Annotated in this window: 51 protein-coding genes, 1 tRNA gene, 3 pseudogenes, 5 riboswitches and 2 other annotated features (1 of these 62 running past the window's edge); of the genes and pseudogenes, 7 read left to right on the forward strand and 48 right to left on the reverse strand. The window is 36.9% G+C overall.

The window, feature by feature from the left end; translation table 11 throughout:
* Positions 1 to 508: 508 nt before the first annotated feature.
* The 36 genes and pseudogenes from ACFQ3N_RS05220 to selB form a co-directional block, all read right to left on the reverse strand.
* Positions 509 to 1,345, reverse strand: a complete 837-nt coding sequence (locus ACFQ3N_RS05220) for a cobalamin-binding protein (RefSeq protein WP_390360219.1) — start codon at positions 1,343 to 1,345, stop codon at positions 509 to 511.
* 46 nt (positions 1,346 to 1,391) lie between these two features.
* Positions 1,392 to 1,820, reverse strand: a complete 429-nt coding sequence (locus ACFQ3N_RS05225) for a bifunctional adenosylcobinamide kinase/adenosylcobinamide-phosphate guanylyltransferase (RefSeq protein WP_390360221.1) — start codon at positions 1,818 to 1,820, stop codon at positions 1,392 to 1,394.
* Positions 1,775 to 2,410 (reverse strand): histidine phosphatase family protein, encoded by a 636-nt coding sequence (locus tag ACFQ3N_RS05230; protein WP_390360223.1) that lies wholly within the window; start codon positions 2,408 to 2,410, stop codon positions 1,775 to 1,777. The genes ACFQ3N_RS05225 and ACFQ3N_RS05230 overlap by 46 nt, the downstream gene beginning before the upstream one ends.
* Complete coding sequence (locus ACFQ3N_RS05235) at positions 2,362 to 3,120, reverse strand: adenosylcobinamide-GDP ribazoletransferase (protein ID WP_390360225.1); 759 nt, start codon at positions 3,118 to 3,120, stop codon at positions 2,362 to 2,364. Before ACFQ3N_RS05235 ends, ACFQ3N_RS05230 begins: the two co-directional genes overlap by 49 nt.
* Positions 3,120 to 3,683, reverse strand: coding sequence for a bifunctional adenosylcobinamide kinase/adenosylcobinamide-phosphate guanylyltransferase (locus tag ACFQ3N_RS05240; protein ID WP_390360227.1), 564 nt, complete (start codon positions 3,681 to 3,683; stop codon positions 3,120 to 3,122). The genes ACFQ3N_RS05235 and ACFQ3N_RS05240 overlap by 1 nt, the downstream gene beginning before the upstream one ends.
* Positions 3,665 to 4,750, reverse strand: a complete 1,086-nt coding sequence (gene cobD, locus ACFQ3N_RS05245; RefSeq protein ID WP_390360229.1) for a threonine-phosphate decarboxylase CobD — start codon at positions 4,748 to 4,750, stop codon at positions 3,665 to 3,667. The genes ACFQ3N_RS05240 and cobD overlap by 19 nt, the downstream gene beginning before the upstream one ends.
* Before the next feature lie 18 nt (positions 4,751 to 4,768).
* On the reverse strand, positions 4,769 to 5,749 hold the full coding sequence (cbiB, locus tag ACFQ3N_RS05250) for an adenosylcobinamide-phosphate synthase CbiB (protein ID WP_390360230.1): 981 nt from the start codon (positions 5,747 to 5,749) through the stop codon (positions 4,769 to 4,771).
* Positions 5,750 to 5,773: 24 nt separating this feature from the next.
* Positions 5,774 to 7,276, reverse strand: coding sequence for a cobyric acid synthase (locus ACFQ3N_RS05255; protein ID WP_390360232.1), 1,503 nt, complete (start codon positions 7,274 to 7,276; stop codon positions 5,774 to 5,776).
* A gap of 37 nt (positions 7,277 to 7,313) precedes the next feature.
* The gene (gene cobO / locus ACFQ3N_RS05260; RefSeq protein WP_390360233.1) at positions 7,314 to 7,865 is read right to left on the reverse strand and encodes a cob(I)yrinic acid a,c-diamide adenosyltransferase; all 552 of its coding nucleotides are present in this window, start codon (positions 7,863 to 7,865) and stop codon (positions 7,314 to 7,316) included.
* A gap of 10 nt (positions 7,866 to 7,875) precedes the next feature.
* Entirely contained in the window at positions 7,876 to 8,919 is a 1,044-nt protein-coding gene (gene cobT / locus ACFQ3N_RS05265) for a nicotinate-nucleotide--dimethylbenzimidazole phosphoribosyltransferase (RefSeq protein WP_390360235.1), read from the reverse strand.
* Position 8,920: 1 nt separating this feature from the next.
* Positions 8,921 to 10,303 carry a cobyrinate a,c-diamide synthase gene (locus ACFQ3N_RS05270; RefSeq protein ID WP_390360237.1) on the reverse strand — a complete coding sequence of 461 codons (1,383 nt, stop codon included), beginning with the start codon at positions 10,301 to 10,303 and terminating at the stop codon, positions 8,921 to 8,923.
* A gap of 48 nt (positions 10,304 to 10,351) precedes the next feature.
* Positions 10,352 to 11,818 (reverse strand): adenosylcobinamide amidohydrolase, encoded by a 1,467-nt coding sequence (locus ACFQ3N_RS05275; protein ID WP_390360238.1) that lies wholly within the window; start codon positions 11,816 to 11,818, stop codon positions 10,352 to 10,354.
* A complete protein-coding gene (locus ACFQ3N_RS05280) occupies positions 11,819 to 12,886 on the reverse strand; it encodes a FecCD family ABC transporter permease (protein WP_390360240.1) in 1,068 nt (355 codons plus the stop codon).
* Entirely contained in the window at positions 12,849 to 13,901 is a 1,053-nt protein-coding gene (locus ACFQ3N_RS05285) for an ABC transporter substrate-binding protein (protein ID WP_390360242.1), read from the reverse strand. The genes ACFQ3N_RS05280 and ACFQ3N_RS05285 overlap by 38 nt, the downstream gene beginning before the upstream one ends.
* 174 nt (positions 13,902 to 14,075) lie before the next feature.
* A riboswitch (cobalamin riboswitch) is annotated at positions 14,076 to 14,281 on the reverse strand.
* Positions 14,282 to 15,192: 911 nt separating this feature from the next.
* Positions 15,193 to 16,443, reverse strand: coding sequence for an anti-sigma-I factor RsgI family protein (locus ACFQ3N_RS05290; protein WP_390360244.1), 1,251 nt, complete (start codon positions 16,441 to 16,443; stop codon positions 15,193 to 15,195).
* Complete coding sequence (sigI, locus tag ACFQ3N_RS05295; protein WP_390360246.1) at positions 16,440 to 17,153, reverse strand: RNA polymerase sigma-I factor; 714 nt, start codon at positions 17,151 to 17,153, stop codon at positions 16,440 to 16,442. Before sigI ends, ACFQ3N_RS05290 begins: the two co-directional genes overlap by 4 nt.
* Before the next feature lie 132 nt (positions 17,154 to 17,285).
* Positions 17,286 to 18,104, reverse strand: coding sequence for a DUF5667 domain-containing protein (locus ACFQ3N_RS05300; RefSeq protein WP_390360248.1), 819 nt, complete (start codon positions 18,102 to 18,104; stop codon positions 17,286 to 17,288).
* Positions 18,105 to 18,122: 18 nt separating this feature from the next.
* Positions 18,123 to 18,635: a hypothetical protein gene (locus ACFQ3N_RS05305; RefSeq protein WP_390360250.1), complete on the reverse strand. Its 513-nt coding sequence runs from the start codon at positions 18,633 to 18,635 to the stop codon at positions 18,123 to 18,125.
* A gap of 62 nt (positions 18,636 to 18,697) precedes the next feature.
* Positions 18,698 to 18,780, reverse strand: a riboswitch (cyclic di-GMP riboswitch).
* A 1,006-nt stretch (positions 18,781 to 19,786) separates the two neighbouring features.
* Entirely contained in the window at positions 19,787 to 20,836 is a 1,050-nt protein-coding gene (locus ACFQ3N_RS05310; RefSeq protein ID WP_390360251.1) for a homocysteine S-methyltransferase family protein, read from the reverse strand.
* A 186-nt stretch (positions 20,837 to 21,022) separates the two neighbouring features.
* Positions 21,023 to 21,124: riboswitch (SAM riboswitch) on the reverse strand.
* Between the two features lie 70 nt (positions 21,125 to 21,194).
* Positions 21,195 to 22,139 (reverse strand): lipoyl synthase, encoded by a 945-nt coding sequence (lipA, locus tag ACFQ3N_RS05315; protein WP_390360252.1) that lies wholly within the window; start codon positions 22,137 to 22,139, stop codon positions 21,195 to 21,197.
* A 19-nt stretch (positions 22,140 to 22,158) separates the two neighbouring features.
* Positions 22,159 to 22,974 (reverse strand): lipoate--protein ligase family protein, encoded by an 816-nt coding sequence (locus tag ACFQ3N_RS05320; RefSeq protein ID WP_390360254.1) that lies wholly within the window; start codon positions 22,972 to 22,974, stop codon positions 22,159 to 22,161.
* A 292-nt stretch (positions 22,975 to 23,266) separates the two neighbouring features.
* Positions 23,267 to 23,374, reverse strand: a riboswitch (TPP riboswitch).
* Between the two features lie 23 nt (positions 23,375 to 23,397).
* A complete protein-coding gene (locus ACFQ3N_RS05325) occupies positions 23,398 to 24,057 on the reverse strand; it encodes a Dph6-related ATP pyrophosphatase (protein ID WP_390360256.1) in 660 nt (219 codons plus the stop codon).
* A gap of 164 nt (positions 24,058 to 24,221) precedes the next feature.
* Positions 24,222 to 25,010 carry an ABC transporter ATP-binding protein gene (locus tag ACFQ3N_RS05330; RefSeq protein WP_390360257.1) on the reverse strand — a complete coding sequence of 263 codons (789 nt, stop codon included), beginning with the start codon at positions 25,008 to 25,010 and terminating at the stop codon, positions 24,222 to 24,224.
* Positions 25,007 to 26,011 (reverse strand): FecCD family ABC transporter permease, encoded by a 1,005-nt coding sequence (locus tag ACFQ3N_RS05335; protein ID WP_390360259.1) that lies wholly within the window; start codon positions 26,009 to 26,011, stop codon positions 25,007 to 25,009. Before ACFQ3N_RS05335 ends, ACFQ3N_RS05330 begins: the two co-directional genes overlap by 4 nt.
* Positions 26,011 to 26,985: an ABC transporter substrate-binding protein gene (locus ACFQ3N_RS05340; RefSeq protein ID WP_390360261.1), complete on the reverse strand. Its 975-nt coding sequence runs from the start codon at positions 26,983 to 26,985 to the stop codon at positions 26,011 to 26,013. Before ACFQ3N_RS05340 ends, ACFQ3N_RS05335 begins: the two co-directional genes overlap by 1 nt.
* 123 nt (positions 26,986 to 27,108) lie before the next feature.
* Positions 27,109 to 27,236: riboswitch (adenosylcobalamin (AdoCbl) riboswitch) on the reverse strand.
* Between the two features lie 429 nt (positions 27,237 to 27,665).
* Positions 27,666 to 29,216, reverse strand: a complete 1,551-nt coding sequence (locus tag ACFQ3N_RS05345) for a Na+/H+ antiporter NhaC family protein (RefSeq protein WP_390360263.1) — start codon at positions 29,214 to 29,216, stop codon at positions 27,666 to 27,668.
* A gap of 871 nt (positions 29,217 to 30,087) precedes the next feature.
* On the reverse strand, positions 30,088 to 30,246 hold the full coding sequence (locus tag ACFQ3N_RS05350; protein ID WP_390360265.1) for a hypothetical protein: 159 nt from the start codon (positions 30,244 to 30,246) through the stop codon (positions 30,088 to 30,090).
* Between the two features lie 147 nt (positions 30,247 to 30,393).
* The gene (locus tag ACFQ3N_RS05355; protein ID WP_390360267.1) at positions 30,394 to 30,582 is read right to left on the reverse strand and encodes a hypothetical protein; all 189 of its coding nucleotides are present in this window, start codon (positions 30,580 to 30,582) and stop codon (positions 30,394 to 30,396) included.
* 628 nt (positions 30,583 to 31,210) lie between these two features.
* Entirely contained in the window at positions 31,211 to 31,315 is a 105-nt protein-coding gene (locus ACFQ3N_RS05360) for a YjcZ family sporulation protein (protein ID WP_390360269.1), read from the reverse strand.
* 814 nt (positions 31,316 to 32,129) lie between these two features.
* Positions 32,130 to 32,336, reverse strand: coding sequence for a hypothetical protein (locus tag ACFQ3N_RS05365; RefSeq protein WP_390360271.1), 207 nt, complete (start codon positions 32,334 to 32,336; stop codon positions 32,130 to 32,132).
* Between the two features lie 66 nt (positions 32,337 to 32,402).
* Positions 32,403 to 32,471: pseudogene (locus tag ACFQ3N_RS05370) on the reverse strand (YjcZ family sporulation protein); the annotation flags it as partial.
* A 472-nt stretch (positions 32,472 to 32,943) separates the two neighbouring features.
* Positions 32,944 to 33,573, reverse strand: a pseudogene (locus ACFQ3N_RS05375) (TlpA disulfide reductase family protein); the annotation flags it as partial.
* A gap of 12 nt (positions 33,574 to 33,585) precedes the next feature.
* On the reverse strand, positions 33,586 to 33,705 hold the full coding sequence (locus tag ACFQ3N_RS05380) for a TlpA family protein disulfide reductase (RefSeq protein ID WP_390360273.1): 120 nt from the start codon (positions 33,703 to 33,705) through the stop codon (positions 33,586 to 33,588).
* A gap of 44 nt (positions 33,706 to 33,749) precedes the next feature.
* A complete protein-coding gene (selA, locus tag ACFQ3N_RS05385; protein ID WP_390360275.1) occupies positions 33,750 to 35,171 on the reverse strand; it encodes an L-seryl-tRNA(Sec) selenium transferase in 1,422 nt (473 codons plus the stop codon).
* 22 nt (positions 35,172 to 35,193) lie between these two features.
* The gene (locus ACFQ3N_RS05390) at positions 35,194 to 35,427 is read right to left on the reverse strand and encodes an Rdx family protein (protein ID WP_390360277.1); all 234 of its coding nucleotides are present in this window, start codon (positions 35,425 to 35,427) and stop codon (positions 35,194 to 35,196) included.
* Between the two features lie 56 nt (positions 35,428 to 35,483).
* On the reverse strand, positions 35,484 to 37,391 hold the full coding sequence (gene selB / locus ACFQ3N_RS05395) for a selenocysteine-specific translation elongation factor (RefSeq protein ID WP_390360279.1): 1,908 nt from the start codon (positions 37,389 to 37,391) through the stop codon (positions 35,484 to 35,486).
* A gap of 190 nt (positions 37,392 to 37,581) precedes the next feature.
* Here selB and ACFQ3N_RS05400 point away from each other — a divergent pair.
* From ACFQ3N_RS05400 to ACFQ3N_RS05410, 3 genes and pseudogenes are all read left to right on the forward strand, one after another.
* Positions 37,582 to 37,678: transfer RNA gene (locus ACFQ3N_RS05400), tRNA-Sec, on the forward strand.
* Positions 37,679 to 38,051: 373 nt separating this feature from the next.
* Complete coding sequence (selD, locus tag ACFQ3N_RS05405; RefSeq protein WP_390360281.1) at positions 38,052 to 39,104, forward strand: selenide, water dikinase SelD; 1,053 nt, start codon at positions 38,052 to 38,054, stop codon at positions 39,102 to 39,104.
* A gap of 287 nt (positions 39,105 to 39,391) precedes the next feature.
* Positions 39,392 to 39,523, forward strand: a pseudogene (locus ACFQ3N_RS05410) (zinc ribbon domain-containing protein); the annotation flags it as partial.
* A gap of 3 nt (positions 39,524 to 39,526) precedes the next feature.
* Here ACFQ3N_RS05410 and ACFQ3N_RS05415 read toward each other — a convergent pair.
* The 3 genes from ACFQ3N_RS05415 to ACFQ3N_RS05425 form a co-directional block, all read right to left on the reverse strand.
* Entirely contained in the window at positions 39,527 to 40,975 is a 1,449-nt protein-coding gene (locus tag ACFQ3N_RS05415) for an HD-GYP domain-containing protein (protein WP_390360283.1), read from the reverse strand.
* Between the two features lie 567 nt (positions 40,976 to 41,542).
* Positions 41,543 to 41,740 carry a cold-shock protein gene (locus ACFQ3N_RS05420; RefSeq protein ID WP_092493415.1) on the reverse strand — a complete coding sequence of 66 codons (198 nt, stop codon included), beginning with the start codon at positions 41,738 to 41,740 and terminating at the stop codon, positions 41,543 to 41,545.
* A gap of 183 nt (positions 41,741 to 41,923) precedes the next feature.
* The gene (locus tag ACFQ3N_RS05425) at positions 41,924 to 43,018 is read right to left on the reverse strand and encodes an NAD(P)/FAD-dependent oxidoreductase (protein WP_390360286.1); all 1,095 of its coding nucleotides are present in this window, start codon (positions 43,016 to 43,018) and stop codon (positions 41,924 to 41,926) included.
* A gap of 190 nt (positions 43,019 to 43,208) precedes the next feature.
* Between ACFQ3N_RS05425 and ACFQ3N_RS05430 the strand changes: the two genes are divergently transcribed.
* Positions 43,209 to 43,421, forward strand: a complete 213-nt coding sequence (locus ACFQ3N_RS05430; protein WP_390360287.1) for a YjzC family protein — start codon at positions 43,209 to 43,211, stop codon at positions 43,419 to 43,421.
* 100 nt (positions 43,422 to 43,521) lie between these two features.
* Here ACFQ3N_RS05430 and ACFQ3N_RS05435 read toward each other — a convergent pair whose 3' ends face one another.
* The gene (locus ACFQ3N_RS05435) at positions 43,522 to 43,941 is read right to left on the reverse strand and encodes a VOC family protein (RefSeq protein ID WP_390360288.1); all 420 of its coding nucleotides are present in this window, start codon (positions 43,939 to 43,941) and stop codon (positions 43,522 to 43,524) included.
* A 246-nt stretch (positions 43,942 to 44,187) separates the two neighbouring features.
* Here ACFQ3N_RS05435 and ACFQ3N_RS05440 point away from each other — a divergent pair, with 246 nt between their 5' ends.
* Entirely contained in the window at positions 44,188 to 44,421 is a 234-nt protein-coding gene (locus tag ACFQ3N_RS05440; protein ID WP_390360290.1) for an SPOR domain-containing protein, read from the forward strand.
* Positions 44,422 to 44,503: 82 nt separating this feature from the next.
* Here the strand turns inward: ACFQ3N_RS05440 and ACFQ3N_RS05445 are convergent, their stop codons facing one another.
* From ACFQ3N_RS05445 to ACFQ3N_RS05470, 6 genes are all read right to left on the reverse strand, one after another.
* A complete protein-coding gene (locus tag ACFQ3N_RS05445) occupies positions 44,504 to 44,716 on the reverse strand; it encodes a hypothetical protein (RefSeq protein WP_390360292.1) in 213 nt (70 codons plus the stop codon).
* A 150-nt stretch (positions 44,717 to 44,866) separates the two neighbouring features.
* The gene (locus ACFQ3N_RS05450) at positions 44,867 to 46,126 is read right to left on the reverse strand and encodes a YeeE/YedE family protein (protein WP_390360294.1); all 1,260 of its coding nucleotides are present in this window, start codon (positions 46,124 to 46,126) and stop codon (positions 44,867 to 44,869) included.
* Between the two features lie 141 nt (positions 46,127 to 46,267).
* Positions 46,268 to 47,344, reverse strand: coding sequence for a bifunctional 3-deoxy-7-phosphoheptulonate synthase/chorismate mutase (locus ACFQ3N_RS05455; RefSeq protein WP_390360296.1), 1,077 nt, complete (start codon positions 47,342 to 47,344; stop codon positions 46,268 to 46,270).
* Between the two features lie 116 nt (positions 47,345 to 47,460).
* Positions 47,461 to 47,691, reverse strand: a binding site (T-box leader).
* 38 nt (positions 47,692 to 47,729) lie between these two features.
* Positions 47,730 to 47,960, reverse strand: a binding site (T-box leader).
* 285 nt (positions 47,961 to 48,245) lie between these two features.
* Complete coding sequence (cysK, locus tag ACFQ3N_RS05460) at positions 48,246 to 49,169, reverse strand: cysteine synthase A (protein WP_390360298.1); 924 nt, start codon at positions 49,167 to 49,169, stop codon at positions 48,246 to 48,248.
* 553 nt (positions 49,170 to 49,722) lie between these two features.
* Positions 49,723 to 51,045 (reverse strand): D-serine ammonia-lyase, encoded by a 1,323-nt coding sequence (locus ACFQ3N_RS05465; protein ID WP_390360301.1) that lies wholly within the window; start codon positions 51,043 to 51,045, stop codon positions 49,723 to 49,725.
* A 528-nt stretch (positions 51,046 to 51,573) separates the two neighbouring features.
* Positions 51,574 to 52,419, reverse strand: a complete 846-nt coding sequence (locus ACFQ3N_RS05470; protein ID WP_390360303.1) for a gamma-glutamylcyclotransferase — start codon at positions 52,417 to 52,419, stop codon at positions 51,574 to 51,576.
* A gap of 156 nt (positions 52,420 to 52,575) precedes the next feature.
* Here ACFQ3N_RS05470 and ACFQ3N_RS05475 point away from each other — a divergent pair, with 156 nt between their 5' ends.
* Together ACFQ3N_RS05475 and ACFQ3N_RS05480 are read left to right on the forward strand one after the other, a co-directional pair.
* Positions 52,576 to 53,427 carry a COX15/CtaA family protein gene (locus ACFQ3N_RS05475; protein ID WP_390360304.1) on the forward strand — a complete coding sequence of 284 codons (852 nt, stop codon included), beginning with the start codon at positions 52,576 to 52,578 and terminating at the stop codon, positions 53,425 to 53,427.
* A 127-nt stretch (positions 53,428 to 53,554) separates the two neighbouring features.
* Positions 53,555 to 54,688, forward strand: a complete 1,134-nt coding sequence (locus ACFQ3N_RS05480) for a zinc-dependent alcohol dehydrogenase (RefSeq protein WP_390360306.1) — start codon at positions 53,555 to 53,557, stop codon at positions 54,686 to 54,688.
* A gap of 5 nt (positions 54,689 to 54,693) precedes the next feature.
* On the opposite strand, the gene ACFQ3N_RS05485 is transcribed toward ACFQ3N_RS05480, so the two are convergent.
* Both ACFQ3N_RS05485 and ACFQ3N_RS05490 read right to left on the reverse strand, forming a co-directional pair.
* Complete coding sequence (locus ACFQ3N_RS05485; protein ID WP_390360308.1) at positions 54,694 to 55,557, reverse strand: 5'-3' exonuclease; 864 nt, start codon at positions 55,555 to 55,557, stop codon at positions 54,694 to 54,696.
* A 3-nt stretch (positions 55,558 to 55,560) separates the two neighbouring features.
* Positions 55,561 to 57,671: the 3' portion of a dynamin family protein gene (locus tag ACFQ3N_RS05490; protein WP_390360311.1), read on the reverse strand. The gene runs 1,555 nt beyond the window's last position; only the last 2,111 of its 3,666 coding nucleotides appear in the window; the start codon falls outside the window, past its right edge — the gene reads right to left on this strand; the stop codon is at positions 55,561 to 55,563.

Consider the following 57,671-nt stretch of genomic DNA (forward strand, 5'->3'; position numbering starts at 1 on the left):
AATCAAAGGAATGCTTGATAGATAAGCATTATTGGGTAATCAAAGAAATTCTATGAATAATTCAGGACATATAGTAATAATTTGAAAATCGTTCAAATTATTTCCCCCCTTGTAAATAACTAAACTAAATTAAATCATAATAATTGCGATTTGTGAATTTTAATCATTACGATGTATTCAAAAATTCATCAAATAAAAGAAGACATTACTTAAAAGTTGCTACAAGTAAAGTCTTCTTCGGTCATTATTTCCGTAATGCAATAAAGTATAGGAACATTCTTAAATTTTATATCTTCGTAACGCTTCTTCCCTCATTGATTATTTCAAGTGTTCTTTCGGGTCCCAACAATTGAATTGATAAGATGGTTTCGTATCATAGCCAAGCCTTGTCCCAATAGATTCGTTTTCCAACACCTTCTTGCCTAATTCGAACGTTTTTATATGTAGCACAGTAATGATATCGATTAGTCATCGAAAACACCCCCAATTGTTCTCATGCCAAGTGGTACTAATAGTTGAAAAGGAACACTTCATCCATTAAAGGATCTTTATTTTTGTTAAATGACGGGTAAATAGTTGGATGAAGCATATTCGCAATCTTAGTTAAACCTAGTAACAATCTTGGCGACGGTCTACAAAATAATGGTTCCTCTAGAATATGTAATTGACTGTTTTTTATAGCATCCATTTGCTTAGAATGAGGGCGGCTGTGGATGACCTTTGGATTAACCTTCTCCTTCTGTACACCAACCCAAACCGTGCACATCACATCGGGATTTCTTTTTCTAACTTCATCCCAATCCGTTTTTACACTTGATTGCTGCTTATCTTGGAATAGGTTTCTTCCTCCTGCAAGCTTACTAATTTCGGTTAACCAATTGTTAGCACCAGGTGTATATATCGGTTTTGGCCACCATTCCCAATAAATTGTTTTTGGATGTTCTATCTGTTTAGATAAATGATGATAGTTTTCAAGAATTAATTGATACTTCTTGTATAACTGTTCTGCCTTTTCTTCCGTTTTTGTTACTTTTCCAACAAATAATAGACTGTCTCCTACCTCGGTTAACGTTTTTGGATTCGGAACAATTGCGAAGGGGATTTTTCTTTTCTTTAGCTCTTCAATGTTTCGTTCCATTCCAGGAACCGTAAGAGAGGCTAGCACTAAGTCCGGTTGTAGCTCTTCCACCTTATCCATATCAATATTCAAATCAGGTCCTAATTTTGGTAACGTTTTCACACCTTCAGGCCAATCGGAATAGTTATCTACACCTATTAAGGAAGTCGTTAAACCTAAATAGGCTAATAATTCGGTATTACTTGGACAAATCGATATTAGTTTCATTAGAAAGTTACCACCCTTCGTAGTAATCTTGCAACACAATCAATCCTTATTTAAGTCTCTTTGCATACCCGTTCCATACATAGTTAACCCTACCTGCCATTATAGCAGCATCCTGTGCAATCCAACCCGCTAGATCCCTCAGCCTCCTATCATTATTTTCAAGAGGAACAATACCTTTTCCAACCTCTAACATAACAAGGACGACCTCATTCTCCCTTTTTTGTTCTTTCTCTACTAGGTTCTGAAAAAAAGTGCTGAACTTTTTTCGAATTTCGTCATTACTTTCATTTTTTTTCAGCTCAGTTGTAATCCACTTTTCCCAGCCTTCCATCACGAGTGTTGTGTCCTTTACCCAGTTTGTCTTCCAGTCAATAATCGCATCCCCATCGTAGGCGGACACCCAACTACATTTTTCATTTTGCTTCCTTACTACCTTTCTTTTTCCTGAAAAGGCTCCGCCGATAATGAGCTGCATAGCCATTCCCCCTTCTGCTTTTTAAATGTTAGTCGAGTTGCCTGTCCGTGTTTAACAGATACATCCCAAAACGATGTAGACGGGACGTAGGTTGAAACAAGATATCGGATTACCCCGCCATGGGTCATAATAAGGATGCGTTTTTTGACACCTATGGCATTACCAATCTGTTGTTGTAAACATAAATTAAAAAAACTATCAATTCTAGCTTTAAATTGGCTAGCTGTTTCTCCATTTGGAATAGGGTTATTTTCCCAATTGTCGATCCAATTCCGGTATGCTTGTTTGTCTTTTAGCTGTTGATAGTTTTTTCCTTCCCAATCGCCAAAATTAATTTCTCTTAATCTAGTATCGATGGAAGCTTTTGCAGGAATTTGTATATAGGCTAAAGTTTCCAGGCAACGACGTAGATCACTCGTGTATACACTGTCAAAGCTAGTTGTAGCTAATACGTTTTTAAGATTGTCTAATCTTGTTAACTCACTCTTAATAACCTCTCGGTCTGTATGGCCTAAATACCTTTTTTCTAAATTCCAGTCCGTTATGCCATGACGAACGAGAAATACATCCAAGCAATTACAAGTCCCCATAATTCTCCCCCCTCGATTGCTGTCCCTAATAAATCACCATTAATTCCTTTAAACTTAACTTTTACCCATATGCCAAACAAAAAGATAAATACGATGTAGGCTGGGATGAAATACAAGAAATCCGGAAAAAACCAAACAATACCAATAACAGGGAGAGCGGCATACAGTCCATCAAGCCTATTTACATTTTTCTTCCACTCCCATGCTAACCCTTGTTTTTTTGCAACCGGTAAAACTATTAGTAACACAACTGCTCCCAAGCGAGAAAGAGCAATGATAAAAATAAATGAATAAATAGGTAAATCTGATTCAAACAAATTATAAATAAACATAGTCTTCCATGCCAGTAAAAAAAGAAGCGCGATGTGACCAAAGCTTCCTACGATTGGATCCTTCATAATCTCCCACTTTCTTTCTAAAGGAGCATTGGAACCGATCGCATCAGCTACATCCATCCACCCATCTAAATGTAACCCCCCAGTCAGCCATACCCATACCGAAATCGTAAGCAATGCCATCATACCTAGTGGAAGATAGGGCTCAACGAAATATAAGAGAACAGCAAGGATGGATCCTAGAATTACACCGACAAATGGGTAACTCCTGATTGCCCAAATACTTGTGTTTTTATTCCAAGGGCATGCAATAGGAACGGGAATTCGTGTTAAAAATTGAACAGCAAGGATAAAACCAAAAACTAATTGCTTCATCATTTAACCCCCTTCCAGTAAGTGGGGATACCTGCCTGTACTTGAACGACAAGCTCGGATTGTTGGACAATTATTTGGTGTAGACGTTGCAAGCAATGCATATAGGTAAGCGCAACTTGATCGGAAGACGGGATGTCTTCATTAATATCATTGGAAACAATCAGGAGGTGAAATTGATGCTCACGTGCTAGCCTTAACCAACTGTTCACTGCAGTTTCGATCCTATCGATACGATAGTTTCGTTCAAACATGACATTACTTAACCATATCGTTAAACAATCGATTAAAATAACATCGCCTTTTTGACAATCGGAAAGAAAAGGTACAAGGTCAAATGACTCTTCTACTGTTTTCCATGCATTGATTCGCTGTTTTTGATGAATCCGAATTCTTTCTGCCATTTCCTCATCACTTTTTTTAGCTGTAGCAATGTAATAAAGACTACTATTTCGTTTGTTCTCCTGTGCTTTGTTATAAAACGAAAGGGCCGTATGCTCAGAAAAATTACTTTTCCCAGACCTTGCTCCACCAGAAATAAAGGTAATCAAGACATCTCTCTCCATTTTTGTAGAGCAGCAAGCAACTGTTCATTTTCTTCCTTTGACCGAATCGCAGTCCGTAGAAATTCACCACGTAAGCCTTTAAAGTTATGCGTATGGCGAGTCAATATTCCGTTTTCCACTAAAAAATAAAAAAGTGCTTCTGTTCGTTTGGGCTGTATGTTATCTCGTAATAGATAAAAATTTACATTTGAATCGGAAAAGTAGAAATTCAATTGCTTTAATGTTCGGTAGATATAGTTTGATTGCTCCTGTAACCAATCTCTTGTTTGTTCTACAAACCTACTATCCTCAAGTAATTTTGGGACAATAGCGTTGACTAACGCATTAATGCTCCATGGAATTTGTTCCTCTTTTAATACATTGATAATGGCAGTATCAGCCATTATATAACCAATCCTTAACCCAGGGATGGTATACATTTTTGTTAATGAGCGTAATAGGATTAAGTTTGGATAAGCTGCTAACCATGATGTAAGACCAGGAATTGATGCAGGTAAAAAGTCAACAAATGCCTCATCAACAACGACATAGGTACCTGTTTTTTTCCCTTCCTCTAAAAGGACTTTTATATCTTCCTCTGGGATTACTGTTCCTGACGGGTTATTTGGACGACAAAGAAAAAGAACGTTTTTATTTTTCAGTTTTGCTAATATCGTCTCCACTGGTAATTTAAAATCATTTGCTTGTTCATAGAAGATATCTTCCACATCGATATGATAATGTTTGCACGCTCGTTCATATTCCAAAAAGGTAGGATGAACAATAAGTGCTTTCCCCTGTTCAAAATATTTGGCTACTAAAAAAATAGCTTCTGCTCCCCCATTGGTAAGTGATACTTTGTCTGGTTCTATTTCTTCATGATCTGCTACCATAGCACTGCTTGTTGAATAAGCCGGGTCTGGATAGCGACGAATGGTCTCATAACTATTCGTTAATGCTTCTTCTAACCAAGTCGGTGGGCCTAAGGGGTTTAAATTCGCACTAAAATCTAGTAATTGTTTTTCGTCATTCATACATAATAGTTGTTTTATCGCTTCTGGCTGTCCACCGTGGTTTGGCCATTTCATCCTCTCACCTCATTTAAACTATCTAATTAGTTGGAGCAAACAAACACTTATTGCTAAAAACACAAGCCACCCACCATGCATATAACGGATGGATCTTGTAATGTCATTGCTCGTTAATTGTTTTAACCGATTTCCCATCGTTGCCCGTACAGACTTCTGGTGACCATAGTAATTAATTCCACCTAACTGAATTCCCATTAATCCGGCGACCATCGCCTCTGACCAACCACTATTTGGGCTTGGGTGTTTGTTTGCATCTCGCCATGTTATTTTCCACCCATGCTTCTTTTTTGATCCTTTAATTACAAAAGCTGCCAGCCATATCGAGAGTGCAGTTAACCTAGCTGGAATCCAATTGACTACATCGTCAAGCCTAGCTGATGCCCAGCCAAATTGCTCATACCTTTCATTTTTATAGCCAACCATTGAATCTAATGTATTGATTGCCCGATACACCATAGCTAGTGGCGCTCCACCAACGACAGCCCAGAATAATGGTGCGGTTATGCCATCAACTGTATTTTCCGCAACTGTCTCCACCGTTCCTCGAACAATATCACTTTCAGGTAAGTTTTGTGTATCACGACCAACAACCATGCTCAGCTGTTTTCTTGCTTCTACTAAATCGCCAGCGACCAAAGGAATGAGGACAGCTTTAGCAGCAGCACTTAAACCTTTGATTGCAATCGTTGATGAAATAAGAAAAATCTGTGCACATATACCAGCAGTTGGGTGTAATTGATAAGAGAGATATACGACTAAAAAAGAGATAAAGAATATAACTAATACCACTGTTGTAGTAAGGTAGATTCCTTTTAACCGTCTATTTTCCCCATGATTCCATCTACCATCTAAAAACCCGATCAGCTTCCCCATCGATACGACAGGATGTGGAAGCCACCGTGGGTCACCAATCGCTAAATCTAATAATATAGCGACAATTAAAATAAAACATAAACTTACAACTGGATCATATATAGTAGTAAAATGAACTAACATTTCTTTAGATTCCTTTTCTTTTGATTAATGATTCTGGAAATCGTTCATTAATTGATAAATGCGAGTTAGTTGAACGTTATCTCGAACAACCTTAGCTAACAAATCAAACCCTTCTTTCCTTTTTTGAGCAAACGATCTTCGGTGTAAAAGCGGAGCCAATCCTTTTTTACTCCTTATATCATTAAGGACGATCTCCCTAAATAAGTCATTATGAAAGATGCCATGAAAGTACGTGCCAATAATGTTCCTGTCTTCGCTGATTGCACCTTCTGTTCGATCTGATAGCTTTATAAAAGGACTGGACTCTGCTTCAAAATGAGACTCACCCATATGAATCTCATATCCTGAAACAGGAATGGTTTTCTCTCCATAACGTGCAAGTCCTTCTGACTGAACCGTTGTCTTTTCTTGAGTTATCGCTGTTTGCATCGGAAAAAGTCCTAAGCCTTTAACCTTCCTATGTAATGACTCCACTTCATACGCATCTGTAATGCTAGTACCTAACATTTGGTAACCACCACAAATTCCAACAATTGTCGTATCCTTTTCTGCTAAATCCAATATCCTATTAGCTAGACCTATTCGGTGTAAAAATTGCATATCCGCTAACGTGTTTTTGCTTCCAGGTAAAATAAGTAAATCTGGATCTGCTAAATCATCGGCGGATTGGACAAAGCGAACGTGACAGTCGTTTTCTTCAAAAAAAGGATCCATATCGGTAAAATTGGAGATCATCGGATGACGGATAACAGCAATATCAATCACTTTGGATGTATCCTTATGAGAAGAATAGCTGTCTAACACAACTGAATCTTCCGCTTCGATGAGAAGGTTATCGATATGTGGAATCACCCCTAATATGGGAACATTCGTATATTCTTCAAACCACGTTAATCCAGGTTGTAATAACGAGACATCTCCTCTAAATTTATTAATGATAACCCCGACCACCTTTTCACGACCTTCTGGTTGGAGGAGCTGCAAGGTTCCTACTAAACTAGCAAAAACCCCACCTTTCTCAATGTCCCCTACCAAAATAACCGGTGCTTTTGCGATTTGTGCCACCCGCATATTGACAAGCTCCCTGTCATTTAAATTAATTTCAGCAGGACTACCTGCGCCTTCAATCACGATTCGCTCATAACTAGCAGCCAGTCGATAATACGAATCTCGAATTAATTTTAATCCTTGCTGGAAAAAATCTTGCCGATATTCGCCTGCCTGCATATTTTTAAATGGCTTGCCATGTACAACAATTTGGGATTGGTAGGCCCCAGTTGGCTTGATTAAAATTGGATTCATATCTGTTGTGGCAATGACACCTGCTGCCTCTGCTTGAACACCTTGGGCACGCCCAATCTCTTTTCCATCAGCCGTAACATAAGAATTTAATGCCATATTTTGGGACTTAAATGGAGCTGTGTTAAATCCATCCTGCGTAAATATACGGCAAAAGGCAGTTGCAATGGCACTTTTTCCGGCATCTGAATGGGTACCCTGAATCATTAAAGGAACGGCCTTTTCCATTGGCATTACACCTCACTTTTGACACTTTCACCTAACCTTAAAGCTCGATCCCTTTCACTGCTGGGATACCTCTATCATAGTAATGCTTTTCCACATCAACCACGGAAACAAGGTCGGCGATATCTTTAATTTCTTGTTTAGCATTTCTTCCGGTAATGACGAGGTGGACATGTTCTGGTTTATTTTTTATTAAGTCCTTTACTTCCTCTAATGGCAACACATCATCAATCGGAAATTTGTCAATCGCTAATGCATTGTTTAATTCGTCTAGGACAACAAGGTCATATTCCCCACTCATCACCGTTTCCTTTGCTTTTGGCCATGCTTTTCTTAATGCTTCTCGATGTTCTTCTGGGGTTTTGGTCCATGTAAATCCAATACCAAGCTGCTCCATTTCGACACCTAACTTTTCTAAGGTGATTTGCTCGCCGTAGGAACGTCTTGGTGATTTGATAAACTGTAAAATCTTTACGTTAAACCCTTGACCAACTGCCCGAACTGTTAATCCAATAGCTGCTGTCGTCTTTCCTTTACCATCACCAGTATAAACAAGTGTTAAGCCCTGTTGTTTTCTTCTTTTCTGTACCATATGAACCCTCCTATTGTTTATTTAATACTCCCGCAGTATTAAACGTTGCCATTTCCTTTACCATTAAAGTTGCTGATTGAATGATTGGATAAGCAATCGTTGCCCCCGTTCCTTCCCCTAGTCTAAGACCTAAATCAATTAATGGCTTATTACCTAGTAAGGAAATAGCCACTTGGTGTCCAGGTTCTGCCGATTGATGTGTAACAATCATGTAATTAGATGCCGCTTGAGAGATTTCCTTTGCTAAGAGTGCAGCTACTGTACAAATAAACCCATCCACAAGTATCGGTACACGCTGACTAGCTGCAGCAAGCATCGCGCCTGTCATCCCCGCAATTTCTAGTCCGCCTACCTTTGCCATAATATCAACTGGATCCTGTGGATTGGGATTTCGTTTTACAAGCGCTTGTTTAATCACTTCTATTTTATGTTCGAAGGCATCGTCTGCAATACCTGTTCCATGACCGACTAGTGAAGCGATCTGCGCTTTACTAAGAACAGCCAATATTGCACTACTCGCTGTTGTATTACCAATCCCCATCTCACCTAATATGAGACATTTGGCGCCTTTATTTATTATTTCTAGCCCTTGTTGATAGCCAACTTCAAGCGCATCTTCTGCTTCTTTCCGGGTCATTGCATTTTCCTGATAAAAATTAGCGGTTCCAAACCGAACCTTTTTATCTATCAATCTTTCGTCTTTTATCGTCGACGTAACCCCTATGTCGATGATCTCAAGCAAGGCTCCTATTTGTCTACTAAAAACATTAATACCTGCACCACCGTTTAAAAAATTTCGAACCATCTGCTCCGTTACTTCTTGTGGATAAGCCGATACTCCTTCGTCGGTGATGCCATGATCGGCAGCAAATACTAACACACCGGGTGGGGTTACTGATGGAAATGCTTCCCCTTTCATTGCCGCTAATGAAATGGCTAATTCCTCTAGCCTACCGAGACTTCCAAGTGGCTTTGTCAGTGTATCTATATATCGACTCACTTGCTGTCCCATTTCCTTATTTAACTTTGGAACCGAATAACTATGATTCAACATACTATTTTCCCCTATCCGCTTGATACGCTATACATTTTTCCAGCCAATTTTCTACTATCCTAGGACAAGATCCAAAATGAAAATGCGTGTATCCAGCAACTACATTATTTTTCAAATAACCTTCGTTACGTACACCTCTCATACCTTTTGTTTGATATGCGTAAGGAACCTTTTCTTCTTTTGGATGAAAAGAAGAGTAATGAAATTCATGCCCCTTTGCGACGAGGTCTTCGAGTAGAAAATTATCTAGCTTCCCACGAACTTCTCTGTACCCTAACGCAGCTAACCTGTCTTGCATTTGGACGCTTCCAGGAATGACACCTACCATTGGATATGTTTGATTTTTCGTCGTTTTAATCGAATCTGTTAAATACATAAACCCGCCACATTCCGCAAGTGTTGGTAATCCCTGATCAACAGCATCCTTCACAGAACGTTTGGTTTCTTCATTCTTTGCAAGCAGACTAGCAAATTCTTCTGGGAATCCGCCACCTAGATAAAGTCCATCTGCATCGTTCGGTATCGTCTCACTTGCTAGCGGGGAGAAGTAAATTAATTCCGCTCCATTTGCTTCCAAGATTTCTAGATTTTCAGGGTAATAGAAATTGAAGGCCGCATCTCTGGCCACGGCAATTTTTGCTATCTTGTCATTTTTCTTTTCAAACATGGATGGCTGTTCACTACCCTTTAATGGTTCAGCTACAGCCAAATCTAGTATCTGATCAACATCAACCGTCTCTAGCACTAACTCTCCCAATTTGTCAAAAAAGGTATCAAGCTCCCCTCTTTCAATCGAAGGAATGAGGCCAAGATGCCGCTCTGGGATTTCGATATCAAGCTCCCGATTTAAATAGCCGATTACTGGAACATGGCATTCCTGTTCAATTGCTTTTTTTACTAACTCAAAATGACCTTTGCTCCCTACTTTATTTGCAATGACACCAACAATATTCGTACTCTCATCAAATAGTTGAAACCCTTTCACAATCGCGGCTGCGCTCCGAGCCATACTCGAGCAATTGACGACAAGCAAAACCGGACTCTTCGTTAACATACTTATTTCCGCCGTACTTCCCTGATTGGTTTCTGGGTTTTTCCCATCAAAAAAGCCCATCACACCTTCAATGACGGAAATATCCGCTCCTTGACTTCCGTTTGCAAACACATCCAAAACGTGATTGTGTGTTAGCATCCAGCTATCTAAATTACGAGAGTCCCGTCCTGTAACAGCTGTATGATAAGTTGGATCAATATAGTCCGGTCCACATTTAAACCCTTGAACGGTTAGCCCCTGTTTTTTCAAAGCTGACATTAAACCGATTGCTACGGTTGTTTTGCCTACACCACTTCCAGTACCTGCAATGACAATTTTTCGTTCCGTCATTAGCTCCTCCTCCTTTTTCATGGTTCTTTTCGTAAACTTTGTCGCTTTTTAATTTTCTCTGTATAAATACTTTTTCAGTGCTTTCTTTGTCGCCTGATAAACTAGGCTGCCAATTCCCTTACCGACAACGGTTCCAGATCCGGCATACAGTGTTTTTTCTCCTTGTTGGGTAACACCAATGAGGAGAGCGTCAGTTGATGTACCTGTTGCCACCGTATCGGATAACGGGTCAGTAATATCAAGATCTTGCAAGGCTTTCACCTTCGACTCCGTAGCGGACATAGATGCATTAACAAGTGCTCCATCGGTAAAATGGGCATCAACAAAGACCATCGTGTTGATCGTACCAATCGTTGGCTCTAATTCCGAACACGTTGAATTGGTGATATCAACCGCATTACCTACACCTGCTGTCACGATAACAAGCATGGACATTCCATCTATTTTTTTTGTTACTATCACCGCATCTTTTAGCTTCACAGCAGTCATCATCCCAACCGCGCGTTCATGTGGAATATTTCTTTCTATCATCCATTTCTTGATATCGTTCTCAGGCTTAGCGCAGTTGTAATTTTTCGACACATGGAAATTACAAAAGTAACTGGACCACTGAATGCCATCACCTATTACACCATTGGAAATAGTTCGTAAAGCTTGATCAAAGGCCACATGAATAAAATCGTCGGTTTGCTTTATTTGGTAAGACTGTTCAAAGTCTGTACGATTGCTTTTGGTTGAATAGCTCGGAGTCATCAAGAGCTGCGGTTTCGGAATCGTTGGGTGAGATTGCTGCTGAATGTCTACCTCGTATACCTTCTTTAACTGATCCGTTTTCCTCAACGTATCTACATCCCCAACTTCTAAAAAGGTTCCCTCATGTAGTAAAGCAACCCGATCGGCATAAAGGGAGGCTACATTTAAGTCATGTAAAATAGAAAAGACGGTTAACCCGTTTGTTTGCTGTTGTTTTTTTAGTAAATCTAGGATTTGAAAGGTGTGTTTAATGTCCAGGTGATTCGTCGGCTCATCTAACAGTAATACTTCCGGCTGTTGGACTAACGCTTTGGCCAACAATACCCGTTGCTTCTCCCCGCCACTAATCGTCCGAAATGGTTTGTTGCGAAAATGACTTATTTTAGTTAATTCCATCACTTCGTCAATAGCGGTTTGATCGTCCTTTGAAAGTTGTTTTATGATCCCCTTTTGATGTGGGTAACGACCTAGACTAACAATTTCCTCCACCGTATAATCAAATGAAACTTGAGCCTCCTGAGTAAGAACAGCTACTTTTTTTGCTTTTTCAAGCTTGGAAAAAGAGTAAATATTTTTTCCATCAAGCAAAACATCTCCCCCCTGAACAGGCAACTGCCCGGTAATTAACTTGAAAAGGGTTGTTTTTCCACTTCCATTCGGACCAAGCAACACAAAAAATTCGCCTTTTTCAATTTCCCCATTTAATCCCTGAATGATAGGGGGATTCGTGTATCCTCCTGACAAATTTTCCAACTGTATCATTTACGATCCCCTCCGTAACATTCGTTCTTTTGTAAGCAATAGAGCAAATACCGGTGCACCGATTAATGCCGTAATGACGCCAATTGGCAGTTCTTCTGGGGCAATAATCGTTCGAGAAACTAAATCAGCTAAAATGAGAAACGCTCCGCCTACGAGCATGGAAAGTGGTAGGACGTGACGATGGTTCGGACCAGTTACAAGACGGACGAGGTGTGGAATAACAAGGCCGACAAAGCCAATAGATCCCGATACCGCAACCGCTGCTCCTGTTAATAGTGATGCACCAATTAAGATAAACATTTTCCCTTTTTTCACATCGACACCAATATGATCTGCTGCATCTTCGCCAAGTGCTAAAGCATTTAATTCACGGTAGTGATAGTAGACAATAAAAGAGCCAATAAGCATAAACGGCATGATCAACTTCACATGGCTCCAACCTCTCATACCAACACTTCCGTACAACCAATAAATAATCTGTGCCATCGCATCCCGATCACTTAACGAAATAATTAGAGACACAATTGCTCCGATAAAGGCGCTGACGATAATCCCAGCTAATATGATTGTTTCTACAGCTAAACTTCTACTGCTTAACCGAACCAGACCGAATACAATAAAAAGTGTTAATAATCCACTAATGACCGCGACAACCGGCAAGGTAAAATTTCCTAAACCAACAATCGAAAATTGAAAAAATAATACAAATACAGCACCTAGTGATGCTCCCGAAGAAACCCCTATAGTGTAGGGATCTGCTAATGGGTTCCGTAACAATCCTTGGAACGCTGCTCCGGCAAGTCCAAGTGATGCACCAACACAAAAAGCAAGTAGCACACGTGGTAATCGGATATTCCAAATAATCATTTCTACATTTTTTGGTACCTCATTAAGCAAATTGATACGTAACGTTTTATCCAATACAATATGTAAAATCGTATCTATCGAGACCTGGACACTACTCATTAATAAACCAAGAAGGGCTGTACCAAGTACAACCCCTCCACTTAGAATATATAGACAGCCTATTTTATTTTTTGAAAACTTCAGGGTAGACAAGCTCCGCAAGTGTCTCGACCCCTTCAATTAACCGAGGACCTGGTCTGGTCACAGTATCGTTATCTACATCAACGACATGTTCATTTTTAACAGCCGGTACTTCTGCCCAGCCTTCACGACTTAACACATCTTGGCTTGGATTATCTACATAATAACCATAAGTAGTAACAATTACTTCAGGGTTTAACTTCACAATTTCTTCCTCGTTCAAACTCACCCAACCCTCATGTTCTGCTGCTACATTAATGGCTTGAATTGCCTCAAGCATTTCGTGCATAAATGTATTTGTTCCAGTCGTATAAATATCTGGTGCTGGTGATACTTCCACCCATACTTTCTTCTTATCCGTAACTTCTTTTTCAGCTTTTTCTTTGATCTCAGCTAAACGCGTTTTCATATCAGAAATCGTTTCTTCTGCCTCAGTAGTTGTTCCAGTTGCTTTAGCGATCATAGTTATGTCACCATAAACATCGTCGAAAGAAGTGGCACTTCCAACAACAACGACAGTAATTCCTGCCTCTTCAAACTGCTCTATTGTTTCCTTTGCATTTTCGTAATGATAATCGGTAACAAAAGCAATTTCCGGGAGTAGGGAAAGAATCTTCTCAACGTTGATTTCCTGTCCACCGAGTTTATCAATCTCTTGTGTTTCTTCTGGGTAATTACTATAATCAGATACACCGATGACCTTATCACCTAAACCAAGGTCAAATACAATTTCTGTCGTACTTGCTTGAAGCGAAACAATCGATTCTGGTTTATTTTCAATCGTAACTTCTCGATCTGCATCATCTGTAATGGTTAGTGGGAAGTTTTGTCCACTATCCTCATCAACTTGTTCATTAACATTTGAAGAATTGTCCTCTTCTATTTGCTGGTTATCGTTTGAGTCAATAACATCCTCTTCACCATTACCAGCAGCTTCCGACTGTTGTTCTTGTGTACCGCAACCCACGATAGCGGCCATAGTAAACAGTAAAATAAAACTAATAAGTCCCCATCTTTTTAACATCTCTGTATGCACTTCTGTTCCTCCTCCTATTTTTGAACACAAAAAAACGCTATTCCTGTGGAAAGCGTTGGTTAAAGGCATATGTATTATACTTTGATAAAGTATGATAACTCGCAATCTATTTATCTGGCACGGTAACATGATAAAAATAGATTGCCTGCACTTTAAACATTCCTTTCCTCGAGGAAGTTTAAACACAAATAGGCAGGTCTCCTGACTTACGAATCAACGGTAGGTTACTCCTTCCCGTGTTAGAAACACAGTGGATCATTTGTAACCATCCTCATCGCTTACAGTGGCGGGACCGTGTTGGATTTACACCAACTTCCCTCTTAGTCTTACAGTTAAGTTCACTTGGAACACTGCAAAAAACCTCTTTGTCTAGTATTCATTTTTTTGTCTTCTAAAAGAAATTATAAAATATTATTTACCTTTTGTAAAATATTATTTAGTCCATATCCAGTTGTTCATGATTCATACGGTGAGTGAAACTGTTCAGAAATCTACAATTTGAGTTGAACAAGAATTTTCGAAATAGGCTTATATAAAAATATAATACAGTTTTCTCAATATAAATCTATTATTTTAAGGATCACAAAATTTCCATACCCGCCTTCAACTATAACCGCTATATTTTCTCTTTAGAAATTGCCTATACAGATTATTAAACTCGCCAGTATGAAATGAGCAAATAAATATTTAAGTAGATTCAACATCTTCATCTACATTATATTACTTCAAATACCTCCACTTATTTCTCCTATTCAATTAGAATACCGATATTGTAAACTTCTCTTCTTTTTTAAGCTAACAGCTAAAGAGTTTACAGCTCTACGGTCTTTTAAAGATCCAACTGTTAATCGTTTTCTATCCATGCTAATATCACCCGTTCTTAAGATTAATATATATTGAACCAGTAATTTTTAATTAATAATAGTAATTTCCTTTAAATCCATTTCATAAACAAAATCCGTACATTTTGATGCATATTTAATTTGTTTTTCTTAACAATTGATTTTATATTTCTATGATGTTGATATTAAATAAATCTTTGAAATTTATCATGTAAACATTCCCTGAGAATCCTTTATCTTTTACAAATTCAATATATGGTGTATGAAGGTACCTAATTCCGTTTATAATGTGCTTTTTACACACTAATAATAAAATATTCCTCTTCCTCCCTATTCTAAACTTTTCTATACAATACGACCTACTACATTAGTCTTTGATTTATAGCCCTTGAGATATGATCCATGAATATATCCACATTTATAGCATACTGGCTACGAATTTAATGCTACTATTGAACAGTATCACTTGGTTGAGACGGAGACTTAGGTTGATTTTCATTCGTTTTATTCTCATTAGAATCTAGGTTTTCTTCTTCCGGACTAGTCTCGTTTTTCGAAACAGGTTCGTCTTTTTTTGCTTCATTTGATTCCGTCTTTGATGGACTCTTTATACTAGTTTCGCTTTGCTCTGGATTTCTGTCATTAGAATTTGTTTGATTTTCTTCCGTTTTGTTACTTTCATTCTCATTCTCAACAGGAGATGGCTTATCCTCCGCTGAATTTGGATGTTTTTCATTTTCCGATGAAGCACTTTCTTTATTAATTTTATTATTACTATTATTTTGTTGTTGTATTCCATCATTAGCAGATGTTCCTTGTTTATCATCAAGGGTAGGCTTTTCAGTTTTATTCTCTTTTTGATCTTTGGGAGTTTGTGGACGATCCTGACGTGATTCTGAATTCAATTTGGCATTGTCTTCCGTAGAATATCCTTGTTCACCCTCATCTGGAACCTTCTTAACATCTTCCTCAATCATATCCTGTAATTGTTTAACGGATTTCTCTTTTACTTCATGAATATTTTGAACGAGCCCCTTTTCTCGCAAGGTTTGAAAATGTCTGTATTTATTCATCGATACGTCCGCATGTTTGGCTTGGTCATAAAATTCCTTTGTTTCATTGAATACCAGTACATCTGCAACGATGTTCTGACGTTGAAGTTGAGTTTGGATCACTTCAGTTAGATCACGTTCAGAAGGGGAGTCAGAGTCATTCGTTACCTTCACAAGAGTAGTCTCAATTCTTCCTTGTTCTTCTGTCGTTAAAAAGCCTTTTGAAATCGACTCAGATATGATGAGATTAACCACTTGATAGAAGTCTAAGCCTTTTGATTTGATGGAGTCGATGATTTGTTTCCCATCGGCATTCAAAGCTGAAAGTTTTACCACGTTTAAATCCTGGTCTAAATGAGCCTCAATACTCGGATTAATATCAGTGGCTGCAATATAGTGAGTTTCGGAATGATTTTGAAGCACCCCATAAGATAAAAAGGCGATAAACAAAATAGCTACCATTGCTATAGTAGATACAAACTTGATAGGAAGAGGCTGCGTTTTCGCTGTACACATCATCTTTTCACCCATCATCGGCACGTCATTTTCAGTTCGCCGTATATTTTTAAACGTGCCATCATCACAGAGAAGAACATATTCGTTCTCCGTCACTTTGGTCACGACACCTTCAATTGTATGTTTTTTCATATTTTTACACTCCCAGGCCCGACTTGAACAAACGTTGAAAGCTGTCTCCATTCCGGATGTAGTTGAATCATAATGATCGTAATCAAGTACTTCCGATGTCGCTCGATTGATTTGGGCCGGTGCCTTGTTCTTTTGGTAAAAGAAGCTACAGGAAATACATTTTTCTCAACTAATCTATCTACTAAATCGTGATGTTTGATAAATTCAGAAGCTATTTCCATAACTTTGATTCGAGTTTTACGATGTTTCGGGCTATGACTCTCCAACTCCTCAAATGAAATGTTAAACTTACTCAATTTTTCATCGAGTTCTAAAATTTCTTCCACGAGGGCTGAAGTGTTGATCGATTGTTGGTACGACTCTAGCGATGCTTTCATTTCAGCTTGATCATGTTCTGAATGATCGTCGTTTGAAATAGTGTACAAATGACGCTTTTGTTTTCGAAAATAGTCAATTAGATCTCGTTGAACTAATAGATATGCATAGTTCAGAAAGATTCGACCTTTGTCGTACTCAAATGTGTCTATTGCACGGTTAAAAGCAATCAGTCCAATACTGGTCTCATCACTACTCCATGTCACATATCGTTTACAAATATGTCCAACAACGTTAATTATATATGGTTTATAATGCCGAATTAATCTTTCTCGTTCTAAATCATTACCCTTTTTTATTTCTATCAGAGTTTCGTTTAGTTTCGAACTTTCCATGATGTCCCCCCTTTATAGAACTCTTGAGAATCAAAAGTTCTCTATTATATATCGGAGGCATATCGTCTTTAATAAAGGATAGCAACCATTTTTAATATGGATTACTATCCTTTATAGTTTCTTTTCTAATTGTTATGGTCTGCCTGATGTTTTTTCCTGTTTCTCTTTAACTTCTGCTCGCGTTTCTCCTTGCTTCTCTTCAGCTTCAACTTGTGCCTTTTGTTTTTCTTTAGCTTTTGCTTGTGCCTCTTCTTGTTTTTCTTCAGCTTTTACTTGTGCCTTTTCTTGTTTTTCTTCAGCTTTTACTTGTACCTCTTCTTGTTTTTCTTCAGCTTTTGCTTGTGCCTCTTCTCGTTTTTCTTCAGCTTTTACTTGTGCCTTTTCTTGTTTTTCTTTAGCTTTTGCTTGTGCCTCTTCTTGCTTCTCTTCAGCTTTTGCTTGTACTTCTTCAGACTTTTTAAGGGCTGCTAAGAATTTTTGCTCGGCCTTTTGTTGATTCTCTAATGCTTTCGCAATGCCAGCCTTTGCTTCTTCTGGAAGGTCTTCACGCTCGAGAAGTGCTTTTAGGTTTTCTGAACGTTTTTGACTATTTTTAACTACAGATTCTTCAACTGCGGATGTGTCTTCTCCAGCTTCTTGTGCTGTTTCCAGATCCTCTTCACTCTGTTTCAAATGCTCTTCATAATCTTCTAGTAACTCTTCTGCCTTTTCTTCATTGCCTTCTTCAAGAGACAATTCCGCTTCATTTATTCGATCATCCGCATATTCATCTTGAAGAAGTGCTTTTTCACTATTTTCTTCAGTTAACTCATATTCTGCTTCCTCTATTACACGAGAAGTATCATAGAGGTCTGAATTCGGATCAACAACTGATTCATCCTCAGCTGCATAAACGTTTCCTGCAAATAATAAAAGTAGACTAAGTGTAACACTAGATATAATCGTTTTCATTGTTATTCCACCTTTTTCTTAAAAGAATTGTACACTTTGTTTAAATTCCTTTATCAGTTCTTGGTTTATTTCATACCCTTCATGGGGGGTCATAAAAATTAAAATTCCAGTTTGTTCTTCTCCACTATTTAAATAAATATCAGTTCGAATGCTTTCTTTTCGATTCGATTTTAAGGAAAGATATTGCTCATCCTCCTCAATTGCATCGCTATTTCCAAAAGATGCTTTCAATTCACTTTTGATCTCATCTAATGACTTTTCATGCGAAACAGACGTCAAAATGGCTTTCACATTCTCATTTTGAAACATAATATTGTCTTTGTCTTTACTGGAGTTGTCTTGGAGTTGCCAACCTGGCGTTTGGATAACCTTAACTGTTTTGCTTTCATATAAGTAATTCTGTACTTCTTGCTTTTGCTCGTTGTTAATTTTATCATTTGGCTCTGTGCCTTCATTTCCATCATTTTGGCAAGCTACTAATAAGAATGAAACAACAAAAAATAATAGAATTATGCGTGTCCTATTTATCAATCTATCACCTCCATCCACTTTCTTATGACTTTTATTAAGAGAGAGGTTTATAGCATTGGTTCGACGGTAGCTGGCTGACATAGAAAAATCCTTAGCCCCTTTAGCTTTGCGTCATCATTTTTCAATGATTTTGCCTTTCTCTCTATTCACTTATCTATACGTAAGCTTGTTTAAAATTTGGGGGGGGGAATGCAAAATTATTTTAATTGCGATCTCAAAAGTACACAATTTTAAATTTGGATAGTAGTAATAACGGGCTATACTTTGTTTTAACCTTTCCTACCTGGGGAAAAAGTAGTCATTAGTATTTATGGAATTAAGTTAAGATACTGATTAACCCGGTATTATTGCTATTCTTAGAACGATTGCCGAAAACTTTTAAGTTATGCAGCAATAAAGTAACGACACAAATGCACACTCAATATAGCTTTATTTATATAAAGTGATGTCTCACAATGGTGTAAAATAGAAAATAGAGACTAAGTGATGGAATATTATAGAAGAGGCTACTGACCATACAGTCATTACCATTAAACTCCTTTTTGAGGCTCAAATCACTCTATAATAGTTCTTTAACCAAAACAATAATATACCAACAAAAATAACCACCAACTTAACATATAAATTGATGGTTATTAAGCTTACACCTAATACGAATAATAATTCGTTTCGCCCTCATTTCTATTATTTATTATTTCCAAAGTTATTATTTAATAGCTCATTTCTTATATCCTCTTCTGTCATTTTTTCTTCTTCATAATGTTCATCTTTCGTACCATTATCCGAATTCTCAAAACCCGGGTGGTGACAGACACCTGGAATTTATGAATCTCCTTAAAACTATCTATATACCTTTATATCCTTCTTCCAACGATCCTTATAAAAACCAATAACATCTATTTGGTCAAACCAGTACAAAATTTTCCCTTCTAAGTCTTCGGGAAATGAGCTGAAGGCGTGTGGATAGGTTTCCCTATTTTCAGATAAAGATACTGTTCCATCACTTGGCTTAAATTCAAAATCTGGTTAACCATAAGTAGTAAAAATTGGATAAGTACCTATACAATTTATTTGTCTTTATTCAATGACCTAATTAACAGAATCCCAGTGTGAACACCCCAGCATTCTGTTATTACTATTGTACTTGTTGATCATGCTTTTAACCGATAGTTCACGTTATGTTCTTTCAGTGTTTTGTCTTTTCCAAACAAAAAGTGTTTTTCCATGTCAGGAGAATATTTGGAGTTTATCGTTTTAATGCCCGTAGCTTCTGCAACCGCCCGTAGCATCGCTGGCGATGCCCCACAACACAATCCAATATAGTTTATTCCAATGTCTTTGGCTTCCTTTGCCCACTCAGCTAACTCATAACGATTATGATAAAGCGGGTCTAAAGAAGTCGGAAAAGTGGTTTCTAGAGGCAAATGACAACTGCATCCGCCATCAGGCAAGTTAAAAAATGTTGGACTCTCTTCTGTTGTGCGATATGGAACAGGCAACCCACCTACATAACCATCCACATGGTTGCGTATCTCAGCAAGGTATGGCTGCATCGTATCGGGACCGCGAAAACAATTCATTCCCACAACCAACGCGCCTTTTTCGGAAAGTATTTTACACGATTCCTCTACCGTGTGCCCATCTCTTAAAACATTTTCTCCCATTAAACCTAAAGTGATTACAGCTGGCAATCCTTGATTTTGAATTTCTTCCAATGCTATTACTGCTTCTTCATGGTAATAAAACGTTTCGCCATTAATATAATCGACGCCTTCTTCCTTGCACCATCCCACCATTTCAGAAAACATATTTCTAACTTTCTCTTTTGATTCAGAATCTTCCGGATCAAAAATATTCGTGTTGGATATATTGCCTGCTACCAATGCCTCTTCAATGGGATGTTCCTTCGCGACTTCTTTTGCTAATCGTATCGCGTTTCTGTTCAACGGTTCTAACAATTCCTCCTTACCAATGATACGCATTTTTTCTCTGTGGGCATTGTATGTAAAAGCCAGTACCACATCTGATCCTGCATTCATGTAATCACGATACGTTTGTTTAAGTGCTTCGGGATTATCCAATGCTACCTCTGGTACAAAAGTACCTGCTTGCAAATACCCCCTGCGTTCTAATTCAAATAAATAACCTTCTCCTGCAATAACTGTTCCGTCTTTTAGTCTTTCTTCCAAACTGCGTTTCATACAATTTTCCTCCCTCTTAAATTCTTTGTACCTTGCTTGAAATTATCTTTCAAAATGTAAAACCACTGCTTGTATAAAGAAGAGTTTACCAGTTTCCTGATAGCCATTATCAAATATTAGTTTTGTGTAAAATCAAAAACCCCTCTTCATTGGAAAAGAAGAGGGGTAACTAAGCAATGTCCACTCTTCTTATCTCCCAAGCATACGCTTGCTGGAATTAGCACAGTACTTAAAAAGCCTGCTGCCGAGGTTTCATGGGGCCAGTCCCTCCACCTCTCTGGATAAGAAAGTATTGATATTAAATTTTAACTTAAACCATAATATACACCTATCTACATTTTCAGTCAACTGCGGTGAATTAAAAATCAAAACTCCCTAATTTATCACCCTGGGATTCATATCCTTTCATATATTTGATCCGGCGCTGGGCGGAAGTGGCATTTACCTGTTCATCAGCATGGTATGAAGAGCGGACCATCGGGCCTGATTCACAATGTGTGAAGCCTTTAGATAAGGCAATTTCTTTTAGTTCAGCAAATTCATCCGGGTGATAATAACGTTCGACATTCAGATGTTTTTTTGTTGGCTGCAGATACTGACCAATCGACATAATGTCAACATGATGAGCCCTTAAATCATCCATTGTTTCAATAATTTCTTCTTTTGTCTCTCCAAGACCAACCATGATACTTGATTTTGTTGGCGTATTTGGTGCTATTTCTTTGACACGCTCGAGTAATTGTAGTGAACGATCATACATGGCGATTGCACGTACTTTTTTTGTCAGGCGACGGACGGTTTCCACATTGTGGTTAAAAATATCCGGTCCGCTGTCCATTAGTGTATGCAGACTTTCGTAATCGCCTTTCATATCAGAAGGAAGGATTTCTACTGTTGTACCTGGCATTTTCCGACGGATAGCCCTTACTGTTTCAGCAAATACTCCAGCTCCCCCATCTTTTAAATCATCCCGTGCCACAGCAGTCACCACGGCGTGCTTCAATTCCATAATTTCTACGGATTCCGCTACACGTTCTGGCTCGCCCCAGTCAAGTTCGTTTGGTAGTCCGGTTTTAACAGCGCAAAAGCGACAGCCACGTGTACATGTATCCCCAAGAATCATAAATGTTGCTGTTTTACGTTCACTCCAACATTCATGAATGTTTGGACATTTTGCTTCTTCACAAACTGTGTTTAAGTTTTTTTCTCGCATTAATTTTTTCAAACGGTTGTAGGACTTATTTGTATTAAGTTTTACTTTCAACCATTCGGGTTTCCTTACGTGCTCATAATTTTTAGCCATCTGCACAAAACTCCTTTAATTATCGAGAATAGTTCCATTTTGCGTTTCTGTACTTGGTTTCTGCTAAATCAGTTACTTCTGACATTTGTTCCTCTGAGAGTCTGAACGGTTCCAATTCAATATTCAATCCTCTTTCAAATCCTTTTTTGAAAGCGGTTTTTACATCATCAAAGGTATACGGCTGTTTTGACACTCTGTTAATCGTGACTGCTTTGTCACCAAAAGCTCGTCTGGTCCGCTCTTTGACCCGCTCATTTGGGTAGATAAACAAATCAAATAATTTTATTTCATCCACATCCAACGGAACAGAACCGTGCTGGAGGATAATGCCTTTTTTTCGAGTTTGAGCGCTACCTGCAGCTTTTTTACCCTCAATAACTAACTCATACCAGGAAGGTTCTTCAAAGCAGACAGCCGAGTCGTTCGTCTGTTTTCCTTTTGGAATTGAAAAATCTGCATGAATTCCAAGTTCATTAAACCCTTCTAGCAAGCCTTTCGAAATAACCATATAAGCTTCTTTAATTGAACTTGGCATTCTTGGATGATCCTCAGAAACGAGCACACTGTATGTAAGCTCTTGGTCATGGAGAACGGCGCGACCACCCGTCTGTCGACGTACAAGTTCAATTCCGTGCTTTTCGACGCTTTTAACATCAATCTTTCCACTTACTTTTTGGAAATAACCGACGGAAATACCGGCGGGTTTCCATCCGTAAAATCGTAAGACTGGCGGTATTTTTCCTTCACTATGCCAATCAAGCAGGATTTCATCCATAGCCATATTAAAGGCGGGGGTACAATAACCTGAGTCAATAAAATACCATGTTTCTTTCATTCATGATGACCTCTTTTCTAATGATCAGCTTTCTGAAAAATAGATAATTTTAACAATCGATATCATTCTAACATAAAACAAGACAGTAACTAAATACACATAAAAACTTTCGGACTAAAATTTGGTACATATTATTCTTTGAAATTCCTAATAAATTCTCTCCTGTAAAACCCACCATTTTCTATTTAAATAACATCCTGACTCATAACCCAGTTTCCATTTGTTAAGATAATTTTAAAAAACAGGATCACATTGAAGGGATCCTGTTTTTCCAATAACCGTTAAAGATTAAGGTTAAACAACATCACTTCCCTTCGCTGGTATTAACCAGAGCAGGTTCAGAGGGTGAAAGGAAACGCGCTTCCCTTCTCTCAGCCGTATGGCTCCCCTAGTGAATAATATTCTATTTATTGAGAATGAATCTTACACTAGTTCACAAAAATGGAATCTCCCTTTGTTGACTTTTTCTCCTATACAAAGGTGGATTGGCTTGGTGAATATTGGCCCTGCATAGGTAAAGGTGTGGAATTCACCATTTTCACCGCACTTATCCACATTTTCTGGTAATTCCTTTAAAAATGAAGCGTTTATATGGCGACCTAGAAACTTATCTGTCAGCGTTTCGGTATCGATACAGGTAGTCACTGTCTTGAATCCGAGCGAAATAAATTCCTGAATTAACTCATTTGTTGGTCGCCCCCATAGTGGGAATATTGCTTTTAATTTTTGATTATGAATCAGCTCTTCTCGGTACGAACGAACATCTTCTAAGAATATATCACCGAACATGACAGTGTTTATTCCATCTTCTTTAATTTGTTTTAATTGTTCATTCATCCTTTCCTTGTAAATGGGATGTGAACTTTGTTGTGGAATGTACATTTTTCGAAGTGGAATTCCAAGACTTTCGGCTTGTTCCTCTAATAATTTTTCCCGCACACCATGGACACTAATCCGTTCATATCCTTCTGTTACAGTTGTAAGCAAAGAATCCACTGTGTACCGTTTATCTTTTAAAAGATAATAGAGTGCTAATGAACTGTCCTTTCCACCACTCCACGAAACAACAACTCTTTCTTTCATTTATTATTCCCCCTTTTATTAAAATAAATTAGTTAGTCACACAATTTATTTGATGGTAGTATGCAAAATTAGATGGGAACATCAAAATATTTCAAACTAGGCCCACTTATTCATCCTATTGAATAAGTGGAAAATGCCGTAAATAATGCCTCTTGAATGATAAACTACAATCTATCAAGAATAATCTGCGGTGCCATCAACTGTCTTGGATGCTCTATGACGATTGGCTGTGTTCCATAGACAGTTTTGATGATTCTTTCTTGAACTACCTCTTCTGGTGAACCTATCTTTTGAATCCTGCCATCCTTCATCAGGATAAGTCTGGTGCAATACATAGAAGCAAGGTTAAGGTCATGTAGAATCACGACTACTGTATGTTGACTTTTTTTTTGCCATTTCCTAATCAATTCCATCATTTGCAGCTGATGACCGATATCAAGATAGGTCGTAGGTTCATCTAGCATAAGTATTTCTGGTTCCTGAGCCAATACCTGTCCTAAGGCAATTCGCTGCTTTTCTCCACCACTCAGGTGATTAATAACCTCATTTTCAAGGTGATCTATGTGTAATCTTTCCATTATCTCATAAGCAATATCGTATTCCCAGTTCGCTTCCATATTAACTTCATCGCCAAGCCAATTTTGATAAGGATATCGACCCATCTCGATCATTTCTCGAACAGTAAAACCAACTGGGGGAATCCCTTCTTGTTGAAGAACAGCAAGAATTTTTGCTAGATCCTTTGTTTTGTACTTTTTGAGCAACTTCCCTTTGATTTGGACAGTCCCGCTAGTCGGCTTCTCAGCTCCTGATAATAATTTCATGAGTGTTGACTTGCCGCAACCATTTGGCCCGATAATCCCCACGATTTCATTGGGCTCAATCGTCAAGTCTAGTGGCTGTAAAACTTCCTTCGAATTATATTTTTTCGATAAATTTTTTGCAACAATCATAGATGAACTCCTTTACTGCCCTTTTTCAATAAGTAAGCAAAGAAAGGTGCTCCTAACAAGGAAGTTACGACACCTAAGGGTATTTCTTTGGGCATTAAGGCCATTCTTGCAATTGTATCTGCCCAAAGCACATAAATAGAACCTCCAAAAATGGAGAGGGGGAGGATTAGTCGGTAATCAGGACCGACAATCAATCTGATCAAATGCGGAACAACCAACCCAACAAAACCTATCACACCCGATACCGATACGGCGGAGGCTGTTAGTAATGTTGAGGTTACTAGAACGATCATTTTTGTCCTCTCTACCTGAACGCCCAAGTGAAGGGCAGTCCTTTCACCTAATGTAAATAAATTTAAAGCCCTTCCTTGTGATAGTATAATAATAATTCCAATTAGCAGATAAGGTGCCATGATTTGCGAGTATTCCCATCCTTTTAGAGTTAAACTCCCCATCATCCAGAAAATAATTTCGTTTAACACTGTCCCTGACATGGAAACCATTAATGAGATGATCGATCCTAAAAAAGCTTGTACAATTACGCCTGCTAAAATTAACGTTTCTTTTTTCATCTGACCACTTTTCTTCGCAATAAATATGACAAAAAACAACGTAAGTACCCCAGTAATAAACGCTACAATAGGTATGGAATATTTGCCAAATAGTGTAGATTGGAGCCCGAACAAAATAATGAAAGCCGCACCTATTGAAGCACCTGAAGAAACACCCAATATGTAAGGATCTGCTAATGGATTTCTCAGTACCCCTTGAAAACCCGCTCCTGCAACAGCCAATGCCGCACCTACTAAAATTGCTAGTACAATTCTTGGTAAACGAACCTGAAGGATGATTGCCCGACTTACCTCGTCACCTCCACCAAAAAGAGTAGACCATACCTCAGTGATTGGAATCATAGAAGACCCTATTGATAAGCTCATTGTAATTGAAAAAAGAAGGAGCAGAGTTGCCCCTCCTACAAAGAGAACTAATTTCTTTTTCATCATTCTGCCGAGTCGGGATGAATTGCTTCAAAGACTTCAATTAAACTTTCAGTAATACGTGGACCGACACGGCTTGCTTTAACTGAATCTATTCCAATAACCCGCTCATTTTTGACGGCATCAATGACATTCCAGCCGTCTCTTGATAAAATCTGTTCCTTGCTATCCTCTGTTGCACCCTCTTCACCAGAAGTGAAAAGTATAACTTCAGGGTTTCTCTTAATAACTTCTTCAGGATTTACTTCAAACCATCCATCAATATCTGCAAAAATGTTTTCTCCACCAGCTAAAGTAATAAGATCATTGGAGAATTCGCCCGACCCAAAGGACCAGCCTTTCGAGTACTCAGCGTACACTTTTTTCGGCTCAACGCTAGCCACCTTACTTTTTACGTAATCAAGATCTTCCTTCATTTCATCGACAACGGTTTGCGCTTTCTCTTGATTATTTAAAATTACTCCAATTCCTTGGACATCCTCTATTACTTCTTTTATTGACTGTGGGTTTGAACCAAAGACCTTAAAGCCTTTTGCTCTTAATTCTTCAGCTACTTCTACCTGTAGACCAGAATTAATAAAAACAACATCGGGTTGTAAGGCAATCAGTTCTTCCTCATTTATTCCCGAGTATGTACTTCCTAGTTTTGGCAAATCAGCTGTCTCAACAGGGAAATCAGAGGAATCATCAACAGCTAAAATCTCTTCTCCAGCCCCAACTGCAAATAAAATCTCTGTACCGCTTGGAATTAATGAAACTAGTTTAGTAGGTTCTGAGTCAAAAGTAACATCTGTTCCAGTAGCATCCGTAACGGTTAGTGGATACTGCGTTACTGAGTTATTCTCTTTCTCTTCACTTGCTTCAGCCTTTTTTGCCTCCGCTTCCGTATCATCAATCTGGTCTTGATTAGAATCTTCTTTAACTCCCTCCTGGTTGTTACACCCAACAAGTGCTGTAGTTAACATGAATACAAACAAAAAACTGATAATTTTTCTAAACAATTTGTTCACCCTTACCTTTCTTTTCCTAGTGTGATTTATCCTTAGTAAAGCAAAAAAGCCTCTGACATGAAGGCAGAGGTTGGCAGGGCATAGTAATCCCATAGCCATCCTTTTACCTCGAAGGATTTGACTAAAAAATAATGGGGATGTATCTGGCTTTAACAGTTGCGGGACAGCTTCGGAGTTCCACCGAAATTCCATCATCCATTATTTTTATTCATTTGATAAGGTAAAGCTAGAAAGCACTACAAATATCAGATAAAAAATCAAAATAGTGAAATATGCATTATCCGATTATTAAAGCATTTTAAATCTTATCTCTATTAATATATCTCTAATACTTTATTAAATCAACCAATTCATTTTACTCAATTTTCACAGCGTAAAAATAATATCTAATCGTTATCTGATATAACACTTTCCGTACTTCATTATGCACCTTGACAAAATTAATTATAAAAGAAAAGCACCTCCGCTTTTGGTATAGTTTAATTGTCGAAAAAAACTACCAAAAAGAAGAGGTGCCTCGTACTAGGATAGCGGATAATGACCTAAATAATTACCTACCAAAAGAATTAAAATCTGCATTTAATGACTTAAAGTTTCTTCAACACGTAAGGATCGCTGGAATCACAAAGGACTTTGGGTTCTCTTGATTAAGCGCCAATTCTTTCTTCTGCTTCCAGATGCTTTCTCTCATCTCGATTACCCAAATAACGAAACACAAAGAATTGAATAATGATACCAGAAATCAATAAAACAATACTGCTTCCAATCAATGAGTAAGATAAATATAAAACTCCCGCAATCCCCGCAGGCACAAGTGCGTATGGAATCTGAGTGTTAACGTGAGCAATATGATCCGACCCAGCAAAGATTGATGCCATGACAGTTGTATCAGATATAGGCGAGACATGATCCCCGAAAATAGCTCCAGCAAAAATTGCCCCGATAACGATAGGAATTAGATCTTCTCCCCCTAGCGTAAATGCTAGTGGAACTGCAATTGGGGTTAGAATTGACATTGTTCCCCACGATGTACCCGTTGCGAAAGCAATAAACATTCCTATAACAAAAACCAAGAATGGCACAAGTGTAGCAGTCATCCAGCTTTGTGTCGCGTTTACTACAAATTCAGCAGTACCAAGCTCAGATGTAACGGTGCCAATCGACCAAGCTAACACGATAATCACGAGTGCTGGAAGCATTGTTCGAATACCACCCAGCAAAGTATCTTCACACTTTTTTAGCCCCATACCTTGGATGAGAGCCAGCACAATACCTACCAATGTCATGGCAAAAGCCCCCCATGTTAGAGCAACTGCAACATCCGTATCTGCTAGAGCATCCATGAGTGATTTTCCTGTAGATCCACCACCTGAGTACCACAAACCCCATACACTTACCGAAATAAGTGTTACAAGTGGAAGGACAAAATTCCATACACTTCCTTCTTTCTTGTAAGGTTCTCCTAAATCCTGTTCAATAGATGACAAAGGCGTAGAACCATCCGGTATTAATTTTCCAGTCGATTGAGCCCTACGTTCTGCTTTTGCCATAGGACCAAAATCTTTTCCGATAATAATCATCGGAACAGCTGCAAGACATAAAATTGCGTAAAAATTCCACGGAATCGATTGCAAGAAGGCGAAGTAAGGTTCTATACCGATGATGCTTGCACTAGCAATTGCTGCTGCAATCAAGGAAACTTGAAAACCAATCCAATCAGAAACAGGTCCAATTGTTGCCATCGGTGAGGCTGTTGAGTCAAGAATGTAGGATAACTTTTCTCTTGAAACTTTATGTTTTGCGGTGATATCTTTTGAAGCATTTCCAACAATAACAGAGTTCACGTAATCATTAAAAAATATGACAATTCCTAAGAGATATGGCAAAAATAGTACCCTTTTTCTAGTAGTTAATTTTTTCTCCAGAACTTTTATAAGTCCTTCCGAGCCACCAGTTTTAAACATAAATGCTGCCCCTGTACCAAGTAACGCAGTCATCACGAGAAAGCGTGCATTCCATGGATCAATCATTACATCCTTCATCCATGTGAAGGTGACACTTACCGCTTGGAACGGATTACCTCCAGCTGCAATTAATCCACCTACCCAAATACTGATAAAAAGAGAAAACAAAACCCGTTTTGTAACAATTGCCAATACCACTGCAACAATTGGTGGTATTACGGATAAAAAATCCATACATTGTTCCCCATTTCTTTTTATTATTTGAAGTTCTACACATAGAACCCCTTCGGATTTGTTCCGTCAAATTCGACAACATTTCATCTACAAGGCTGAATTCAACTATTTACTTCACAAGCAAAAACCCCATTTCTCTAATTACCTAACAACAACTCGTCTCCTCCCTATAAACCCTTTAATGTTGTGACACTTTCCCCTCCTACCTTAAATAGATTTAATAGTATTATATAATACTATTAATATAAAATGTTAATATTCTGATATTTTGTAATCTTATCATAGATTTAGTGATATGAGTAGGTAAACTATTTTAGATTTAATAAAAAAACTTATGCAATAGGATAGGAAAGGTTTCTTTCTTATCTGCTAAAAAAAAGGGAACCATAACTATCTATGGTTTCCTTCATAATTTAAACTGTTATCCTATATCCGTACGTACAACTTGCTCCCTTGCTCTGTTTCTCCAACCTCATGCCGGATTATCTGCCAAACAAACCACATAGCAATAACTAACTAAATAATTGCTCCGATAATCAACAAGTCAAGTAGGGTAAATTAAAGGCTACGAAAGCTAAGATTTAATTTAATACTATCACAATTTCATTTCAATAATATCTCCAGAACATTAAAAGATGTGTATGGGGACAAAAGCTATCGTTAAAGTCTTTGGAAAAAGAATACTGGAAGGAATTTAGTTGGAAAAGTAAAGGGAGGAATTAGTTCTCTACTTTAAGAGACCCACCATCTCACTTCGAAAAACGGTGATTATGGAATGGCAAGATCCAAACTGAAGCTGCGGACAGTCATAACGGTGAGTCTAATTGTGTTTATTGAAAATTTAATAAGTAATACTTCTGCATGTTTTTACTTATTCTTTTTGTTCCCCATTCTTATCCTGACTATTGTCATATGCTACTAATACAAGACCTGAAGTTTGTTCGACTTTATCGAGAAGATCTTTTTGCTCCTTGGATAGTTGGGCTAGATCGAATCCTTTTTCTTTTGTTTCATAATCCTTTTCATGCATGCTATTGCCTCCTTTTAGTATTAGTATTATGGACGGAATAAGATAACTTATACTGAAGGAGGAAAAAGGTTGGCTCCTAGTGTGGAACTTTACCGGAAGTTTTATAACAAAAAGAAAATGAATAACTTAATTCCATTCTTATTTCATCTAAACTCTTCTTGATTCTTCTTTCTTCATTGATTTTTTCACACGTTCTTTTGGTTCCCAACAATCAAATTGATAAGTTGGTTTTGTATCAAAACCTAGTCTTTTACAATAAATTCGTTTACTTGCTTCTTTTTGTTTCTCAATCCTAAAATGTTCACATGTCGCACAACAATGAAACCGACTTTTCATAACAACACCTCCAACAGAAGTTAGCCCCTTACGTAATCATATTAAGCTATCTTCGCCTAAATATCTTATAGATGGCATTCAGTAATTTTTTTACCATGTAATGTTTACCAATTGAGTACCCTTTGATATACAACCGTTTCTCCATTCATCGTATCTAAAAAAAGAACATTTAAATTTAGTTATTTAGAAATAGTTGTATCTAAGGTACAGCTATTTCTCATTCAAAGTCTCTTTAAGAAGGAAAATCTCTTGCTAGAAGTTTTTCGAAACTTTTTACATGTACTGGTTTTGAAAATAGATAACCCTGTCCAAATTCACATTTAATAAATTCGGATTTACACATATCTTATATTATAGCTAACCACGCTAAAATCCAGCGGGATACGTTTGAATATACTCTATACCTCCTCCGACCACAGTTGATATGAAGACAGTGGTCTTATATTTTTTACCATTGCTGCAACGTGTCAATAAGTTTTGGTTTATATGTACAATATAATTCCTATGCTGATAATACTTCTTATTCCATAGGAAAAAGCCCCCTTTAAAGTAAAACGATGGTTTTTATTTTACCATTTCCCACTTTAAAGGGAGCGCCACAGAATTTTTAGAAATTTTATTCGTTTTTTTAATACCCGTAACCACCGTACGAAGCTCCAATAATAATTAACAAAATAAACAGAACGACGATTAACGCAAAGCCGCCTCCATAACCATATGCACCGTGAGACATAGTTTATCCCTCCCTCGGAAATTTCTTTACAGTGTTTTCAAGATTAATATATGTACCATTAGCATTCCTCGACAGGGCATTTGCCAGTAAAAAGTATATTTTATTTAAACATATCTTTTATAGTTCCATAAGTTCCCCCTACATCATCTTTCCACGGCAAAAAATACAAACATGGTTAAACATTAGCCATTGAAATTTCATTTCTTGTATCGCTTTAGTTATTTCCCCTTGAAAGTTAGAAATAATAACTAAGTTAAAATTTGATTGCACATTGATTAAGAAATCAAAGCACATCCATAATATATTTACCGTTTAACAATTGTTCATGGACCTACAAGCAATACTTCAAAATAGTTTCTCAATTTAAATACTTTTATTGGCTAATTCTTTACTGCTTTTTTTGGTGGTTCTTTCACCCAAGATTTCTTTTCATCTTTATTTGAATTCCAACCTAGTAGCATTGTCACACTATTTTCATATCTTTATTTGTTACTAAATTGCTCTCTGATACATCATCTTCCTTCATCTTTTATACAATTTAATATAGGAAAGGGGACAATCTATATAAGTATTATTTTTAATCATAAAATGAAACGTTACTAACTAAAAAGTTGAGGGGAAAATAATCAATTTCCAGCTAATGCTTCTGCAATTTATTAGTAGTGAAAATACGATTTAATTACATGTAAAGAAGGTGACTCTATACCAATAGCAGAACACCTCCTAACTTCCTAAATCTTCGTTTTAAGCATTTCGCAGGGGAATATTTGTTTATAGAAGTGGACTAGAGTAGAAAATCGACATTCGTAAATAGTTAGAAAAAGAATAAAGAGCTTAACAAAACAAGGGAAACAATCACGAAAAACGGAATGAAGAATCCAGATTGACCAGTATCAAGATAAATCCCTCGGGGTGTAACATCCCTTATAACACCTCGATGGTGTTTTCCATAGTAATCTACTATCTTAACTTCCCTGCCGTAATAGTCACAGGCTTTATGATATAAATGTTTTGATGACATTCTTTGTCCTCCTTTCATCATAAATAGTGGGTAAACAAAATGATGTCCAACTTCGCTTATCACTTACTAGATATCCGATCCAACGAATGCTGCTCCAACGATAATTAAAAGAATAAGCAATACTACGATTAGCGCAAGATTTCCGACCTCGTATCCATCCCATCGTAAGTCATATTTACTCTCTTCTCATCATTGCTAAGGTAATAAAGATCCTTATAGTAAATAAACTATGTATGAACAATTAAAATTGATTGAGTATTCGTTTAAATAGAACCGCTTTTTCGGACAAAATGAGCACTCATCACGGATATAGAGACCCATTCTAGCGATATAGGAATCAGTATGAAAAAGAACTTAGGTAAGTTTATTTTACAATCGAGACGGTTTTGTTTTATAGCAAAAGGCTAATTTATCAGTAAAACATTGATAAATTAGCCCCTTTTATCTTCGGAGAGTACTTAACGTGTAAATCGGCACTTGGCGTTACTTCATTGTCAAACATATTGTAAATAAATGGTAAATCATCCGAAGCAATATAGAACCAAGGAACACGGTATTATCTATAGTAAGTGAAGAGAGTGTCCCAAAAACTTTGGGACACTCTCTGCTATTTATTCGGAATAAAACAACCATCTGGGCCACAGACCAGCCCTTGATTTCGATGCTGTTCTTCTTCCTCTTTTTCCTTTTTCAATTGTCCTTTTTGCCATTCAAAATCAATATCCGATCCGAATTTTTCTGGAAAACGAATATACCACCGCTGTTTACGAATAGTAAAGTTGTCAGGGTCTAATAAGATCGCGTCATCCAGTTCTCTTAAGGCTTCGTAATTTCTGTTCTGCTTCGCATATTCCATACCTAGTTTAAATTTTGTCTGTGCAAGTTGGAGCTGAAGATCTGATTGTTCACTCCTGGTTCTTCCGTCACCAAATTCCACTTTTTCCACTTCTTTATTGATCAATTGCTCAACAGCATTTACATGATCAGGGTCATCAACCTTAAACCCTTCCTTGATTAGACGGATAGTACCGTCCTCATCAATAAAAATGCCATTTGGAACAACTTTAAAGCGAAACATGTTAACTAACTTATTGTTTTCATCAACAACTGTTGGAAAAGTTGTTCCCTTCACATGAGGTTTAACAACTTCTGCACCTTGCCCATCAACAGCAACCGAAAGAATTTCAAAGTTTTTGTTCTGGTTCTGTTCATATACTTTCTGCCAACCTGGCAGTTGTTCACGGCATTGTCACCAGGAAGCCCACATAAATATCAATGTGTTTTTCCCTCGAAAATCACTGATAGAAACTTCATGCCCATTTACATCTTCTAACTTAAAATCTTGTATTTTTTCTAATAACATTTTCATTCCTCCTTTTATAACCTATTCTATATTGTAAAGGGAAATACCTACTAATACTGTTCCATTTCCAAAAAACCTTTAACTAGTGATGACATCTCTTTTGTGTCAATGGTCCGAAAATCAACACATACACGATTGTCATGTATTCGGGTAACGATGACTGGTGTACAAGCTCGTAGTTTAGCTGCAAGTTCCTGTGCTGGAAAGCTTTCATGCATAATAGTAGCGACATAGGTAGGAAGCTCTACCCCTGGCATTGTCCCTCCTCCTATTTGTGATATGCCTTCTTGCAACTTGATTCGATAGGAAGAAGTTTTTGAATAAATGTCTGAGATGAAATCTTCTGCTTGTTGTTTGATCCCTTCTAGTGATCGCGTTACATCTCTTATTGTCGGTAGATTAGATAGTGCATCCTTATCAGATAAATATATTTTTAACGTTTGTTCTAGTGCTGCCAAAGTCATTTTATCAACTCTTAATACTCGTGCTAATTGGTGCTTTTTTAACTGATTGATGATGCCTTTTTTCCCAACGATAACACCGGCCTGTGGCCCACCTAACAACTTATCACCACTGAAGGAAACGATATCTACCCCCGACTCAATCACTTCTTTAACAATTGGTTCATCGCCAATACCATGCTTTTTAAAATCGTAAAGGGAACCACTTCCTAAATCCTCATAGAAAATAAAGTTCTCCTGCTTGTTTTTAATTTTAACAAGAGCATCTGTAGTAACTGTTTCTGTAAAACCAATAGTCTTAAAGTTACTCGTGTGTACTTTCATAATCATAGCAGTATTTTCTCGGACAGCGTTTTCATAATCAAACAGGTGGGTTTTATTAGTCGTTCCTACTTCTACTAAGTGAGCACCGCTTTCTTCCATAATAGATGAAATACGGAATGACCCTCCGATTTCAACGAGTTGGCCACGAGACACGATGACCTCCTGATCCTTAGCTAACGCACTTAATATTAGAAAAACAGCAGCTGCGTTATTGTTAACAACCATTGCCGCTTCTGCACCAGTTGCCTCTTTCAACAAGTCTTCTATAATGTTATGACGAGACCCGCGTTCCCCTTCTGCAACTTGATATTCTAAATTAGAATAGTTTCTGGCTATGTTAGCAACATGGTCAACAGCTTGTTCGCTCAACCGTGACCGGCCAAGGTTTGTATGCAAAATAGTCCCAGTTCCATTAATGACTTGTTTTAGACGATCCTCCTTCCATTCAACCACCTTTTTTTTAGCGTTTTCAAAAATCACTTCTTCAACGTCTTGGCAGGAAAATGATGTCAGTCGTTCACTCCGTACATTTTTCCGTAGACCACTGACCTCCTGCTGGATGAATTTCGTTAACTGGTCGCTTGTTAGCTGGTAATCTTTTAGGATTGTTTTAAAGCGATCGTCATTTTGTAATTGATGTACTGGTGGAAGTTGGCGTAAATATTGGTTTATTTTTTGACCCTCCATATACGAACACCTCAAGAAATATTTACTCTTCTATTTGCTTAATGATTCGCTCCACTTCAGGATATTCTCCAGTTTGGAGCTTTGAATATATTTTTTCTTCATTTACCGTAACCTCAAACGCCCCACCAGACCCTGGTATAAGCTCCAGTGACGTTATTTCGGAACGAAAGTAATGAAACAATTGTTCCGCAAAACTTGCGGCTTTTGGTGCATAGTTTCACTGCATGCAAAATTCAATAGAGACCTTGTAGCTCATCGTTATTTCCTCCCTTTGTTATAGTATCTTTATTCTATAGTAGACTACTCGTAGATTTAAATAATACGCTCGATCGACCATTTCCGTTTATCATCTATACGGGTTGTGATTTCCAAGTAATCAAGTAATTCTAAAAACGGGATTAAATATTTTCGTGATACATATAACGCTTCTTTGGCCTCTTTTAATCCAAAGGTATTTTCCGTTTGTCTTTTCAATACGGATACTGCCCGTTCAAATGCCGACTGATGAATAAGCATTTCATTCGTTAGCCGGTAAGCTTGATTTGAATGGATTAGATAAACAGCTAGTTCAGAAATATCATTTTGCGATAGTGGTGTCCCATCAAAATAAGCCTCCCACTTCTTAACCGAAACCCCATCCTTTTCAACGGTCGCTATGATTTCTTCCATTCTAGCTTTCCATTGTTTGGGCAAATGGGGATGGAAGGATGGTAATGCAACAAACTGACCCACCTTCTTACATTCATTGCGTTCAAACAATACACTTAGGCTGTATTCGGTAAATAATCTTGGATAAGTTTCGCTGAATGCTTGAATAAGTTCTGCTTTACTTATCCCCACCCTCATTGGAAATGCTTCATGATATGATTGTAAATGGTGGCTAACTTCAGCTTTTATTTTTGTAAACGTTTTTAATAAGCAATATTGTTGCTTAGAAATCTCTATTAGATACCCGTCTTCTAAACCTTTTGAAACAGTATCGTTTAATACATGTTCATCCAATGATGTGAACTGAACCAGTTGTTTCCTATCAAGTAATGTGTGTTGAGTTAACACGTTTTCTATCAAATCACCAGGTGTACCTTCCTTTTTATTACGTAGCATTTCAATGGTTTCTTCGCCAAAGCGGTACTTAACACCTTTTGGTTCTATTACCCAACCTCCACCTAAAGTTTCTACAGGGGTTGGCCTCCGTAAAATAAAACGATCCCCTCGTCGAGCGACAACATTTTTGTCTAAGCGGATCTGGCAAAGCACTTCATGCCTTGTCTGTTCCAATTCATTCCGGTCAAAAAAAACGATTTTGCCCATCACTACTGAAGTACCTATATATATATTTACTGGCGAACGTTGTTTTACGGGCAAGAAGTTGTCATCAACAACCTGCAAAGAAACGTCAATTGTGTCTGTAACCAAAAAGTGATCAGAATATACAAGCACATCTCCCCGACTAATTTCATCTTTGTCCGCTCCGCCAAGATTGATGGCTGTCCGTTGCCCAGCTCTAGCCTGTTCTTGGTCTTTGTGATGAACTTGAATCTGACGAGCTTTTACCTTATTACCTTTTGGAAGGAGCATTAACTGGCTTCCCTTTTTTACTATTCCTTCGTAAATTGTACCTCTCACAATCGTTCCTTGCCCTTGCACAGTGAAAACCTGGTCAACCGGCAAGCGAAACGAGCCAAAGGCATCTCGGAACTTTACCTTCTTTAAGTTACTGAAAACGGTCTGCCTCAGCTTGTCAATTCCTTTACCAGTTAGACTATCAACATATACGTATGGAGCATCGTGGAAATTCGTTCCTTCCAATCCATCTCGAATATCCTCTGTCACCATTTCAAGCATTTCCTCATCGACACGGTCTATCTTTGAAATGGCAACAATACAATGTTTGATACCTAAAAACTGCAATATATACAAGTGTTCTTTTGTTTGCGGCATGACACCTTCATCTGCGGCAATCACCAGAACTACCAAATCAATTCCAGCAACCCCTGCGATCATTTGCCGAATAAACCGTTCGTGTCCAGGCACATCAACAATCGATACATGCTTTCCCTCTTCTGTTTGCAATGGAGCATAGCCAGGTTCAATAGAAATACTTCTTTCTTTTTCTTCCTTTAAACGGTCTGTATCCACATGTGTCAATGCCTTTGTCAGTGTCGTTTTTCCATGGTCAATATGGCCCGCCATACCAATTGTAAAAAATGTATCGCACATCCTCTTCACACGCCCTCTAAAATTACTGATAATATTACTTTAATCCTTGACATCAGGTGTTTCAAGCAAGACGACTCTCTTTTTTGATAAATAGTTTGATAAAATATCACTTCCAAAACACCTTTATTGCGATTCTATTTTTTTCGTTATAAACTAATATAAGATAGACTGAATATAGTACCTAACTAATGGGGTTGGATGGGTGACTGGTGTCCTCCTGGGTCTTCAAAACCCTGAGGGGCCTGCGTGTCAGGCTCGGTGGGTTCGATTCCCACACAGTCCCGCCAAAACTAAATTAGCTATGTCGTAACAGTCAATTGATGAGTTACCTATTATCTAAAATATAATTTGCTAATAAAAAACATTTTTCAAATGGAAAATCATTGTCAAAGTCGTAATAACTACTCCTTACTTTCATCAATCGAGAGACCGCACTGTGACAGTTCAACGCATAGAAAATGGTTTAGAAAAGTTAGCTGATTGATTATGCACGACAAATTACGAATAGTATCGAGCTAAGGGAAAATTGAATATCAAACCAAAGAATATATCTAAACACCATTCAAGTAAGTTGAAGCTAGATACTTGTAAATCTACATAGCGCATTGGAATAGCCGGATGTCCTCTTACTACATGAAACTTTGAAAGGGTGTGGTTACCATGTCAAAAAAAGAAGAAATCATTAAATTAACTTCTTTATCCACAAAAGGTGGCTGAGGATGTAAAATTGGTCCTGAAGACCTGTCGCAGGTTCTGCGGCATTTACCAACATCTATACTCGATCCCAACTTGCTTGTCGGTATAGACACATCTGATGATGCAGGCATCTATAAAATAAACGATGAAATAGCACTTGTGCAAACACTTGATTTCTTTACTCCAATTGTTGATGATCCCTTTATGTTCGGACAAATTGCAGCGGCAAATTCATTAAGTGATGTTTATGCAATGGGTGGTAAACCCATAACAGTAATGAATATCGTTGGGTTTCCGATTAGTACTTTAGACAAAAGTATTTTAGCAGATATTTTAGCAGGTTCTTCTGAAAAAGTAAGAGAATCTGGTGCTACACTAGTTGGTGGACACTCAATTGATGATCAGGAACCTAAGTTCGGATTATCTGTTACTGGCACCATACACCCAGATCGTATTCGGGCAAATATTGGTGCCAAGCCGAGTGATAAACTAATTTTAACAAAACCAATTGGTATTGGCATTTTAACAACTGCTATAAAAAGTGACTTACTGGATGAAGCTACTATTGATGAAGTAATGAACGTAATGGCTACTCTAAATAAGTACGCTGCCGAGGCTATGGAAGACTACTCAGTAAATGCTTGTACGGATGTAACTGGATTCGGACTTTTAGGTCATACCCGTGAAATTGCTGTAGGAAGTAATGTAGGTATTACAATATACAATCAAAAGGTCCCGGTTTTAGCTAGATCAAAAGAACTTGCTCAACAAAATGTCATTCCAGGTGGAACGAAGAAAAACCATCAGTGGCTCGCGGATTGTATTGATTATAGCAATAATATTAGCGAAGTTGATCAACTAATTCTTTGTGATGCTGTAACATCAGGTGGACTTTTAATTTCAGTCCCTGAATCAGAAGCTGCTTCTCTACAAAATGACCTTCAAAATATGAATGTGCTTGCTGCTATTATTGGAAAAGTAACATCTGAAAATCCAGGGCGAATTACCGTCATTTAAGTAAATTCAGTATAAATAAAGAAGGACTCTAATTGAGTCCTTCTTTATTTATAAACTAATCAGGATAAGAAAGGGTTAGACACAATGATTGTTCTCGTTACTGGTGATGTTGGATTTATTGGTCGAGATATTGTACATGAATTATTAAAGAATCAGTATGTTATGTTAATCAAGTAAAGAAGTTAAGGTACACCCCCTCTAGAGGTAATACGGTCTTTGTCTAGATTTGTGGTCTATCCAAGTACAACTAGACTTCTATGAAATTTGTACCTGTCAAGCTGGCGTAATGGTACGGAAAAGAAGTCGTAACCGTAGCCAAAAACTTTGCTTCAAGTCAGCTATGTTCTAATTGCGGTCACAAACACAAAGACGTTAAAAATCTTGCTTTGCGTGAATGGACGTGTCCAACGTGCAACAGTTTTTTAAGATTGTAACACTGAATGATTTTCTTCCTCATTAACAACAATTTTTGAAGGATATAGATACACCTCAGGATCACGTTCGCACACACGTACCCATGCATCTACACATTTGGGATCAAAATGGCTATTTTTCCCCTCTTCTATTAAACTCATTGCTTCCTCGTTAGTCCATGCATTTCGGTAAGATCTACTAGAAGTAAGAGCATCATAAACATCTGCAACAGAAAGTATTCTGGCCAACAACGGGATTTGCTCCCCTTTGATACGATCCGGATACCCACTCCCATCCCACTTTTCATGATGATGCCGTATAATATCCAGTTCCTCTTTCATAAAACCTAATCTTTTACACATTTCATATCCAGCTACTGAATGTAATTCAATGATTGCTCTTTCCTCTTGGGTTAGTTTGCCGGGTTTATTAAGGATTTGATCAGGTACCTGTATTTTCCCCACATCATGAACCACTCCTCCCTGAGCTAAAGCGCGAAGATGATCAGGTGTCACACCTAGTTCTTCGCCAATTTTTATGGCAAACAAGGCAACGCGAAAATTATGCCCTGCTGTATATTCGTCCTTTGCTTCTGTAGCAACTACCAAAGCTTTAATACTCGGAGAAATACATGCTTCTATTCTTTCTACTGGATTAGTATGAAAAAGTGATTTGACTGCCATTGTAACAGATGACTTTGAAGCATACTGCCGGATCAATCCTATTAGCATCATAATCATCGAGAACAACAACAAAAAATGATAGAGCCACCAACTAAGCCTCCATACCTCTCCTAGTATAATGATGAATTGAGAAACCATTAGCCAACATGTACTGTATATAATTGACAATTGGAGAGGAAGACGCGTAAAACGATACGAATACATATAACGAAAAATGGCATTCAGGCTTAGGAAGATGACAATCACAGTGATTAGCCATTTTAAAGGATCACGATCTACAGGAATAATATTTGCCAAGTGTGGAAACATCATTGCCAGTGCGCCCAGGCCCACTAGGAAAATAGTCCAAACAGGAACTAACAGTTTCTGAAAGCGAGAAATATACAATACCATAGGATGATCTGAAGGCAAAGATGATAGCCAAAGCCAAAATACCGCAAATAAAATACTAAGCTGTGCTGCAACTCCGGGCAAGTGAGAACTGTCGAGAATAAAGCCGGGAGTAGATAAACCATGCAACGCAAATATCTCAGTTAACGAAATGAAAGCTAACGATAAAAAGGTAACATTGATATTACGTAATTTACTGCCTGATACCCCTACCGCCAAAGATATTATTGTTGACAGGATTGCCACAATACTAACGATATAAAAATGTTCTATTGGGATCGAAATTTTTAAATCTAACGAGGGCTTTATTTTTAATAATATGAATAAAAAAAACGGCACCATTATAGCTATACATGGGCCAAACCAATAGGAAAACTTCTGCAAATCCAATCCCTCCAGCTAGTATAAATTGAAAATATCGGAATAAGATTCCTCTATAATACTTACATATACATTCGACATAATTAGTTATATTCCTTCTTTTTATACTATTTTCAATAACTTGAACTACATTTTATTTAATATAAGTAACCACTTATTCCTGGGCTTTTGACTGTATGTATGCCCAATACACAATAATGGAAGCTATCCTAATTAGAGGACAGATTCCGTTTAAAGTTGAGAATAAGTGGCTATTTTGATAATACCCAGCCCCTTTAGTTAAGGTAGAAAACCGATACCACTACTCCTATTTTAAGGTTGGCTACTTTTTAATTAACTATTTAACCACCAATATCTTTATTATTTAATGAAGTCACAAGTATCCGCACCTTTTTTATTCTAATAATTATTATGTTTTAAGATACTTGTCACTACAATATAATATATCTATTACATTCTCTATACGAAATTTAACAGATTTTGTGAATATTTCAAATAAAAAAATCAACTTGCTGATTCCTATCAACAAAAAAAGAGACTTCCAATTAAGGAAATCTCTTTTTTAAATGCTTATTTTTGAACGTTAGCTGCTTGTGGTCCGCGGTTACCTTCAACAATTTCGAATGTAACTGTTTGGTTTTCTTCTAATGTTTTAAAACCTTCGTCTTGAATAGCAGAGAAATGAACGAATACATCGTCTTGACCCTCTACTTCAATAAAACCGAAACCTTTTTCTGCGTTAAACCATTTAACATTACCTTGTAACATAAATTGTTACCTCCTGCGTGGATCTGATCCACATTGTATTACTATTAATGCTCTGCATATTCATTCCAGACTAAAGTGACTTACTAGTTACTTTTTTCTTTCCTTAACACCCGAACAAGAATAATTAATTTTAAATATAACAACAAAAACACTTTTCGTCAAGTAGTTATGGGAAAATAATTACTAAAACTGATAATCCATTGCATTTAATACCGTCTCTTGACCTAAGATATGTTTTGTTATCTCAGAGCCTAAAAAAGGACCGCTTGTAATACCTGATGCACTAAGGCCATTGGCAATGATCATGTTTTGATTTTGTGGTAAAGCACCAAAAACCGGATGAACATGAGAAGTTGATGGTCTGAATCCAACACGTGATTCAATGAAATTAGCTTCTCTTAATCCGGGGGCGTATTTAAAAGTAGTTTTTAAAATATCATATACACTACCAGCAGACACACTAGGATCGAAATCGTTATTTTCTTCATGTTCTGCCCCAACAGCAACCCGGTGATTGTGATAACCAACGATGTATTTATTATTTGGAAGCATAATAACAGGCCAAGACGTTGTGTCTTGATTTGGCATTTCGAGATATAAAATCTGTGTTTTTGTGGATTTCACTTTAAATTTCACGCCGATCTCATCAAGTAATTGTTCAGCCCATGCGCCGTTTGTCACAATTACTTTTTTACCGGTGTATGTTTCGCCATTCACGTGAACGTTTACTTGTTTACCCTCTTTTAATTGTGCCTCCCCTTCAATCACTTCTACCCCATATTTTTGGGCTCCTTCTATTAATGCATATCTAAATTCATCCGCATTAACTTTGGCTCCACCACTTATGTGAACTGCTCCCATTCGTTCTGACATAATTGGTACGAATTGTTCGACGTCTTGTCCTGAAAACATGGATACTTCACCGATCTCTGGTGCTGTTTCTCGTCTTTCAGTCGCATCGTTTACCATTATGTCTAATTTGTTATCACTTTTATGTAAATAGAGGGATCCAACTTGAGAATAGCTTGTCACATGAACACCAAGTTGGTTTAATTCCTTTACGAGTGCTGGATAATAGTTGGCACCCTCTTCAATGACGTTATACAACTTAGGGTTTCTTTTTTGTGATAGCCATGGACTAATGATACCTGCTGCAGCACGAGTTGCTTCTCCATGGTCAGTTTTATCAATGAGTATAACTTTTTTTCCATTTTTAGCAAGATGATAGGCTGTCGAGGCCCCGAGGATTCCTGCACCAATTACAATGTATCGTTCCAAGTTTATTTCTCCTTTGAATTGTTTCTTCAAGATTGATTTTTATAATTAATATTTAATCTCTTTAAAGTTTAACAGTCTTTGTACGTTTAGAATATACATATCAATTTCCTCCCTGTCATCCTTTCTTTTCCAATTATAATTAAATTGTTCGTAAACCATAATAAGAAAAATAAGAATGGGAGTGATTAATATGGGTGAACAGTCTCAATTTCGTGTTGGACAAAAAGCACCGAATAATGGAGTTTATATAGAAAGTGGTGAAACAGGTAGTAATGTAAACGATCCGCGACAAGTAAAGCTTGAAGCTGGAGAGAAGTTTCCAGAAAACTCCAACCATAATCGAGTATGGATAAATCAGCGAAACTTATCAAAACCTGGTGTTCAGGGGCGTAGTAATAACTAGTTTTAGGGCAACTTGATCAATATGAACTGATAAACAAGGATAACTCCGTTGATACAGAAGGTTATACTTCAGTTGGTAAGAGTTGAATACAATTTGATCACTATTGATCCGGGTAATCACAGTATTCTATAATCGTCCCTTCTGTATCAACTGGATTCAAATAAATTAATCTTCTTCCATGAGGATTAGTTCGAAATGTTTCTTCCAGGATACGAATACCTTCATGCTTTAAATTTTCTAAAGCCTCTTCTAGGTCATGGACATAATATGCAATATGGTGAACACCTTTTCCTTTCTGTTTTAAAAAACGGGCAATTGGAGAGGTGGTATTATTAGTTGGAGAAAGTAATTCAATACGAGTTCCATTTACCTCTATGGTAGCAATTTCACTTTCTACACCTTTGGAATTACTTCTGTACCGATCAATTAATTTACCTCCTAAAATATTTTCATAAAAATGAATACTTTCTTCTAAGTTTCTAACAGCAATACCGATGTGATCTAATTTATAATCTTTCATAAACATTCTCCTCATGATAAGATGTTTTCATTTTATCATATAGATACTTGTTGTATAATTTCTTGATTAGAATAACAGCTTTTATTTATATTACATATAAAAATGTGCACTTCAATAGACAACTTCACTATCACTTATTATAATCCAATAGATTCTTTTATCAATTTATACAAAGCCATGTCCAACGACCATTCATATGCTTGTTAGTCGAATATATTAGTTGTAAATAAATAAGGGAGTTTTTTTATGGGAAAGTATAAAATTGTAGTTGAGACAACCAATAGTAAGAAACGGGCCCAACAACAGTATAACTTAATAACTAAAAATAATATTAGTACTAATATTACGACTTATAAAACAGATGGCGGAGAACTTTATAGTGTAGAAACTGGTCCATATTCAGGAAGAAAGAATGTTCTTCAAGATGTTGATAAAATTAAAGGCTTAGGAGTAGTAAATGCCTTTATTACGAGTGCCTGAAGGATTCATAGAAAGATCGTAAAAAAGCAATCTTCCAGAAGTAAGTAGAAGACTGCTTTTTTTGATAGGTATTGAAATAGCTTTATTCATTTCTTCTAGTAATCCACGTTTTTCCATCTGTGTTTCGCCTTACAATCTGCTCTTGTTCAGAGAGCTGACTAGTATTTGTGAGTCTTTCATTCTGTCCTGGATACTGTTCAAACCCATTGTTCATTACATCATTTAATACAGCTGAACTGTTTGTTTCATCTAAAATATTTTTGATTTGTTTCTTAAGCTGATCCTGATTTTTCATACTATACCTCCATCTTAAGTGATGACAAGGTTAGTATTTCCGAGTTTTTCCTTTAATATGAGTGAATCAAATTACAAATTTAATTCACTTTATTTTTTGTTCTAAAAAAGCCGCCCAAAAGGAACGGCTTCTTTACATACAATTTAATTTTTAACAAAACGAGTCTTTTGATTTTGGTACAGATAGTCCAAACAGTGGTCTTAGATATAATGCTACAAATGTACCTGCTAATGCAAGAACTCCCCATATATATCCATGAAGACTGAATGAAGCTATACCACCGAAGTATGCACCAATGTTACATCCAAATGCCAATCGTGCACCGTATCCCATGAGTAAACCACCCATAACAGCTGCGGTAACATTTTTTACATTAATCTTGGTAAGCTTGAAAAGCCCTCCTACTGCTGATGCTAAGAATGCTCCTAAAATAACACCAAGGTTTAATACAGTTGTAGAGTCCATAAATATGGATGATTCTAGTACTTGAGCGTTTGCACCTTGCCAATATCCCCAACTGGCAACATCGATACCAAAGAATTGTGCTACTTTTGAGCCCCATAATGCAAAAGCTGAGGTAACACCCCACGGCGCACCACGAGTCATTAATGTTAATGCGTTAAGAACTGCTAATGCTATAGCTGCTGCAAACAATGGCCATGATCCGCGGAAAATTCGTTTCCATCCTTTAGTTGAAGGCAAGGGAGCCATTTTTGGCGATTTTTTCTTCCTCTCGACAACTAAGGTAATCCAAGAGATTAAGCCGAATAATGCAATGGATAATGCCCAAGCACCACCATACCCAAGTCCTGTAGATGTTGCTAGCGAAATAGGTTCAAATGCAGGCATGTCTTCTGTCCAGAATGGTAGGTGACGAGCTCCAATAGTTGAACCAACAATAAAGAATAATAGTGTAACAAACATTACTGTTCGTCCGCCGCCTACTGCATAAAGTGTACCAGAAGCACACCCTCCACCAAGCTGCATACCTATACCAAACATAAAGGCACCTACTAAAAGACTAATACCAAGTGGCGACACATAACCTGTCACCCCTCCACCAAAGAATGAATACCCAAATGCCAAAATGGGGGCAAATAAGGTAACTGCAACGGCTAACATTAACATGTGTGAACGTAAAGCTTGTCCATTACCAACTGACATTAATCTACGAAATGCTGATGTGAAGCCAAAACGAGCATGGAATAATGTGTATCCAAGCAACAGACCAATGACCAGTAGTAACGGCTGTACCATATTCTGTGTAATCATGAGATACACCATCAATAGTGCCCCAATGATTAATCCGCCAATTATTAGTGGCATTTGCGGTTTATTTAATTCTGTATTCTTTTGAGTTATTGGATCTTTCACTTCATTTATAGGTTGAACTCTAGTTGTATTTTCCATTTAAAGCACCCTTTTCTGATAAAATTAGTATGAATTACTTTAATTATCATAAAGGGTATGTGTTATTGTGTCAAAACAATTTACTGGAAATGGTGAAGACAAAGGAAGAAGTAGACCATATCTGGGTCTACTTCTCCAAATTTATGCTAACTTATCTTTAAATTCTTGTAATTTATCTATGAAATCGTTAAACTCCGGTATATTCATTTGTTGAGCTGCATCAGATAAAGCGACGGCAGGGTCTGGGTGAACTTCGGCCATGATTGCGTCTGCTCCAATTGCTAATGCTGCTTTAGCTGTAGGGAATAGTAAATCTTTTCTTCCAGTAGAGTGTGTTACATCTACTACAACCGGCAAATGTGTTTCCTGTTTCAAAATAGGAACAGAAGAAATATCTAATGTATTCCTTGTTGCTTTTTCATATGTGCGAATACCACGCTCACATAAAATAATTTGATCATTTCCCTGGGAAATAATGTATTCGGCTGCATTAATAAATTCATCAATGGTTGCTGAAAGCCCTCTTTTTAATAAGACTGGCTTTTTCACCTTACCAACCGTTTTAAGTAACTCAAAGTTTTGCATGTTACGAGCTCCTATTTGAATAACATCTACATAATCTAGAGCCTGTTCTACATCTTGTGGTGTAAGAATTTCACTTACAACTGACATTCCGAATTCGTCTGCAACTTCTCTTAAAATTTGTAAACCTTCTATCCCCAATCCTTGGAAATCATAAGGAGATGTACGAGGCTTGAATGCGCCTCCCCTAATTAATGTAAGGCCTTGTTCTTTCATTGCTTTAGCAACTGATCTTACTTGCTCATAGCCTTCCACTGCACATGGACCCATAATGAAGCGTTGTGACCCATCTCCAAATGTTTCTCCATTCACATCTACAATCGTATTCTCAGGGCGTGCTTTACGAGAAACTAATAATGCTTTCTTGTGGTTATCTTCCTGCAACTCCAAACTTGCTTTAAAGATTTCCTTAAATATATGTTGTATGGTTGATGTTTCAAATGGTCCATTATGGTTCTCGTTAATCAAATCAAGTGATTGACGCTCTCGAACCGGATCAAATCTGATTATCCCTTGCTTTTCTTTCTGTGTACCAATTTCTTGAACGATTTCTGCCCGTTGATTCAATAATGATAAGATTTGTAAGTTTACCTCGTCTATTTTATTACGTAGTTCTGCTAGCTCATTTGTACTCATTTCTAATTCCTCCTAAAATTATTTTTTATTAGTGTAAAACATCACTTTTATTAGAAAATATATGCTATGCATCACTCCCCCAAATAAAAAATCGTCCCTGTCGAAAAAACATAAACGACAGGGACGATTGTAATCGCGGTACCACCCTTGTTGTGAACATATAACAGTCCACCTCTTGTTATTGATAACGATCAATTGACCGTCTTTTTCTTCATGAAGAATAGTCTTAACGAAGAAAAAGAAGCTCCAGGATTGTAATTCATGCTTATCTTTGGCTGACTTCCACCACCATCAGCTCTCTTTTACAGGGAGATAAGACACTACTTGTGTCCTTTCGTTGCTTATTATTTATTCAAATTTAAAAATCCCTACTGATTAAAAAACCAGTAGGGACGATTGTAATCGCGGTACCACCCTAGTTGTGAATAATTCAATTCACCACTTCATTTTGTTAACGATCAGAGATGACCGTTTCCCCTTCATAAAGATTTCACATTACGAATGAGAAAGAAGCTCCAGGATTGTAATTCATGCTTATCTTTGACTGATTCACACCACCATCAGCTCTCTAATACAGGGAGATAAGACATTACTTTTTTCCGTTCATTGCCGAATGATATTTTAATTGTTAAGTATTGTTACATATTGTATGATAACTTTTGGTACTCTGTCAATACTTTTTTACTAATCAATTCCTAGCAATTTTACATATCAAGGTTCTTAGACAATCCTTCACTAAAATATATCTAATTATAATGAAGGGAGAGATTACTTTGAAAAATCTTGATTGGCTATTATTACTATTTGTTGGTTCTTCTCTCATACACGAGTACTGGGTATACTGGGGACTTCCAAAAGTACATTATTGGGATACTAAAAAGAACCATTTACATTAAAAAATTTAGTTTTCATCAAATAAGTTCATACTTAAGTATCGTTCACCTGAATCCGGAGCGATACATAAAACACGCTTTCCCTTACCTAAACGTTTTGCAACATCAATAGCCGCAAATATTGCTGCAGCTCCTGAAAGCCCTACAAATAATCCCTCTCGTTTTCCGATCTCTTTAAACATGTTTACTGCATCTTTATCATCGATTTGCATAATTTCATCATAAATAGATGTATTTAATATCTCAGGCACAAATCCTGGACTAGTTCCGACTAATTTATGTTTTCCTGGTTTGCCTCCAGATAATACTGGAGATCCTTTAGGTTCAACAACCGTAATAAAAAGGTCGGAAATTTTCTCTTTTAGCACTTCACCTGTACCTGTAACCGTTCCGCCTGTTCCTGCAGTACAAATAAAGGCATCTAAATTACCATCCATTTGATCAAAAATTTCAAGAGCTGTAGTTGTTCGGTGGATATCGGGATTTGCATGATTTTCAAATTGTTGCGGTATAAAACTACCTGGAATTTCTTTTTGAAGTTCGAATGCTTTCTCAATTGCTCCTGGCATTTTCTCAGCACTTGGTGTTAAAACGACTTTAGCGCCATAAGCTTTTAGTATATTTCTTCTTTCTTGTGTACTATTATCTGGCATAACCATAATTGCCTTGTACCCTTTTGCAGCTGCATTCATTGCAAGACCAATTCCAGTATTTCCACTGGTCGGTTCAATTATCGTATCTCCTGGTTTTATTAGCCCTTTTTCTTCAGCTACTTTAATCATATTATATGCTGCTCGGTCTTTGACGCTTTTACTTGGATTAAATGCTTCAAGTTTAACGAAAACCTCAGCTGCATCGTTTGGAATCATTTTATTTAGTTTTAAAATTGGAGTTTCTCCAATTAATTCAGTAATGTTATTTACTACTTTCATGTTAAGCAACCCTTCTGTTGTGTTGTATAGTTTAATTCATAGTATTTTTATATACATAATAACATATTACCTTTTCCGCAACACAATAAGATAATCGTTAACCACGATAATATGTATTTTACCCTACATAATTAGAACTTATAAAAGAAATTAGTGTACTTGTGGGATATTTTGGTAATAAAAATATGTATGATAATAAATAATTTTTATTTCATGGGACACAATAATTTTGTAGGTGAAGTCTACATTGGCTTTGCAAAAAAAATTAAGGGAGTGCATTTTTTTGAACAACAATAACAATAACAACAACAGAAATCTTGACCGTAACAACAATAACAACAACAACAATAACAACAACCGAGATGTTAACAACGTTGAATTTGCCAATGAAAACGAGTTTCTTGATGAGAACGTAGATAACAACAATAACAATAACAACAGAAATCGCAACAGAAACAACAACAATAATAATAACAACAATAACCGCAATAACTAATCTAAGAACCTGTAAAACCTGTATAACCGATCAAACGGTTATACAGGTTTTACTATTTCATAGGAATAATTTACCTTTTTCATAAAAACGTTGCATGTCCTCATCTGGTACAAGAGCACCACCTGTTGCCCATGCAATGTGAGTGACTTGTTTAATATCTGTATCTTTTGCATAATTTGATTGAGCAATTCGTTGTGGTCCTATTAACCCTGCTAATGCCGAGGGTTCAAGAAAAATGTTCTCTGTCTCAACAAGCATGGCAAGTAACTGAAATAACGTATCATCTTCTATAGTATAGATACCATTTACCAATTGATCACTTATGGTTGTGGCAAATCTTGACGGTCTTCCTACAGCTAATCCATCTGCAGCGGTCTGATTATCGATGCCAAAATCCTGAACACTTATATCATCCATTTTTCCAGTTAATAATCCTATTAAAACGGATGGTGAATGTGTTGGTTCCACAAAAAAGCAGTGTACACTATCACCAAACACTTGCTTTAATCCAAATGTGATTCCACCAGGAGAACCTCCAACTCCGCATGGTAGGTAAACAAACAATGGGTGTTCACGGTTCACGGTGATATTTTTCTCATCCAATTGTTTTTTCAATCTGAATGCAGCTACACTATAACCCAAAAACAAATGTTTGGAATCTTCATCATCAACAAAATACCCTTTAGCATCAGCAATTGTTTGTTGTCTTCCAGTAGATATTGCTTCACTAAAATCTCCGGTGAACTCATGAACATGTGCACCCTTTTCTCGGAGTAAATCCTTCTTCCATTGTTTTGCGTCTGCAGACATGTATACAGATACGTTAAAACCAAGTTTTGCACTGATGATCCCAATACTTAATCCTAAATTTCCTGTAGAACCTACACCGATGGTATATTGCTGGAAAAATTTTTTAAACTTCTCACTGGAGAAAATTTCATAATTATCATGCTGCTGCAATAGACCTTCTTGAAGTGCTAATGATTCTGCATAATGCAGTACTTCATATATCCCACCTCTTGCCTTTATTGACCCAGCAATAGGTAACTCATTATCACATTTAAGATAAAGATCACCATGTATGGGATGAGTAAAAGTATCAGCTAATTTCTGCTCCATCTTACTGATTTGCCTTAAGGGAGATTCAATGTATCCATTTGCTTCCCTTGTTTCTGGGAATTCAGCCGCTAAAAATGAGGCAAATCTAACCCATAATTGCTCTGCTGCCTCCATGTCTTGTTTAGTCAAAGGCAATTTGTTTAGTTCACTATCCGATAAAATAATTGGGTTTTGCCAAAAAACTGGTTGTAAAGCCAAAATTTCGGTTAATAACGGGTATGTTTGTTTCCACTTTGTTAATTCTTCGTTTGAAAAAACCATTATGACCTCCTATATAACCTAGTGTTATCATTTTTAATCATTTTTATTTCTCCGTGATTCCAGTTCGCTTTTGTACCTTCAAGGACAGGTACAACGTCATAGTGTCCCGTTAGGCCAATAGGTTTTTTGCTGGAATCATGACAAATCCATTTATAAATTAATGAGTAGCCATTTACCTTTTCAAATTCAAACTTTTCGTGAACGTTTGGATAACTATTCCGAATAAAAGTTAGAAATTCATCAAACGTGATCTAAATCAAATCGTTCTCGATCCTGATATGATATCGTTTGATATGTTAAAGCTTCCGTAAAATGACTAATTGCTTGTTCTTCATCCATTTCCACCTTGGATAACGGAGCTTCAGGTGTTAAAAAGAGTTATCATACCAAATAATAAAACCACTCCCCTACTATAAGAAAAACTATTTTTATCTTGTTCATTAGTTACCCCCAAATGTATTTTCGTTAATTATACATTCGCTAAAAAATAATTGAATCCCTGTTTTAAACTCTGTTAACGTATTTAATTTATTTCATTAATAAGTCGATTTTTGTCTGTAACATATTTATATATGATTCATTTAAAATTCCCGTAGCACCTCTAATAATTTCAGTTGCATATAGTACTGTCGGCTTTGTTTCTGGCATTTTCGTAATTCCAATAAAAGTTAGCGCTTCGACTGCTTTACCGTTCAACTCAATGGTAATTACTGCAGGTCGGTAGCCGTTGTTGTATACTCCTTCTCGCTTGTATAGATAGTCAAGTGCCTCCATTGAAATTTTATACACGACTCCTTCCATGTACTCTTCCTTGGATTCAATTATGTCTGCTTTCCCGCCATCAGATGTACTTTTCGAAAAACGTAATCCATGTCCATCTAACATTCCTTTTCCCTCAATGGCTTTGAATAGTGCATGTACATTAGCAAGTTTAAAGCGTTCGTCATCCATACAAGATCCATAGGCAAAGTAAAGCAAATTTTCCTGTTGTAAATATTGAAATACCTTCCAATCACCAAAAGGAATATCATCAATTGAATGTTCCAACGATCGACCACTGACATAGGTAATTGCTTCTATTATATTGCCTTTATCGTTATAAACCGTGATCGGTACACGTTCATATAAGTTATCACTTCCGTTTTCTATATACCCTTCTAGATCATTAATTCTGTCAAACTGTGCATCTGTTACCTCATACACTTCACCGAAAACTTTCACAGAGTCTGAAGGTTTCATTATAGGATATCCGTAACTTGTATCAAATAATTGCCCATTTACCCACGCTTGCATATAAATACACCGGGACCCTTCCAAATAATGATGGTTTCGCTCCCCTTGCCGTAATGTGCCATATACAAAAATTAGATTCATATTTATTCCCCCATTATAAAGTTAATCGTATTTATAGTTTACGTGAAAATGTTAAACAACAAAACTAATTTAATAGAAGTGATACAGAACACAATGATTAATTAGACTATTTGCTACACTATTAGTGTTTATTCTACTCGGAAAGGAGTGTTGTGTTTGTCTAGAGGAAAAATAGCTTTTTTTACGATTATCCTTACCTATTTTTTAATTGTGTTTGGAGGGTATGTAGCATCATCAGAATCAGGGATGGGTTGTGGGCCTGAATGGCCATTATGTAATGGTGAGGTCATTCCGGACTTACAGGGTGATACATTGATTGAATTTGGTCATCGTGTAATAGGTGCATTATTGTTCTTCTTAACCATTATTATTTTTGTAAAGGTGAAGAAAGAGAATAGTAGTAACTTAGAAAGAACCGTTGCGAATTGGATGCTTGGATTACTTATTCTACAATTGGTTATGGGCGCAATTGTAGTATTTTATCATCTACCATCTATTATAATCACTATACATTTACTAATTGCAATGATTTTCTTAGGAATTTTAATTTGGTTTTGGCGCTTTAATAGTGGATATGTGATACGGGAAAGTAATGATAACCACCAGATTAAAAAGCATATCAATAGGATTGTTATACTTTTATTTATCACCATTGGACTCGGAGCTTATATTAAACACCAGCATTACGGTTTAGCTTGTGGTTGGTTGGAATGTGGTGCAGAGGCAATTCCTTCAACAATACCAGAAATATTACAATCCATACACAGATTACTAGCTATATTGTCAACGTTTTATATTCTTTTTACTACATATAAAGTATTTTCAATTTATAATTCAAGATTAAAAACGCATATGGTTCTCGCACTTGTAGTAATACTTATACAACTTATCATAGGGGTCATGACAATCGTATCGTTAGTATCCATTTCGTTTGCCGTTCTACATTTAGCAGCAGCAACATTATTGTTTGCTATTGTAGTCGATGCAAGAACGCTTATTAGAGACTAAATGAAACAGGACTCATTTTGAAATAAAGATGAGTTCTGTTTTTTTAACTATTACAACCGTATAATTTGCAAATAATTTACACAATATACGAGGTAGTTAAGATTAATGGTACAGGAGGAACAAAGATATGAGAGCTGTTACCTATCAAGGTAAGCAATCTGTTGCGGTTAAAAACGTAGAATTCCCCACTATTCAGGATCCCCAGGATGTTATTATTAAAGTAACTTCAACTGCCATTTGTGGTTCTGATTTACATTTATATCAAGGAAACTTTCCACTACCTATTGGGTATATTATTGGTCATGAGCCAATGGGAATTGTTGAAGAAATAGGCTCTGAAGTAACAAAACTTAAAAAAGGAGATCGTGTCGTTATTCCGTTTACGGTTGCTTGTGGTACATGTGTTTATTGCAACAACCACTTAGAAAGTCAATGTGATAACTCAAATCCTCATTATGATTCAGGTGGGTATTTTGGGTATTCAGAAAAGTTTGGTGATTATCCTGGTGGACAGGCTGAATACTTACGGGTACCTTATGGAAATTATACGCCTTTTTTAATTCCACAGGATTGTGAGCTTGACGATGAACAGCTATTATTTTTATCCGACGTTTTGCCAACTGCTTATTGGAGTGTGGAACATGCGGGAGTAAAGAAAGGTGATACTGTTATCATATTAGGTTGCGGTCCAATAGGTTTAATGGCACAAAAATTCGCATGGCAAAAAGGGGCAGAAAGAGTAATCGCAGTGGACTATTTTGATTATCGATTAAATCATGCACAAAAAGTAAATAAGACGGAGATATATGATTTCACAAAATATGATGATATGGGAGAGACGTTAAAAGAGTTAACAAAAGGTGGAGCTGATATTGTCATTGATTGTGTAGGAATGGATGGAAAAAAGTCACCGCTTGAATATGTAGAACAGAAAATGAAATTACAAGGCGGTACTTTAGGTCCTATCCAGATTTCTACAAAAGCAGTACGAAAAAATGGCGTTGTTCAATTAACCGGTGTATACGGAGGCTTATATAATATGTTTCCGTTAGGCCCATTTTTCACACGTAACATTACTTTAAAAATGGGGCAAGCCCCAGCACGTAGTTACATGCAGAAGCTTTACCAACAGGTTGTGAATAAAGAAATTGATCCTACAACTATCATCACGCATACCCTTTCATTAGATGAGGCATCACATGGATATGATATATTTAATGAAAGAAAAGATGATTGTATTAAAGTTATCTTAAAACCATAGTAAGACTATAGTAACTTATCTAGATTTTTGAATTCTAACTCGTTAAATTTCTCTTCAATTTGACTCTTGTTAATTTCCCAGAGTGCGCTGTCCAATGTACAACTGACTGGTACATCGCACTTAATTTCAGCCAATTTCCTAGATAAATGCAACATTTCCATATCAGTGTTTATTTTAGTTTGAATTCCTTTTGCTAATTTATCAATATTGGTAAGTATTCCATCAACAGAACCGTACTCCTGAATGAGTTTAAGTGCTGTTTTCTCTCCAATTCCTTTTACACCCGGGTAATTATCAGAGGAATCACCCATTAATCCCTTTAGATCAATAATTTGTCTTGGGGAAATTCCCTTTTTGTCATAGAAATTATCCTGATCAAACAATTCATAGTTTCCCTGGCCTTTTCGCATGATTGCAACACTAACACCATTATCAACTAGTTGGAGAATGTCCTGATCCCCTGTCAAAATAATTACATCATGTTCAACAGAATAGTGACTTGCTAATGTACCGATACAATCATCTGCTTCATAGTTCTCAAGTCCGATATTAGGCATGTTAAATGCACCTACCACTTCTTTAATAAGATCAAATTGAGGAATTAATTCCTCTGGTGGTTCGGAACGGTTTGCTTTATATCCATCATATAGGTCAGTACGAAACGTTTTACTTCCCATATCCCAGCAACAAATTACATGTGTAGGATTAAACTTCTCTTTAGCATCCAAAAAATAACGCATAAACTGGTATACACCGTTGGTAGGTACCCCTTTACTTGTTTTCATAAAATTACCACGAAAGGAAGTTGCAAAAAATCCGCGAAATAACAATGCCATTCCATCGACTAATAATACTTTTTGCCTGTCCATCATTTACTCACCCTTTCTGTTATAATTTTTTAGTGCTAATGATTCGAGAACACGACTCTTGGTCCTTAAGTCTTCCATATCTACTGGTGATGTCATTATATTAATGTAACTATCAATATGCATATCTAGGTTTTTTCTGGTTTGAGTTTTAATCATAGTTATTTGCTGCTCCCATTGTCGTAAATACATATCATTCATGATTGACTTATTCTCTTCTATATATGCTTTAGCGATTGGTTCTAAGTGTACATAAATTTGTTCCTTCATTTGCTCTTTTTCATTTTTTTCGAAGAATGCTTTTGTACCTTTAAAGCTAGCCAATGGTTTGTCAAACTCATAAATATCAATTGATTGAAACGCTTGTTCATAGCCAGGTGTTTCTAGTTCCATTGGATCAAAATTAGGCATAACAAATGTGTCGTCAACTTGTCGTCCTTTGTTAGCAAGATCTTCATATGCTTCTGTTGCAAGTGATGTTATAAACGATTCTATTCTTAAAGATACTGCTTGTAATTCCTGCATTAGTTCAAATCCTGCATAATCTATTAAATTCCTTAAACTTGTCCTCAATTGATCTTTAGCTTTTTTGCCAGATTCCGAAATGGTGGTTGGGTTAAACGTCTCCTTAAACATATCATGAAATCTAATGGATAGTCTCTCTAACACATAATATAACTGTTTATCCATTTTTTGCGTAATTTGATCACCATATATATCAGAAGCTATAGAACTTATATGTTCTGCAATTATTTCTTTTTTAGAAAGTAATTCGTTTTGATAATTTTGTTTTTCAGCTTCATTTAAATTCAGTGAATCCATATAATGTTGCATTGTTTGTGAAGCGCGTTTCATATCCCATAATGCTGATTGGACCGTTAACTCCATTAAATCATTATGGATGAACTGATAGAAACGATCCTCAAAGTGCTGCATTTTCTTATTTAAAGATGGACCCTTTTGTTTTTCTATCAGTGATTGCTTACTAGAAACGGAATATAGCTTTGGAAAACGAACACCTAATTGTATTAATTGCTCTTGCACATAATTGGAAACAACTTTAAGTTCATTAGTAGTTTCAGCTAAATCCGCAGCATTTACAATGAAAAACATTTTATCTAATTGAAATGATTCTTTAACACGACCTAATTGCATGAGAAAATCTTTGTCAGCACGTGATAATGCATGGTTATAATACGTAACATATAAAATGGCATCCGCATGTTTTATATAGTTAAATGCCACGTTTGTATGACGAGCATTTACGGAGTCCGCACCAGGGGTATCGACTAATGTTATGCCCTGTCTTGTTAAGGAACAATCATAATAAAGATCAATTGATTCCATATAACATGCCATTGTCTCGTCTGTTACATAATGTGTAAATTCATCAAGTGTAATCGTTATTGTCTTTCCAATATGATCCTTATTTTTTGTATAACCTGCCATCATAGCTTGTAGATAAGATTGATACATCTTATTTAATTGTGCATGATGATGAATATTGTTTTTCTCAACCCACTTCAGTAACTCTTCCAGTTTATGAACAGGAGGTGAAAAATGCTTCATAATTAGTGATAAGTCTTGTTGTAGCGTATCATGATTCTTTAATGTAACCACAACACTCCCATGTTTATGCTTTTCACTTACCGGCCGAATCCGATTAACAGTTGCTGTTGTTGGATTCGGAGAAACAGGAAGTACAAGTTCACCAAGTAAAGCATTTGCAAATGAAGATTTCCCAGCACTGAATGCCCCAAATAAGGCGATCGTGTAATATCGATTCTTTAAGCGCTCACGCTTTACGGCGATATCCTCTACTATTGTCTCGAATCCTGGAAGTTCTTCAATCGTATAAATTGTTTCATCAACATAATCTAATACATCTTGAATAGAATATGAGTACTCACTTGCAACTGGTCTTTCTTCTGTTGGATAAACCATTGATTCATATTTTTTTCGTTCTAATTTACTTGGAGTTACTGCTTGCTTAATGGGCTGCTTTCTGGAATTTAATTCATTCTCAAGCAGCTGCCATGCTGTCTCCTTAGAAGCAGTTTTAGACATTTGTTCATCAATCAAACGTAATTTTTCATCTAGTTCTAATTGAATAGCAT

Source organism: Virgibacillus byunsanensis (assembly GCF_042675965.1).
Lineage (GTDB): Bacteria > Bacillota > Bacilli > Bacillales > Amphibacillaceae > Virgibacillus_R > Virgibacillus_R byunsanensis.

Bases quoted from the DNA above. Each gene is read 5' to 3' on its own strand.
- ACFQ3N_RS05440 (WP_390360290.1), top strand. From the start codon at position 44,188: ATGGGAAAGTATAAAATTGTAGTTGAGACAACCAATAGTAAGAAACGG.
- ACFQ3N_RS05450 (WP_390360294.1), bottom strand. From the start codon at position 46,126: ATGGAAAATACAACTAGAGTTCAACCTATAAATGAAGTGAAAGATCCA.
- cobT (WP_390360235.1), bottom strand. From the start codon at position 8,919: ATGTTGAATCATAGTTATTCGGTTCCAAAGTTAAATAAGGAAATGGGA.
- ACFQ3N_RS05310 (WP_390360251.1), bottom strand. From the start codon at position 20,836: ATGAAACGCAGTTTGGAAGAAAGACTAAAAGACGGAACAGTTATTGCA.
- cobD (WP_390360229.1), bottom strand. From the start codon at position 4,750: ATGAAATGGCCAAACCACGGTGGACAGCCAGAAGCGATAAAACAACTA.
- ACFQ3N_RS05345 (WP_390360263.1), bottom strand. From the start codon at position 29,216: ATGGATTTTTTATCCGTAATACCACCAATTGTTGCAGTGGTATTGGCA.
- ACFQ3N_RS05290 (WP_390360244.1), bottom strand. From the start codon at position 16,443: ATGAAAAAACATACAATTGAAGGTGTCGTGACCAAAGTGACGGAGAAC.
- ACFQ3N_RS05325 (WP_390360256.1), bottom strand. From the start codon at position 24,057: ATGAAAGAAAGAGTTGTTGTTTCGTGGAGTGGTGGAAAGGACAGTTCA.
- ACFQ3N_RS05420 (WP_092493415.1), bottom strand. From the start codon at position 41,740: ATGTTACAAGGTAATGTTAAATGGTTTAACGCAGAAAAAGGTTTCGGT.
- ACFQ3N_RS05225 (WP_390360221.1), bottom strand. From the start codon at position 1,820: ATGCAGCTCATTATCGGCGGAGCCTTTTCAGGAAAAAGAAAGGTAGTA.
- ACFQ3N_RS05470 (WP_390360303.1), bottom strand. From the start codon at position 52,419: ATGAATCTAATTTTTGTATATGGCACATTACGGCAAGGGGAGCGAAAC.
- ACFQ3N_RS05330 (WP_390360257.1), bottom strand. From the start codon at position 25,010: ATGATTGTTGCAAAAAATTTATCGAAAAAATATAATTCGAAGGAAGTT.
- cobO (WP_390360233.1), bottom strand. From the start codon at position 7,865: ATGGTACAGAAAAGAAGAAAACAACAGGGCTTAACACTTGTTTATACT.
- ACFQ3N_RS05230 (WP_390360223.1), bottom strand. From the start codon at position 2,410: ATGGGGACTTGTAATTGCTTGGATGTATTTCTCGTTCGTCATGGCATA.
- sigI (WP_390360246.1), bottom strand. From the start codon at position 17,153: ATGGAAAGTTCGAAACTAAACGAAACTCTGATAGAAATAAAAAAGGGT.
- ACFQ3N_RS05275 (WP_390360238.1), bottom strand. From the start codon at position 11,818: ATGATACAGTTGGAAAATTTGTCAGGAGGATACACGAATCCCCCTATC.
- cbiB (WP_390360230.1), bottom strand. From the start codon at position 5,749: ATGTTAGTTCATTTTACTACTATATATGATCCAGTTGTAAGTTTATGT.
- ACFQ3N_RS05380 (WP_390360273.1), bottom strand. From the start codon at position 33,705: ATGAAAATGTTATTAGAAAAAATACAAGATTTTAAGTTAGAAGATGTA.
- ACFQ3N_RS05485 (WP_390360308.1), bottom strand. From the start codon at position 55,557: ATGGACAGGCAAAAAGTATTATTAGTCGATGGAATGGCATTGTTATTT.
- ACFQ3N_RS05320 (WP_390360254.1), bottom strand. From the start codon at position 22,974: ATGAAAGAAACATGGTATTTTATTGACTCAGGTTATTGTACCCCCGCC.
- ACFQ3N_RS05300 (WP_390360248.1), bottom strand. From the start codon at position 18,104: ATGAAAACGATTATATCTAGTGTTACACTTAGTCTACTTTTATTATTT.
- ACFQ3N_RS05350 (WP_390360265.1), bottom strand. From the start codon at position 30,246: ATGCATGAAAAGGATTATGAAACAAAAGAAAAAGGATTCGATCTAGCC.
- ACFQ3N_RS05255 (WP_390360232.1), bottom strand. From the start codon at position 7,276: ATGGAAAAGGCCGTTCCTTTAATGATTCAGGGTACCCATTCAGATGCC.
- ACFQ3N_RS05435 (WP_390360288.1), bottom strand. From the start codon at position 43,941: ATGAAAGATTATAAATTAGATCACATCGGTATTGCTGTTAGAAACTTA.
- ACFQ3N_RS05360 (WP_390360269.1), bottom strand. From the start codon at position 31,315: ATGTCTCACGGTGCATATGGTTATGGAGGCGGCTTTGCGTTAATCGTC.
- selB (WP_390360279.1), bottom strand. From the start codon at position 37,391: ATGTGCGATACATTTTTTACAATTGGTATGGCGGGCCATATTGACCAT.
- lipA (WP_390360252.1), bottom strand. From the start codon at position 22,139: ATGGCTAAAAATTATGAGCACGTAAGGAAACCCGAATGGTTGAAAGTA.
- ACFQ3N_RS05365 (WP_390360271.1), bottom strand. From the start codon at position 32,336: ATGTCATCAAAACATTTATATCATAAAGCCTGTGACTATTACGGCAGG.
- selA (WP_390360275.1), bottom strand. From the start codon at position 35,171: ATGGAGGGTCAAAAAATAAACCAATATTTACGCCAACTTCCACCAGTA.
- ACFQ3N_RS05480 (WP_390360306.1), top strand. From the start codon at position 53,555: ATGAGAGCTGTTACCTATCAAGGTAAGCAATCTGTTGCGGTTAAAAAC.
- ACFQ3N_RS05355 (WP_390360267.1), bottom strand. From the start codon at position 30,582: ATGAAAAGTCGGTTTCATTGTTGTGCGACATGTGAACATTTTAGGATT.
- ACFQ3N_RS05220 (WP_390360219.1), bottom strand. From the start codon at position 1,345: ATGAAACTAATATCGATTTGTCCAAGTAATACCGAATTATTAGCCTAT.
- ACFQ3N_RS05430 (WP_390360287.1), top strand. From the start codon at position 43,209: ATGGGTGAACAGTCTCAATTTCGTGTTGGACAAAAAGCACCGAATAAT.
- ACFQ3N_RS05335 (WP_390360259.1), bottom strand. From the start codon at position 26,011: ATGAAAAAGAAATTAGTTCTCTTTGTAGGAGGGGCAACTCTGCTCCTT.
- ACFQ3N_RS05465 (WP_390360301.1), bottom strand. From the start codon at position 51,045: ATGGTTTTTTCAAACGAAGAATTAACAAAGTGGAAACAAACATACCCG.
- ACFQ3N_RS05270 (WP_390360237.1), bottom strand. From the start codon at position 10,303: ATGACGGAACGAAAAATTGTCATTGCAGGTACTGGAAGTGGTGTAGGC.
- ACFQ3N_RS05235 (WP_390360225.1), bottom strand. From the start codon at position 3,120: ATGAAGCAATTAGTTTTTGGTTTTATCCTTGCTGTTCAATTTTTAACA.
- ACFQ3N_RS05445 (WP_390360292.1), bottom strand. From the start codon at position 44,716: ATGAAAAATCAGGATCAGCTTAAGAAACAAATCAAAAATATTTTAGAT.
- ACFQ3N_RS05240 (WP_390360227.1), bottom strand. From the start codon at position 3,683: ATGGAGAGAGATGTCTTGATTACCTTTATTTCTGGTGGAGCAAGGTCT.
- ACFQ3N_RS05455 (WP_390360296.1), bottom strand. From the start codon at position 47,344: ATGAGTACAAATGAGCTAGCAGAACTACGTAATAAAATAGACGAGGTA.
- cysK (WP_390360298.1), bottom strand. From the start codon at position 49,169: ATGAAAGTAGTAAATAACATTACTGAATTAATTGGAGAAACTCCAATT.